A 57,671-nucleotide genomic window follows, 5' to 3' on the forward strand; every position below is an offset into this window, starting at 1 on the left:
TAGTTCTGTGTAAGGGGGTTCACTCCGCCGGGGCCTCCCACACCACCGTCGAGTCCACGACCAGCCTCGTCCCGTGGCGTCCGTCGGCGATCACCTCGATGTCCGCACGCGTCCGCCCGTCCAGGGCCTTTCGCAGAGCGGCTAGGAGGGTGGGGGCGAGATGGTCGGGGATCAGGGCGTCGACCGGGCCCGTGAAGCGTACGGACGGCTGGGTGCCGAGGGTCGCGGCGGCCTCCCGCAGGAGGCGGGCTCGCAGGCCCGAGGGGGGTTCTGCGGGGGGTTGTTGGAGGTCGAAGATGGCGGTGCGGATCTGTTGGACGGTGGCCTCCAGCTCGGCCACGGCGGTGTCGATCGCCTGCCGGGCACGGGCGTCGCCGGAGGGGGTGTTGGGTGCCTCGGAGGCTTCCCCGGCCCCGCCCGCCCTGCGGCCCGTCGCCTGGAGCATCATCCCCGTCGCGAACAGGCGTTGGATCACCAGGTCGTGGAGGTCGCGGGCGATGCGGTCGCGGTCCTCGTACACGGCGAGGCGGGCGCGGCGGTGGCGGGCGTCGGCGAGGAGGAGGGTGACGGCGGCCTGGGAGGCGAACTGGACGGCGAGGTGTTTCTCCGTGTCGGTGTAGGGGCGGCCTTCGCGGCGGCGAGGGAGCGCGAGGGTGCCGATGAGGCGGCCGTCGGCCTGGAGCGGCAGCATCATGCTGGGCCCGAAGCGGTGCCGGACGTGTGTGGTCATCCGGGGGTCGGTCGCCGAGTCGTCGATGAACACCGGTTCACCGCCGAGGAGTTGGGCGAGGACGGCGCTGCCGGGCCGGATCGTCGCGCCGACGATGTCACCGGGGTCGTCGTGCGTGGAGGCGGCCACGATCTCCATGCCGCCCTCGGGGGTCGGCTGGAGGACGACTCCGGCGGCGGCGTCGGCGAGGAGGCGGGCGCGGTCGGCGACGGTCATCAGGGGGTCGGCCGAACTCCCCTCGCCCAGCAGGGCGTTGGTGACGGCGGCGGCGCCCTCGATCCAGCGTTCACGCTGCCGCGCGGCCTCGTGGAGCCGGGCACCGGCGAGTGCCCGCGCCGCGCGGGCGGCGAGGACGTCGAGGGCGGGGGAGGGCCGGCCGCCGGCGAGATGCAGACGGCCGTACCCCTCGACGGGGACGTGCAGCACGGGCGCGTCGCAGCGCCCGGTCTCCACAACGGCGTATCTGGCCCCGGTGAGTTCGGCCGCCGCGTCCACGATGTGCCGTACCGTCGCGGTGAGTTCGGGGTCGGTGCCGATGGCGAGGAGGGCGTCGAGCCGCACGTGCGTCAGGCGCCCAGGGGGGCCAACTCCATGGGCTGGATGCGGCCTTCGAGCATCATGCCGAGCCCCTGTGCCGCGCAGATGTCGGGCCGGTCGGCGATGTGCACCGGCATGCCGGTGGCCTCGCGGAGCATCTGGTCGAAGCCTGGCAGCAGCGCCGAACCGCCGACCATCATGATCCCCCGGTCGGCGAGGTCGGCCACCAGGTCGGGCGGGCAGTTGCGCAACACCCGTCCGATGCCGTCGAGTACGGCGGTCAGCGGTGTCTCGATCGCGTCCCGGACGGCGGCCGTGTCCACCTGGACGCACCGCGCGAGCCCGGTCGCGACGTCCCGCCCGTGGATCTCGGTGGACGAAGGCCCGTGCGGGGAGAGGCCGTTGCCGGACAGGGCGAGCTGAAGCGGGCGCACCGACTGGCTCGGCAGGATCAACTCGTGCTGGTGGCGCAGGTGTTGGACGATCGCGTGGTCGACTGCCACACCCCCGACGGGAATCCGCTCGGCGGTGACGATCGCGCCGAGGGAGAGCACGGCGACCTGCGTGGCGGCGGCCCCGCACACCATGATCATGGTCGCCTCGGGCCGCTCCACCGGCAGCCCGCACCCGATCGCGGCGGCGGTCAGCGTGTCCACCAGCTCCACCCGCCGCGCCCCGAGCCCCACCAGCGTCTCGATCGTCGCGCGCTGCGCCAGCGGGTCGGCGTCGTGCGGGGTGCAGGCGGCGGCCCGCAGACGCGGCTTGTAGCGCAGCTGGCGGCGGATCTTGTCCCCGAGGAGGTGGCGCAGCATCCGCTGGGCCATCTCGATGTCGACGACCGTCCCGCCCGACACCGGCCGCACCACCCGGATGTAGTCGGGGGTGCGCCCGGTCATCTTCTCGGCGAACTCACCGACCGCGATCAGCGCGCCGGTGCGGGTGTTCACGGCGGCGGCCGACGGCTGGTCGACGACGAGCCCGGCCCCCTTCACGTACACCCGCGTCCTCGCCGCGCCCAGGTCGACGGCGAAGTGACAGCGGCGCAACTGCTCCAAGCTGGCGGTCATGGACAGGTCCTCCCGAGAGCACGACCGTGGGACCGCCGGTCGGCGGCCTCCTTCGCATCGTGCGGGCGCGCGAGAGGGGGCGCGCGGTGGGATGGGCCGGGCAGGGAGCGGCCGAATGGATGATTTGTGGCGAATTGATCGAAGTAAGGTTCGTCTAAAAGTCGTACGGGTCTCCCTTAAGGGTTGCCCAGGGCCCGCGCCGCCTCCAGCACCGGCGCCAGCGACCGCACCACCACCTCGCCCCCCGCCTCCCGCAGCCCCTGCTCCACCGTCCGGTTGCGCGCCAGCCCGATGAAGGGCAGCCCGGCGCGCTGCGCGGCGGTCAGTTCGGCGACCGTCGACCCGAGGAACACGGCGTGCCCGCCCGCGTCGCCGAGCGCCCGCCGGATGCCGTCCGGGTCCGGCATCAGCGTCGCCGGATCGTCCGCCCGCCCGTGAATCCCGGCCAGCGGCAGCCGGTACGGCGCCACGTACCGGCGCACCGCCTCCGCGCAGCAGTCCGTCACCACCGACACCCGCCGCCCCGCCGCGTGCAGGGTCCTGACCAGCGCGACCGCGTTGTGCGTCGTCGGCGCGTCCGGCACGGCGGCCAGCTCCAGCTCGTCGAGCCGCGCGCGCAGCAGCGGGCCGAGCGGGTCCCGGGCGAACGCGCGCAGCACGTCCAGCGGGTGGACGACCGCCTCGTGGGCCTGCGCCGTCCCGAACGGCCGGCCCGACAGGGCGTCGCGCGGATCCCGGTGCTCGGTGGCCACCGCCAGCAGCGCGAGCGCCGCCTCGCGCGCCTGCGCCGCCGAGAACAGCCGGGTGACGGGGCCGTCGAAACCGATCAGCACCGTCGGCGCGCCGAGCAGCGCCGTCAGACCGGGCGCGCCCTGCCGCGCGGCCGGCTGCTGTGCGGACGGCACTATCCGCACCTCACAGCTCACCTGCACCCCCGGCACCGGCCACGCCCGCAGCTCCTTCGCCAGCGCCCGCTGCGCGCCCTGCGGACGGTTGTGCGAGTGATGGCGGGTGACCTCCGGCGCCCTCCGGGTGACGTAGGCGAACAACTCGTCGGCCACGCGCGGGACTTCGGCGCGCACGAACGTCACCGGGTCCGTCACCCGCCAGGTCAGGTGCACGGCCCCCGCGAACCGCGCCTTGCCCGAACTCGGCAGGCTCAGCTCCCGGGTTGTGCTCTGCGGAGTGAGGTCCACCTCGTAGTACGTCGCCCGGCTCGGCCGCCGACTCCCGTACGGGCGTGCCGGGTTGAGGAGTGTGAGGGGTGCGTCGGGGAGGGTGTGGACGATCGCGGCGCGGCCCGGCGCCGGGACGTGCAGCTCGTGCAGGTCCCGGATCAGGTACGGGCCCTTCACCAGGTCCCGTTCGTCGTCCTCGGGGCGCGGCGCCGGGAGCGGGCAGTACCAGGCCAGCGGCGGGGAGTCGGGGGCGTCGCCGTACAGGGGGCGGAAGCGGTGGGGGCCGAAGGCGGCGGAGCTGTCGATGAAGGACTCGTAGAGCGCGGGCGGGACGGTCACGGTCACCTGCGCGGGGGTGGCCGGGGGAGCGGGGGCGTCGTCGAACGCGACCTGGAGCCGGGGCGGTTCGGGGAGCGTGGCGAGCGGGCCGGGCAGCCAGCGGACGGCCGCCGCGAGGAGCGGGACGAGATAGGTGTCCGGGGAGATCTCGACGCGGTAGCCCCTAGGGAGGACATGCGTCTCGTACTGCGCGGGAGTGAGGCCGCCCCGGGAAAGGACCTCGTCGACCGCGTACTCAAGAGTGATACGGGACTCGGGGGTGAGGGGGGTGAGCGTTTCGAAGCGGACGGACTGGGTGAGCTGGATCTCCGCGTCCGGGGCGAACAGGGCGTATCCGTCGGTGACTTGGGCGATCGAACTGGGCCCGAGGTAGCCGACGACCAGTTCGGCCACCAACTCCCGGACACGCCCCGGGGATTGACGCCGTTCGGGCAGGACGCCCGCCAGCTCCTCGTACGTCACCCGGCGACCCCGGTGGGACAGCAGCTTCTCCAGCAGCGCCCTCACCTCGGGGGCGTGGATGTGCCGGGAGACCGACCCGCGCGTGACCCGCACCGGCGACGTCATCCGGATCTGGAGCCGATCGGACGTCCGCGCCTCACGCAAGGCCGCCTCCGTCCGCCTCGGATGCCGCTCCCTGAACTCCCGCACGTCCGGCGAACGGTTCGTCAACTCCTCAGCGAGGCGGTGGAATTCGACGGCGTCCCCCGCCGCGCTCCGGCCCACCGCCTCCTGCCCCAGCGCGAACCGGCTGATGAGCACGGTGCCGTCCGGACGTAGCAACAGCCCGTTGCCGCCCGCCTGTCCACGCACGAGACCGGCCGCGTGCAGGGCGTCGAGCCCCGCGCGGACGTCGGCCACGAGCGCCGCGTACACCGCGAGCGACACCCCGGGACCGCTGCCCAGCATCAGCTCGGACAGCGTCACCCCCTCCACGAACTCCGCGACCAGATAAGGCGTTTGACCCTCCGCACCGTGATCCAGCACCCGCGCCACATGGGGACTGTCGACCCCGGCGAGCGCTCGCGCGTCCTCCGCGAACCGCTCCAGGTGCCCCGGCTGCGGCGGATACAGGTGGACGGCGACCCGCTCCCCGGTCCGCGTGTCCACCGCCTCCCGCACCCGCTGACCAGGTCCTCGCTGCCCCAGCACCCGGTACCGTCCGCCGAGCGGCGCGCTCTCGGCCGTCCCCCCGAGCCGGTCGACCGTCTCCCCGCGCACGGTCGCGAACGCCTCCCCGTCCTCCTCCCCGCTCCCGCCGCGCGCCCGGAACGCCCCCGGCGTGAACCCGGCCCGCTCGTCGATCAACTCGCCGATCTCCGCGAGGAATTCACGTGTACGGCCGCGCACGGTCCGGGGCAGCGTCCGCTGCAACAGTTCGCGGACGCCGGGCCGGAACGCGTACGACCCGGCGGGCCCGTCGACGGCCGTGAGCATGCCACTGAGGATCACCTCGGCGAGGTGCTGCGGCCGGGGCTCCTCCTGCACCGCGTGCTGCACGAGCCGCATCACCGGCACCGAGGGTGCCGCGAGCGACAGGTGTCCGGCCAGCGCGAACGCCTCCGGTGAGGCGGTGGCCTCGAACCGCAGCACGATCTCACGGGCCGTCAACTCGCCGATGGGTGTGGCCTCTTCGGCGGCCTCGGGTGACGGCGGCAGCCAGGCCGCCGCTCCGGGGATCCGCCCGCCTCCCGGATCCGTCAGCAGCGCCGCCCAGTTGGCGAGCCAGGGCGCGCCCGGCTCCACAACCATCAGGGGAACAGCGCCGGTTGGCTCGCTGACGTCGGGGTCGTACGGGGTGAAGGTGAGGGAGGCGGCCGGGGCCGCGACCGTCGGGGCGACGAACAGGCCCGGCTCGGCGGGCAGCGCGGTCGACGGCCACAGGTGCTCGGGCAGCGGCTGCACGACGGCCAGCGGGGCGTGCGACGCCCAGCGGCGCAGGGTGCGGAACCAGCGTTCACCGTCCGGGCCGGGGCGCCACTGCGGGCCCATGCAGTCGCTGAGGACGAGGATCGCGGTGCGCCCGTCGGCGGGCGCGGTGACCCCGTGGGCGTGACCGTCGGGGGTGAGGGCGTGCAGGGAGACCGTGCGGAAGATGCCCGACTGGGCGAGGGTGGTGTGCAACTCCCGTACCAGGGGCCGCCATACGGGCATCGTGGGGCCCGTGTCGTGCACGAGGCACAGCCGCAGCCACCGCTCGCGCGCCGGCCGCAGCACCGGCAGCCACACCTCCGGGTCCGCGCCGAGCCGGGCGATGCGGTCGACGGTCGCGGCCTCGTCGAGCAGCCGCGCGTGCGGCGCGGGAACCGTCCGCTTCAGCGGGCGCAGCGCGCGTTGCAGGGCGAGCGGGCGGGGCAGCATCGGCGGGACGGGGACGCGAAGTGGCTTGCCGGAGGCGGCCGTTCGGGTCTCGGTGCGGTCCTGGGCGGGCAGGTGCAGGGGGACGCGCGGCGGGTCGGGCACGGGCGGGAGCCGCACCTCCGGGTCCGACTGCGCGGGCCAGGGCGCGACGGGGTCCCGCGGCTCGGACGGCGGCCGCGGCTCCGGCTCCGGCTGCGGGTCCGGGTCGTGCGCGGGGACGTCGTCGCTCAACTGCCGGGCGAGCCACAGCACTTCGGCCAGCTCACGCGGGGTCGGACCGTCCGTGCCCTCGGCGGCGGCGTCCAGCAGGGCGGCCAGCCGCGCGAGGGGGCCCTCAGAGTCCATCCGCGTCCGCCACCGCGTCGAGATAGGGCATCAGCCGCTCCGCCAGCTCGCTCCGGTCGGCCGCGTCGAGACCCGTGACGCCCGTCAGATAAAGGGCGTTGAGGAGCTGGTCCGTCGCCAGGTCGCCGTTCGCGGCACGCTCCAGGAACCGGTCGATCAGCGGCTGGGCCTCGGCGGGCGGGGTGTCGAGGTGCGCGCGGACGATCTCGGTGAGCTGCTCCCGGTCGGGGCGGCGCAGCCTCAGCCGGACACAGCGCCGCAGGAACGCGGGCGGGAACTCGCGTTCACCGTTGCTGGTCAGCACCACGAACGGGAAGGCACGGCAACGCACTTGGCCCCGCCTGATCTCCACCGGCGTCTCGGAGCCGTCCGCGAGCACCCGCACCGTCGGGCCGTCGTCCACCGACTCCCTTGCCGCGCGCAGGAGTTCGGGGATCTCGTACTGGCCCTCCTCCAGCACGTTCAGCAGGTCGTTCGGCAAGTCCAGGTCGCTCTTGTCGAGTTCGTCGACCAGCAGGACGCGCGGCAGCTCGTACGGCAACAGGGCCGTACCCAGCGGGCCCAGGCGCAGATGGTCCTCGACGCCGTCGTGCGCGCCGTCCTTGCGGGCCGCGTACAGCCGCGACAGCGGGTCGTACCGGTACAGGCCGTCGGCGAGGCTGCTGCGGCTGGTGATGTTCCAGCGCAGCACCGGACCGAGCCCCAACTCCCGTGCCACCGCGTACGCGAGGGACGACTTGCCGGTCCCGGGCGGGCCGGTGACCAGCAGTGGACGGCGCAGGATCAGGGCCGCGTTGACCAGTTCGACGCTCTCCGGGGTGGCGACGTACGTACGGGCGCGGTGGACCCGGTCGGGGGAGACGGCCGTCTCGTCGTCGGTGTCGCGCGGCGCGGGCAGCACCGGGGAGCCGTCGAACGCGCGCCAGGGCGGCGGCGCGGGCAACTCCCCGATACCGGCGTGGGGTTGGTTCGAGCCGGTGTAGACGGACCAGTGGGGCATGCGAGTCGTGCTCTTCTCGTGTGTCGGATCGGTCAGGCCACCGGCGAGTGGCTGTGGGCCGCGGGCAGGTCGGTGAACAGGCGGGGGTCGTCCCACAGGAGCTGGATGCCCCGCGCCCAGTGTTCCTCCTCGGCCGCCGCCTCCTCACGCAATTCCATGATGTGGCGCGGGAGTTCGGCGGGCCGCACCCCGGCCACCCGCTCGTCCAAATGGTCCAGGAACGTCTTCCCCGTGCACCCCGCCCCGCCCGCGCACTCCTCGCGCACACCGCTGTCGCAGCCCTCCCGGGACCAGACGACGATCGGCGCGGGCGCGGTGAGCGTGACGTCGAAGTGCGGGCGGGTGCGCGGCGCGGCCGGGGCGGTGGAGAACCCCGCCAGACACGCGTCAGGCTTCCGCAGCCGCAGCCTCAACTTCCCCGGCTCCTCCGGGTTTCCGCACTCCACGCGGTGCACCGGCGAGCCCGCCGCACCGTCCAGGCGGCGGCTCCACGCGCGGGTCAGGACGTGCCGGGTGCTGTTCCTGCGGCGCGTGTGATCGGTGACCACCAGCGGGTACGAACACCCCAGCGGCGTCTCGTCGTCGGGGCCGATCGGCCACCGATCCACCGGCAGATCCAGCCAGTTGCGGGGCAGCGCGAACGCGATCAGCTCGTCCGCGCCCGGCGTCAGGAACGAGAACGCCGCCTCGATCTGCTGCTGCACGTACGCGGGCAGCCTGTCCCTCGGCACGGTGTCCGAACCGATCTGGTGGCGCCGCCCGCCCCCGTACGCCGACACCTCCACCCGCACCCGGTCGTCCCCGGCGCCGCTGTGGTGCAGGTCGACCAGGATCGGCGCCCACTCGGGTGGCGCGTCGGCCGGCGCGGCGGGCCGCACGGGCGCCGCCAGCAGCGCCTCCAGCCGCTCCGCGAACCCCGCGACCGTCGCCGCCGCCTCCTCGCCCTCCAGCTCCGACAGCACGAACAGCGCCGCCGACCGCAGCGAGTCGAAACCGCCCGCCGGCGGCCGGGGGTCCAGCGGATCGCGCACGGCGTTGTAGAGCTGCGTCGGATCGCACGCCAGCCCCGCCGCCTCGGCCCGCTCCACCAGCCGGTACAGCCGGGTGCGGTCCGCCGGACGGTGGCCCGGCACCGGGATCAGACCGTCGAGGCCGGGCCAGTACCGCTTCATCACCTCGGTCGGCATCATCCGCCCGTTGAACACCCCGCGCCCACCGGCCGCCGCCGTGACCATCCCGACGACCTCACCCGTGTCGTCCAGCATGACGGCCGCCCCGCTGAACCCCGGCGCGAGCGGCTGCCCGCCCTGCTGCCACGCCTCCAGCTGAATCCACTCGTCACTGATCAACTGCCGTGACGTGACCCGGTACTCGGCGAGCGTGCCCTCGTCGAAACCTGCGGGGAACCCGTAGACGACCAGCTTCCGCGGACCCCCGTCCGCCGCCTTCCCGTGCGCCGCGCCCGGCGGGGCCAGCACCGCGGGAGTGACCGGGACGTCACTCTCGAGTCGTAGTACGGCGACGTCCCCCAGATCGTGCGCCGCCTGCCCCCGCCAGCCGCCGTGTGCCAGAAGTCGTACGGGTACGGGGTCGGTGCCGGGGCGCTCGGTGAACGACACCGCCAGCCCCTCCACCCGGCCGTCCAGGACGTGCGCGCAGGTCACGACCGTGTCGGGGGTCACCAGGAAACCGGCGCCCAGGACCCGGCCGTCCGCCTCGACCCGGGCGTGCCACGCGGCGCTGCTCATCTCCTGCCGCTCACTTCCGCTCATCGGGCCGGGGTGTCGGACGGCGACGACCCCCAGGTCAGCTTCACCACCAGATGGCCCTCGCTGGTGCCCTTGGCGATGATCGCGCCGGCCTCCGCCGACAGCTTCACCCCGAACTCGATCTCCACGCCGTCCGGCTTCAGCGCGCCCTCGCGGAACACCCGCAGCGCCGACTGCGCGGCCGTCCGCACGCCGTCCAGCGCGGCCTCGAACGTCCTCGCCGCCTGCACGCCGCCGTCCCGCGACACCAGCCGCGAACCGGACCGCTCCTCGACGGCCTCGACGGCGACCACGGCGCCGTCCTCCGTCTTGAACTCCACGAGTCCTTCCATGGCGCCCCCGTCATACGTCTCGCCGTGCACTCCCATTGTCACGTACGGTACTTGAGGTTGTCCCGCGCTCTCATGTGATCCTCTTGTGAACGCTTCCCGGCCCTCACGGGCCGTCAGAACACCTGTTCCCCCGACCTGATCACGCCCAGCTCGGCCAAGTCCTGCGGCCTGATCCGGAGTTGGTCGGCCGTCGCCTCGACGTCCGCCGCCGGGCGCTTCAGGATGGCGGCGGCCAACTCCGGGGCGATGACGGAGAAGTAGCTGTCCGGCGTCGCCCAGGTCCGGCCGGGGGCGGCCAGCGCGAGCGCCCCGCCGGAGCCGCCCTCGCCGATGACGAGCGTCGTGATCGGGGTGCTCGCCTCGGCGACGGCCCCGAACAGCTCGGCGATCGCCGCGCCGGCGCCCTCCCGTTCGGCCGCCGCGTCGTTGGCGGCGCCGGGGGTGTCCACCAGGGTCAGCACCGGGACGCGCAGCCGCTCGGCCAGCCTGATCAGGCGAACGGCCGTCCGGTATCCGGCGGGCCTCGTCGCCGCGCCCGTCTGCGCCGCGAACGCGACCGTGCGGCCGTCCGCGCGCAGCCCGAAGCCGCAGACGATGCCCTCGGGGTCGACGCCGCCGCAGCGGTCGCCGCTGATGTGCGCCCGGGTGGTGAAGTAGGCGTCCAAGTAGGCGTGGGCGCGGGGGTGTTGGGGGGAGCGGGCGCGCTGGACCGCGTCCCAGCCGGAGCGGGGGAGGTCGGTCGCGCCGAGGGGGGTGGGGACGGGGGCGGGGGTGATGGGGGGTGGGGAGGAGGTGGCGGAGAGCGGGGCCGGCGGCTGATCGGGGCTGGGGGAGGGGGAGTTGAGGGAGGGGGAGTTGAGGGAGGGGGAGTTGGGAGACTGCGCGGGGTCGGCCGGGGGCCGGGTGGGCTCGGCCGGACGGGGGCTTGGCGACCTGGCGGGCTCGGTCGGGCGCGGGGTCAGTGACCTGGCGGGCTCGATCGGGCGTGGGGTGAGCAGGCGCAGCCACAGGCCCAGCGTCTCCCGCAGCTTCTCCGGTGGGACGATCGCGTCGGCCGCGCCCGCCGCGACCTGGGCCTCCGCCGTGTACGCGGACGGGTCGGCGTCCGGGGGGCGGACTCGGGAGCCGGCGAAGCCCACTTGGGCGCCGGGGAGAGCGAGGACGACGTCCGCGCCCGCGCCCAGGGTGGCCCAGCCGCCGCCGGTCGTCGGGTCGCGCAGCACCGAGATCTGAGGCAGGCCCGCCGCCCGGGTCAACGCCGACTCCCGGGCCACGCGCTGGAGTTGGGTGAGCGCGAGCATGCCCTCCTGCATGCGGCTGCCGCCCGTGGCGACGAGCGGCACGACCGGGAGGCGGTGCGCGCGGGCGTGCCGGTAGGCCGATTCGAGGCGGTCCCCGGTGCGTTCACCGAGGGAGCCGCCGAGGAAACCGAACTCGAAGGCGATCAGGACGACTTGGGTGCCCTCGACATCGGCGGTGCCGCACACCGCGGACTCGCTCTCGCCGGTCCGCTCGGCGGCACGCACGCGCGAGGCGTCGTACCCCGCCCAGCCGAGCGGCCCGTCGGGCGCCGACTCCTCGACAGGCGGCGGGAGTTCGGTGAACGAGTCGGTGACGAGGGCGATGATCTCGCGGGCGGAGACGCGGGTCACGAGGTCAGCGCCCGCTTCATGACCTTGCCCATGTCGTTGCGGGGCAGCGCGTCGAGGTAGTGGACGACCCGGGGCCGCTTGTGCGGGGCCAGCCTGGACGCCACATGGTCGGCCAACTCGGCCGCCGACGGCCGGTGTTCGGCGTCGCTCGGCACGATCCACGCGACGATCCGCTCACCGAGGTCCGCGTCCGGCTCCCCGGTCACGGCCGCCTCCCGCACCCCCGGATGCTCCAGCAGCGCGTTCTCGATCTCGCCCGCCCCGATCTTGTAACCCCCACTCTTGATGAGGTCGGTGGCCTTGCGGCCGACGATCCTGACGTAGCCGTCCGGGTCGCGCACCGCCATGTCCCCGGTGCGGAACCAGCCGTCGGCGGTGAAGGCGGCGGCCGTCGCGTCCGGGCGGTTCAGGTACTCGGTGAACAGGTTGGCGCCGCGCACCTGGATCTCGCCGACGCTCTCCCCGTCGAACTCCTCGATGGCCCCGCCGTCCTCCTCGACGAGCCTCAACTCCACGCCGGGCAACGGGAGTCCGACGGTCCCGGCGCGGGCCTCGCCGTCCACGCGGACGCTCGTGTTCATCAGCGTCTCCGTCATGCCGTACCGCTCGACGACCCGGCGCCCGGTGGCCGCCGCGATCCGCTCGTGGTCGTGCACGGGCAGCGCCGCCGAACCGCTCACCAACAGGCGCGCGTTGGTCAGCGCCTTCGCCAACTCCGGCTCGTCCGGCAGGGATTCGGCGATGCGGTGGTACATCGTCGGCACCCCGAACAGCATCGTCGCCCCGCCGTTCAGCTCCCGCGCGACGCCCTCGGTGGAGAAGCGGCCCAGGTGGCGGACGCTGCCGCCGCGCCGCAGCGGGCCCAGCGTGCCGAGGACCAGGCCGTGCACGTGGAACAGGGGCAGGCCGTGCACCAGCACGTCCGCGCCGGTCCACTGCCAGGCATCGGCCAGCGCGTCCAGGGTGTGCGCGAGCGCACGCCGGGGCAGGACCGCGCCCTTCGGCGGGCCCGTCGTGCCCGACGTGTAGACCACGAGGGCGGGGGAGCCAGGGCCGAAGGTGTCGGCGGGGAGCGTGCCGGTCGCGCGGACGTCGACCTCGACGCGCTCGAACTGCGCCAGAGCCTCCGGGAGTTGGGTGCCCGGCGCGGTCAGCACCAGGTCGGGGGCGCTGTCCGACAGGATGTGCCGCAACTCCTTGTCACCCGACTTCGGGTTCAGCGGCACGGCGGTGGCGCCCGACAGCAGCACCCCCACGACCGCCACGGCGGTCTCCAGCTCCGGCGTCGCCCACACCGCGACCCGGCGCCCCGACGCCAGCCGCCGCGCCACGGCCCCGGCCGCTCCGGCGAGCTGCGCGTACGTCAGGGAATGTGGGCCGAAGGCGAGGGCCGGCCGGTCGGACGGCTTGTCGGTCAGGGCGGGGAAGAGAGGGGACACGCGTCGTACTCCTTAGCTGTTCGGCGTTCTGCATTCGGCGTGTGGGTATTACGGGTACTACCGGCGTCGAGAACATCGAGTCTCTTACAGGTCCTACGGGTCCTACGGGTGTCGAAAGTCACCCGAAGCCCGGCACGACCATCACCAGCCACGCCACCGCGGGCACCACCGCCACCACGATCCCCCCATAGATCATCAACTGCCGGAAGAAACGCTCGCGGTCGACGTCCGGCGCCGCGGCCAGCACCAGCGCGCCGTTCGTCGAGAACGGGCTCACATCCACCACCGTCGCCGACACCGCCAGCGCGCACACCATCCCGACCGCGCCGATCTCCCCCTGCGCGAGGAACGGCACCGCCAGCGGGATCAGCGCGCCCATGATGCCGACGGACGAGGCGAACGCCGAGACCAGCGCGCCGATGTAGCACAGAAGCACCGCCGCGAGCAGCGGCACCCCGATCCCGCCGACCCCCTCACCGGCCCAGGTGATCGTGCCCATCTCGTCCAGCACGCCGACGTACGTCAGCACCCCGCAGATCAGCAGCACCGTCGACCACGCGATCTCCCCGACCGCCTTCTTGCTGTCCGCCGGCCACACCGTGCTCAGCACCACCGCCAGCGTGATCGCGGTCAGCCCCGCGTCCAGGTCGAAGACCAGCACGGCCACGACGAGAGCGACCAGCGAGGCGAGCGTGGCGACCCGGGCGGGCGTGAGCCGGACGGCGCCGGGGGAGGGGGAGGTGTTCGGTGCATCGGGGTGGGGAACGACTTTGGTGGGGGTGTTCGACCCCTTAAGGGATGACCCCGTAATACCCGAGGCTGACGCGGGACTCACGGCACCGGCGTCCGACGGACCCGTAATACCCGTAGACCCCGTCACCCCCGTAGTACCCGCGTCCCCCTCCAGCACCACCCCCTGCCGCCACAGCTTCCGTCCCCCGCACACGAAGAACACCACGCCGGCGATGGCGATGTTGGCGAAGAGCGAAGCGAGGAAGAGGGCGATCTCGTTGCCGGGCAGCTTCTCGCGCTCGACGATGCCGTTGACGATCGTGCCGTAGATGCTGATCGGCGAGAAGCCGCCGCCCTGCGCGCCGTGCACGACCATCGCGCCCATCATCAACGGGCTGATCCCGTACCGCGTCGCGAAACTCAGGGCGACCGGCGCGACGATCGCGACCGCCGCCGGGCTCACCGCGCCGATGCCGGTGAGTGCGCCGGCCAGCGCGAACATCACCCACGGGATCAGCGCGACGCGCCCCCGCACGAGCCGTATCGCCGCGTGGACCAGCCAGTCGGTGGTGCCGTTGGCGCGGGCGATGGCGAACAGGTACGTCACACCGACCAGGACGACGAACAGGTCGCCGGGGAAGCCGGCGAAGATGCCGTCCGCGTCGAGGTCGGCGACGAGTTCACCGACGGCGAAGGCCGCGGCGAACGCCAGCGCGCCCATGTTGACGGAACGGGTGGTGGCGATGACGAACACGACCACCAGGACGAGGATCGAGATGAGTTCGGGGGACATACGGGCTCCCGTCGTTGGGTCCCGGGGCGACAGGGGTGGGGAGGGAGGGGGGAGTGGTTCAGGGGCTGGGTGGGTGAGTGGCTGAATGGCTGAGTGGCTGAATGGACGGGCGGCTGAGTGGACGAGTGGCTGAGTGGCCGGATGGGCAGAAGGTTGAGTGGCTGAGCCACTTTCGTGAGTGGTCCAGTGGCTGAGCCACTTTCTTGCGTCGGCTGATTAGAGTGCGCCGCCCGGCGGCCGTCAAGAGGGTGCGCAAGAATTGGCTCAGCCACTCGTCCACTTGCCCACTGAACCACTCGTCCACTTGCCCACTGAGCCACTTGTCCACAGGGCCGCATCGCGCAAACCGCCCGATGCTAGGCTCCGGCCCGAGAGGGGGACCCCGTGAACGACGCCTTGCGGCCGATGATGAAACAGCGCCTGTACGAGCAGGTGCTCGACCGGTTGCGGCAGTACGTGGCCGAAGGCGGACTGCGCGCCGGGGACCGTCTCCCGCCCGAGCGGGACCTCGCGCAGCGGCTCGGGGTCAGCCGGGCCTCCGTCAAGCAGGCGATCGTGGTCCTGGAGGTGCAGGGCCTCGTCGAGGCGCGGCACGGCGGCGGGACGTACCTCGTGCGCGACAGCCTCGACGCCGAGCCGGTCGAGCGGATGGTCGAGCGGCGCCGGCGGCTGCCGGACGTGCTGGAGGCACGCGAGGCGCTGGAGACGAAACTCGCCGAACTCGCTGCGGAACGCCGCACGGAGGAAGACCTCGCGGCGATGCGGGCCGCGCTCGCGCACATGGCCGGGGAGATCGAGGCCGGCGACCACGGCATCGAGGGCGACCGGCTCTTCCACTCCGCGGTGACGGCGGCGGCGCACAGCGCGCTTCTCGCCGAGTTCATGCGGTCCATCGCCGAGCAGATCGCCGAGAGCCGCACCGAGTCGCTGCGCCAGCCGGGCCGGCCGAGCCGGTCGTGGGCCCAGCATCAGGCCATCTTCGACGCGATCGCGGACGGCAACTCCCGTAAGGCCGCCGCCGCGATGCGTGCGCACGTCCGGACGGTCGCGAAGGTGCGCCTCCTGGACTGGGAGCCGGCGGAGGACGACCGCTGAACGCGGCCGGCTGAGCGAACTCGGTTCCACAGACGCCGAGTTGGGCGCCTACTGCGTCACGCCGCCTGTTCCACCAGGTCCGCGACCACGCAGCTCACATTGTCCTCGCCGCCCGCCGCGTTCGCCGCGTCGACGAGGGCGCGGGCGGCGGCTTCGGGGGTCGGGGACGTCGTCAGGACGTGGTGGAGGGTGGGTTCGGGGACGGTGCGGGTGAGGCCGTCGGAGCACAGGAGGTAGCGGTCGCCGGGGTGGGCGTCGTGGAGGCGGAGGTCGGGGGTACCCGTAGTACTTCCGTCGAGGGACTTCAGGAGGAGCAGCCGGTCGGGGTGGGACCGGGCCTCCTCCTCGGTGAGACGTCCCTCGTCCAGGAGGGACTGGACGACGCTGTGGTCGTGGGTGATGCGGAAGAGACCCGTACCTCTCAGGAGGTACGCGCGGGAGTCTCCGATGTGGACGAGGGCGAGGCGGGTGCCGGTCCACAGGAGGGCGGTGAGGGTGGTGCCGCTGCCCTCACCGCCCTCGGCGGCGTTGCGGGCGGCCTCGGTGGCGCCGGTGACGGCGTCCTCCAGGAGACCGAGGACGCCGCCCGCGGGGAGGAGGTCGGTGTCGAGGACGCGCAGGGCGTCGACAGCGGCACCGCTCACCGCCCCGCCGGCCTCGCCGTACCCGTCGGCGACGGCCAGCAGGTGCCGGCCGGCGTAGGCGGTGTCCTGGTTGGCGGGGCGGACGAGACCGCGGTCGGAGCGGGCGCAGTAACGGAGTTCGAGCATGGTGAGGTCCTTCCGGTCGACGGGCACGGGCGGCGTGGAGAGGTGGTCCACGAGGAACGTCGCGAGGTCCCTGCGGACGGCGGTCTCGGCCTCGACCCGCGCCCAGTACGCGCGGATCTCGCGGGCGGCGTCCGCCGGGGCGAGGTCCCGCAGCTCGCGGATCAGGGCGAGCGGCATGCCGAGGCGGCGCAGCCAGGCGACCAGGCGGGCCTGGGCCAACTGCTCCGGCGCGTAGTACCGGTAGCCGGTCTCCGGGTCCACCCGTAGGGGGCGCAGCAGGTCCAGCTCGTCGTACAGCCGCAGGGCCTTCGGGGAGAGCCGGCAGGCTCGGGCGAAGGCGCCGATCGTCAGCAGGGGCATACGGGTCCCTCGGGGTTCGGCCCTTAGGGGCTCGGGTGCGTTCCGGTGTCGATGCTGGGGCTTCCCCGAGGGGCAAGGTCAAGGGCGGGTCCGGGAGTACAGTGCGGGGCGTTTGCAGTCGTACCGTCGTGCCGCCATACCGTCGTACGGAAGTAGGGGTCCCTCATGCCTCGTGTCGCGCTCGTCACCTGCCGTCCCGGACCTGGTGTCGCCGTCGATCGTGATCTTCCGGGGTTGGTGGAGGCGGTGCGGGCGGCCGGTGCCGAGGCGGAGGCGGTGGCCTGGGACGACCCCGGGGCGGACTGGGCGTCGTTCGATCTGGCCGTCATACGCTCGACCTGGGACTACTCTTGGCGGTCGGCGGAGTTCCTGGCCTGGGCCGGCGAGTGCGGGAGCCTGACGCGGCTTGCGAACCCGGCGGAGGTCGTGAGGTGGAACGCCGACAAGCGGTACCTGGGCGAGCTGGCGGCGGCCGGTGTCCCCACCGTCCCTACCAGGTATGTAGCGCCGGGTGAGACTCCGGAGCTACCCCGCGAGGAGGAGTACCTGGAGCACCTGCCCCGTGAGGGGGAGTACGTCGTCAAGCCCACCTCCGGCGCGGGCGCCCGGTTCGCCGCCCGCTACACCCCCGACGACCACGACACCGCCGTCCGCCAGATCGCGCGCATGCACGCGGAGGGGTTCACGGCGATGGTCCAGCCGTATGTGCGCGGCATCGACGTCAGCGGTGAGCGCGCCCTCCAGTTCTTCGGCGGCCGGCTGCTGCACGCCAGCCGCAAGGGGCCCGTCCTCGCGCCCGGGACGGCGTACGACGCGGAGAAGGTCGCGCATCCCGGGCTGACCGCCTGGCAGCCGACCGAGGCCGAACTCGCCACCGCCGAGAAGGCGTTGGCCGCCGTGCCCGGGTCCGAGGAGCTGCTGTACGCGCGCGTCGACCTCGTCGACGGCGACGACGGACAGCCCTGCGTGATGGAGTTGGAACTGGTCGAACCGAACCTGTTCCTGTCGCTGCACACCGGTTCGGTGGACGGCGTCGTGGCGGCCATCCTGGAGCGGGCGTGACCGCCCTCACCCCCGTACCGACACCCGCTGCAACAACCCCCATGTGAACTCCGCCGCCACCTCCCGAGGTACCCCCTGCTCGTCGGGCGCGGTGAAGGCGAGGCCCCAGCGGGTGGGGGCGGTGCCCTCCAGGGGGTGGGCGGGGGCGAAGGCGGTGGCCGCCTCGTCGACCGTGCAGGACCAGGGAGTGAGGTCGGGGATGGCTCTGAGGGTGGGGGAGGGGGTACCCGGGGCGCGGATCAGCCACTCGTTCCAGACCGCCCCCGTAGGGGACAGCAGCACCTCGAAGCGCAGGGTGGGCCACAGGGTGACGGGCCAGAGCCAGGACTCGCAGGTCAGATCGCCGATGCGCCGGGTGGCCGTCGTCTCGGGGGTACCCAGGAACGAGCGGTAGCGGTTCGCCGCCGCGCGCCCGCCCGGCGCGTGGAGCATCGCCTGCCAGCGTTTGTTCGCCTCGCGCATCTCCCCTGCGGAGACGCCGAGTTGACGGCGCGCGTCGTCCACCAGGCCGGGGTTGTGGTCGGCCATGCGGCGCAGCAGGACGAGCTGGAAGTCGAGCGGCGTGAAGGGATGCGGCATACCTCCCATCGTCGCCGATGTGGGCCGGGTCTTTTCACGACCATTGCCCGGTCGGTGGCTTCTGATTAGCCTGTGTTCGTTATCCCGATCGCCTGTTGAAATATCGAACACACCAAGGGAGGGGGCCGGCCATGGGACGTCTGGTACCTGCCGTGACCCGGGCTCTGGACATACTGGAGCTCTTCCTCGACGGGGACGGGACGCTCTCCGCCCCTGACATCGTGCGCCGGCTCCAGCTTCCGCGCACCACCGTGCACGAACTCGTCACCACGCTCGCCGCCCGGTCGTACATCGTCCCGGTGCCGGGCCAGCCCGGCCGGTACCGGCTCGGCGTGCGCCCGTACCAGCTCGGCAGCCGGTACGCGGAGCAGCTGGACCTCGCGGCGGAGGGGCAGAACGTCGCCCGGTCGGTCGCCGAGACCTGCGACGAGACGGTGCACGTCGCGATCCTGGAGGGCACGGACGTCATCTACATCGCCAAGGTCGACTCGACGCACGCGGTGCGGATGGTCTCCGCCGCCGGGCGCCGGCTGCCCGCGCACTGCACGTCGGTGGGGAAGATGCTGCTGGCCTCGCTCTCGGAGCACGAGCTGAGCGTACGGCTCCCCGTGGACGTGGAGTTGGTGCGGATGACGCCCAACAGCATCACGGAACCTGACGCGTTGAGGGACGCGCTCGCCGTGATCCGTGAGCGGGGGATCGCGGTGGAGAGCAGGGAGTCGAATCCGGACGTGAGTTGTGTCGCCGCGCCCGTCCGGGACCGTACCGGGCAGGTCGTCGCGGCGCTGTCCATCTCGGTGCCGATGATCCGGTGGAGCGACGAACGCCGGGTGGAACTGGAGCAGTTGGCGGCCAAGGGCGCCGTCGACCTGTCGGAGCGGCTCGGATACCGGAGCGTGGTGTGATGTCTTTCGAGGTGGCGGTACGGGCCGAGGCGACGCTCGGCGAGGGGCCCACGTGGGACGCGGACGCCGGACGGCTGCTGTGGCTCGACATCCTCGGGTCGCGGCTGTACTCGTACGACCCGGCGAGCGGGCGGCAGAGCGTCCGGACGACCGGCCAGCACGTCGGCGCCGCCAAACCCCGTGCGGGCGGCGGGCTCGTCCTCAACCTCCGTGACGGCGTTGGCCTGTTGGACCCCGACGACTCCTTCCGCTGGCTGCACCGCGAGCCGGTCCCCGGCCGCCGCGCGAACGACGCCGCCGTCGCCCCCGACGGCACGCTGTGGGCCGGCACCATGCGCTACGACGAGGCGCCGGGCGGCGGCACGCTGGCCCGCTTCGACTCGACCGGCCTCGTGGAGACGGTCCTTGACGACGTCGCCGTCAGCAACGGCACCGGCTGGAGCCCCGACGGGACGCTGATGTACTACGTCGACTCGCCCACGCGCCGGATCGACGTCTTCGACTACGACGGCGAACACGTCGGCGGGCGCCGGGAGTTCGTGACGATCGAGGACGGCGCCGGCTTCCCGGACGGCCTCACGGTCGACGCGGACGGCTGCGTGTGGGTCGCGCTGTGGGACGGCGCCGCCGTCCGCCGCTACACCCCCCAGGGCACGCTGGACCGGGTGATCTCCCTCCCCACGCCACGCGTCACCGCCTGCGCGTTCGGCGGCGCCGACCTGACCGACCTCTACATCACCACCGCCCGCATCGGCCTCACGGACCCGCACCCCGTCGCCGGCTCCCTCCTGGTGGTACCCGGCGCGGGCAAGGGCCTCGCGCTACCGGCGTTCGCGGGCTGACCGCCGAGAGCGGGGTGGCCGCTGAGTGGAGTGTGCCGGCCGCCGCGCAGGGGCAACTGGCAGAAGCTCGGGCGGGGTTGACCGCCCCGCCGAGCCAACAGGCGCCCGTTCGCGGGGAAGTTCGCCGCCGCGCGGTGCTGGCCGACCACCCGTCCCTGCGAGCCGGCCGATCGCCCGCCCCGCGCGCCGACCGGCCACCCCTCCGGGCGGGCGGTCAGCCCCGAGAACACCCCCCGGACACCCCCCCCGGACACTCCACTCACTCCACTCCCACCCCACCCCCACCTCACCCCACCCCCACCTCACTCCAACCCCGCCCGCTTCCTCTCCTCCGCCGTCAACGGCGCATCCGTCAGCGGCGGTTTGAGCGGCCCCGCCGCGGCGGCGAGCAGCATCGAGGGGGCCAGGAGGACATGCCCCCCTCGCTCCAGCGCGGTCACGTCGGTGAACCGGCGGGCGACGCGGCCGTTGCCGGTGGCTGTGAGCAGGAGTCGGCCGACGTAGGCTGCGAGGGCACGGTCGCGGAAGGTGGGGCCTGTCGCGGTGGCCCCGGGGTAGAAGACGTCCATGCCGAGGGCCAGTTCCCAGGCCGCCGACGCCGGACGCGCCAGCGCTTTCTGGATCCGCCTCGACAGCCCCGGCCCGGACAGACCATGACGGAGTGTCAAGTCCCGTAGGATCAGTGCCTCCTGGGCCGCGACCGACATGCCGTGCCCGTAGAGCGGGTTGAGCGCGCACAACGCGTCGCCCAGAACCGTGTAGTTGTCCGGCCAGGCGCGCGACTTCTCGTAGAAGACACGCCGGTTGGCGGTGGTCCGGGTGAAGGAGACGTCGGTGAGCGGCGTCGCCCGCTCGATCAGGTCGGCGAGGACCGGGTGCCGCAGGGTGCGGGCGTAGGCGGCGAACTCCCCGGCGTCGTTGCCGGGTTCGGCGCCTCTGCTGCCGAACAGGGTGACGAGCCAGGTGCCGTTCTCGATGGGCAGGAGCACCCCGCCGCGCCCCGGTTCACCGGTGCGGGGGTCGGGCTGGACGTTGACCACGGGGAACGACGCGCGGGCGGCCTCGGGTGCGCGGAAGGTCCGGCTGGCGTAGGCGACGCCGGAATCGACCTCGCGGCGGGGCGGCTCGGGCAGCCCGAGTTTCCGCAGCCAGTGGGGAGTTCGGGAGGCCCGGCCGGTCGCGTCCACGAACAGGCCGGCGTCCAGGGTCCGTTCGGTCCCGTCGCGGTGCCGGACCCGTACCCCGGTGACCGCCGACGCCGTGCCGGTGAGCCCCAACGCCTCGGTCTCCTGAAGGAGTTGGATGCGCGGATGGGCGAGCACCGCCGCGCGGACCGTCGCGTCGAGGAGGTCCCGGCCGGCCAGCAGCATGTGGTGGGACTCCGGCCAGCGGCGGTACCAGCCGTGGGGGGAGAGGACCACCATGTCGGCGGTGACCGCGTGCCGCCGCACGCCCGCCTCGGCGAGGCGGTCCGTGATGCCGGGGACGAGCGCGGCGAGGGCGCGGGCGCCGCCGGACCACAGCTGGTGGGCGTGCCGGGCCTGCGGGAGCCCTTTGCGGGGAGCGGCCGTGGCGGGCAGCGAGTCCCGCTCCACCAGGGTCACTTCGGCCGTTTCGGCGAGCGCGCGGGCAGCGAGGAGCCCGGCGAGTGAGCCGCCCAGGACTACGGCGGTAGGGGTCATGGGCGGTTGCTTTCTGCGGGTTTCCAGGAGGCGGCGCGGGCGCGGACCGCCGTGAGGTCGTCGGTGCGGCGCAGGGCGCGGGAGACGGCGAGGATCGTCTGCAGCAGGTTCGTCGGGTCGGTCCGGCCGGTGCCCTCGGAGTGCGGTGCCGCGGCCCGGCGGGCGACCGCGTCCTGCACGGCGAGGGCGCCGGCCAGTGCGCGGGCCCGCTCGGCGGGGTGTCCCAGTGCGACGGCCGCGTCGTAGGCGCGGCTCGACTCCTCCTCGTCCAGGTGCCGGGTCAGCGTGAGCAGGACGTCGCGGATGAACGTCTCCCGCCGGATCAGGCGCAGTTCGGGGGTGGCGCGCAGGGTGAAGGGGACACCGGAGCCGTGCGCGGTGCGCAACAGCGTGTAGAGGGGCCGCAGTTCGATGCGGGCGCGGTGCAACAGCCAGCGCTCGTTCAGGTATTGGCCGGTGTGCGGGAGGATGAAGCCGAGGGCGACCAGGACCGCGGACACGCACGCGGCGAGCGGCGCCAGCGTCGTACTGAGCCGGTCCAGGTCGTGGCCGGTCCAACGGGCGACGACGGCCGTGATCTTGAGGGCGGCGAAGACCAGGTTGAGGGCGTAGCCGATGACCAGGAACACCAGCCCCGAGCGCAGCCACGCGTCCAGGCCCTCGGTGCGCACCCAGTTCCAGATCAGCCGGCTGGAGATGAGGACGGCGACGCAGTGCGCGAGGAGGTAGAGGACGATCTCCTCACGCATATAAGGGGTGTTGGCGTAGTAGGTGTCCAGATCGCGGACCCGCTCCACTGGCGCGTCGGCGAGCAGGAACAGCACCCACAGCAGGGCGATGACGCCGGAGTAGACGCCGATGACCCACCGCATCGCCCGCCGCGTCGAGTCCGTCAGGTCCGAAAGGCCGTTGCGCCAGGCGATGATGAGCAGCAGGCACGAGCCGGCGAACGCGGTCAGCAGCGAATAGCACCACGGCGCCGCGATGTTGGGCACTCCGGTGACCCGGTTCGTCCAGCGGATCGTGGACGGCGCGACGAACACGAACACCGCGCACGCGAGCAGCAGCAGCCCGCCCACCGCCCGCAGCAGCGGGTCGCGCCACAGCCGCAGGATCGTCGGCAGCTTGATCGCGAGCGCCGCGCACAGCATGACGGTCGGCACCCAGAACGAGACGGAGACCGGGTCGAACGTCATCGGCCGCGGCCCCCGCGCCTGTTGTGGTACCCGAGGAGCCGCTGCGCGGTACCGGGCCCCGGCTCACCGCCGCCCGGCCCCAGATAGCCTCGGACAGCCGCCGCGAGCCGGTGGCCGAAGTTGTCGGCCTCGGCCTCGTCGACCTCGCGGGAGCCGTCGCGGGCGGCGGCCGTCAGCGGCACGCCCTCCCAGCCGGACAGGGCGTCCAGGGCGGTGTGCCGGTGCCGGTGGCGGGCGTGCAGGTGCCACAACTCGTGGCCCAGGATGACGAGTTGCTGGACCTCTTCGGCCCGTTCCTCGACGATGATCAGGTCGAACTCCTCGAACTCGACCCACAGGCCGGTCACTTCGATCTCGTCCGGGAAGCGTTCGAACCGGACCTCGACGCGCCGGCCGCCCCGCCGGACGGTCATCTCCTCGCACAGCGCGCGGCACAACTCCCGTACGTCCGAGGGTCGTCGGGCACGTCTGCCGAGCCGGTCCAGCAGGCCGGCGGTCAGCTCGCGCATGGCCGAGCCGGTCCTCGCGCGCCGCAGCGCGGAGGTGAGCCGGGCCGCGCCCGCGATGTCCATCAGTGCCCCCTTCTGACTGCCGTACGGCAGTCTGTTCGAGACTACGCGGGTAGCCGTGTCCGCGTCATGAGGGAGCGGTGGAAACCGGCGCCGGAAACACGGGAGTCGTGCCGGACCCATTGACGTGGGGCGGATGGGAACCTACGGTCCCTGTTCGAAGTTACGGGCATTAGTCGATATTTCGAACGATTGTTGACGGATCTCGAAGAGCAAGGGCAGGGAATGGGACGACCTGGCCTGAATCGCAGGCAACTTCTGGCCACCGCGGGCGGCCTCGCGGTCGCGGGGAGCTTCGGCTTCGCGGCCCTCGGCAGCGGGGCCGACGCGCTCGCCTCCGGGGCACGGGCGCGCGTGCGGTACTGGAACCTCTTCCAGGGCGGCGACGGCGCCAACATGGTCGCCATGGTCGACGCCTTCCGCGAGGCGCACCCCGACATCGCTGTCAAGGACTCCACCCTCAGCTGGGGCGGTCCCTACTACACCAAGCTCGCCATGGCCGCCGCGGGCAACCGCGCCCCCGACCTCGGGGTCATGCACCAGGGCCGGGTCCCCGGCTTCGCCCCGGGCCGCCTGCTCGACCCCTGGGACATGGACCTCCTCGCCAAGTACGGCGTCAAGGAAGCGGACTTCAACCCCGTGCTGTGGCAACGCGGCCTCGTCGGCGGCGAGTTGTACGCCCTGCCGCTCGACATCCACGCCCAGCTCAACTTCTACCGCAAGGACGTCTGCCGCAAGGCCGGCCTGCTGGACGCGGACGACCGCCTCCCGGAGGCGACGTCGGTCGACGCCTGGTTCGACGTCCTCAAGGCGGCCAAGAAGCAACTGGGGCCCGGCGTACAGACCTTGGGCCTGCACGCCAACGACCAGAATTTCTCCTGGTGGTTCTTCGTCGCCTTCTACCAGCAGCTCGGCGGCACCTACTTCGACGACGCGTTCACCGAGGTCACCCTCGACACCCAAAAAGCCACCGAGGTACTGGAGTTCCTGCGCAGGCACGTCACCGACGGCTACGTCACCGTCGGCTCCTCCGACGGCGAGGCGTTCATCGCCGGATCGCCGTTCGCCTGGGAGGGCAACTGGTCGGTGCCCTACTACGGGGGCGCCGGCGTCGAGTTCGGGGCGCAGCCGCTGCCGCCCGTCTTCGGCCGCCCCGCGACCCACGTCGAGTCGCACTCCTTCGTCCTGCCCCACCAGTCCGACCGGGGCGGCGCCGCCAACGACGGCGCCCACCTGCTCGCCGCCTACCTCGTCCAGCACGCCACCGCCTGGGCCGGCGGCGGCCACATCCCCGCCTACCTCCCGACGTTCGAGGACCCCGCCTACCTCGAGCTCAGCCCGCAGAACGAGTACTCCAGGCCCGCCATGGACCACCCCGCGACCGAGCCCCACATCTGGTTCGCCGGATCGACGGGCGTCCTCGCCAACCGGGTCGGCCCGATCGTCGCCGCCTCCAACCTCGGCTCCACGAAACCCGCCGACGCCGCCCGCCGCCTGAAACGCGCGCTGGAGGAACTGCTGGAGTCCAAGAACCCGATGGACGGGCTGACCGCCGCACAGGAGGCGAAGGCATGAGCAGCACCGGTCCCGCGAGAACTACCCGCCCACGCGCAGGAGTTGCCGTATGAGCAGCGCCGGACTCCTCAACACCCGCACCACGCGCCCGCGTTCGGCCACCGCCGCCGAGTCCGCGCGCCTGCGCTGGGGGCGCCGCTTCCAGCACGGCGGCTGGTTCGTCGCCCCGTTCTTCGCGCTGTACGGGCTGTTCGTGCTCCTGCCCGTCGTCCGCGGCCTCTACCTGAGCCTCACCGACGCCAACATCTCCGGCGACCACACCAGCTTCGTCGGACTCGCCAACTACCGCGAGGCACTGCGGGACGACCTCGTGTGGTCCTCGCTGTGGCACAGCGTCGAGTTCACGCTGTACGTCGTCCCGGCGATCGTCGTGATCGCCCTGCTGATGGCGCTCATCGCCCACCACGCCGCGCACTTCAAGTGGCTGTGGCGGCTGTGCTTCTTCGCGCCGTTCCTGCTGCCCTCGGCCGTCATCGGCAACCTGTGGTGGTGGCTGTTCCAGCCGACCAACGGCATGGTCAACCACGTCCTCGGCCTCGACACGCCCTGGCTCACCCAGAAGTCGACGGCACTCCTCGCCATCGTTGTCGCGACCCTGTGGTGGACGGTCGGCTTCTCGTTCCTCCTCTACCTCGCCGCACTCCAGGCCGTACCCCAACACCTCTACGAAGCAGCTGAGTTGGACGGCGCGAACGCCTTCCAGCGGCTCCTGTACGTCACCGTCCCGAGCCTGCGCAACATCACCGGGCTCGTCATCGCGCTCCAAGTCCTCGCCTCCCTCCAGGTGTTCGACCAGGCCGTCGTCATGTACCAGTTCGGGCCGGGGCCGGAGGAATCGACGCGGACGTTCGTCCAGTACACCCTCGACGAAGGCTTCACCAGCTACCGCGTGGGCTACGCCTCCGCGATCTCCATGGTCCTGTTCGTCATCGTCGCCGCCGTCGCGCTGGCCCGGATGTGGCTGCTGCGCGGCCGAGAGGAGGCGGGCACCCGATGAGCACACCAACTCCCGTGCTCCGCAAGCCCCGTAGCACCTGGACGCCCGGCCAGATCGCGCTCACCGTCGTCGCGGCCGGCCTCTCCCTGCTCTGGCTCGCCCCGCTCGCCTGGGCGCTGTCGACGTCCCTCAAGACACCCGAGGAGTCCGTCGCCGCCCCGCACTGGATCCCGGAGGACTTCACCCTGGAGTCCTGGAAGGCGGTCTTCGAGGCCGGCAACATCCCCAACTGGTTCGTGAACTCGGTCGTGGTGTCGGTCTGCGTCACCGTCATCGTGCTGGCCGTCTCCGCGCTCGCCGGCTACGGCTTCGCCCGCACCGAATTCCGGGGAAAATCAGCCCTGTTGGGGATCACCATGGCCGGCCTGATGTTCTCCCCGGCGATCCTCGGCGTGCCGCTCTTCACCACCGTCCAGTCGCTCGGCATGGTCGACACCTACTGGGGCATGATCCTGCCGCAGTGCGCGCCGGCCGCGATGGTCTACATCCTCTACAAGTTCTTCCAGTCCCTGCCACGGGAGTTGGAGGAGGCCGCGTTCATCGACGGCGCCGGCCGCTGGCGGATCTTCTTCACCATCGTGCTGCCGCTGTCCAAGCCGTCCCTCTCGGCGGTCGGCATCTTCACCTTCATCGCCTCCTGGAACAACTTCCTGTGGCCGTACATGGTGACCAACAACCCCGACCTGATGACCATGCCGAACGGCATCGCGACCGTGCAGAACGCCTTCGGCATCGTCTGGCCGCAGCTCATGGCCGGCGGCCTCATCGCCGGACTGCCGCTGATCATCGTCTTCGTCTTCTTCCAGAGCCAGATCGTGCGCGGCGTCGCGCACACCGGCCTGGCGGGACAGTGAGAGGAACCGCCGTGCGTCTGAGAGTGACGACCGTCCTGGCCGCCGTCCTCCTCGCGTTCGCCCCGGCGACGGCGAGCGCGACCCCCGTCTACCCCGACCCGCAGCCGGTCACCGGCCAGCAGATCATCCACGACCCGACCGTCATCCGCCTCAAGTCCGGCGGATACGCGGCCTATTCGACCGGCGGCGTGATCGGCACCCGCCTCTCCAAGGACCGCGTCCACTGGGACGACGCCGGCAACGCCTTCGCCACGCCCCCGAGTTGGTGGTACGAGTACAACGACACCGGCGACCCCTGGGCGCCCGACATCTCCTACCGCGGCGGCAGGTACTGGCTGTACTACGCCGTGTCGTCCTGGGGCACCAACCACTCGGCGATCGGCTTCGCCACCTCGCCCTCCGGCCTGCCCGGCACCTGGACCGACCACGGCAAGGCGTTCACCTCCGAACGCACCGACGACTACAACGCCATCGACCCGGCGCTGATCCGCGCCCAGGGCAGGCTGTGGATGAGCTTCGGGTCGTACTGGACCGGCATCCGCATGGTCGAACTGGACCCGAGGACCGGCCGGGCCGTCCCCGGCGCCGAGGTCCACCACCTGGCGACCCGCCCCGACGCGCCGTACGCCGTCGAGGGCCCGTCCATCGTGCGGCACGGACGGTACTACTACCTCTTCGCCTCCTACGACACCTGTTGTGCCGGAGTGAACTCCACGTACAAGATCAGGGTGGGCCGCTCCACCTCGGTGACCGGCCCCTACGTGGACCGTCAGGGTCGTCCGATGCTGGAGGGAGGCGGGGACCTCGTACTGGAGGGCCACGGGAGGTACGTGGGCACGGGAGGCGAGTCGGTCTTCCGGGACCGGGGCCGGGACTGGCTGGCGTACCACTACTACGACGCTGAGGACGACGGCGTTCCGAAGCTGGGACTGAACCGACTGGACTGGACAAGGGACGGCTGGCCGACGGTGGCCTAGCCGTGCGAAAGGAAGACATGCGCACCGCCCGCTTCACACTCGACCCCGCCTTCACGGTCGGCGAGGTCAGCCCCCGGGTCTTCGGATCGTTCGTCGAACACCTCGGCCGCTGCGTCTACACCGGCATCTTCGAGCCCGGCCACCCCACGGCCGACGCCGAGGGCCTGCGCCAGGACGTCCTCGACCTGGTCCGCGAACTCGGTGTCACCACCATCCGCTACCCCGGCGGCAACTTCGTCTCCGGCTACCGGTGGGAGGACTCGGTCGGCCCGGTGGAGGAGCGCCCCCGCCGCCTCGACCTCGCCTGGCGCTCCACCGAGACCAACCGCTTTGGCCTCTCCGAGTACATCGGCTTCCTGCGCAAGCTCGGCCCGCAGGCGGAGCCGATGATGGCCCTCAACCTCGGTACTCGAGGGGTAGCCGAAGCCCTCCAGCTCCAGGAGTACGCCAACCACCCCTCAGGTACTGCCCTCGCGGAACTACGGGTGGCGCACGGCGACAAGGAGCCCTTCGGCATCAAACTCTGGTGCCTGGGCAACGAGCTGGACGGCCCCTGGCAGACCGGCCACAAGACCGCCGAGGAATACGGCCGGATCGCCGCCGAGACCGCCCGCGCGATGCGCCAGCTCGACCCCGGCGTCGAACTCGTCGCCTGCGGCTCCTCCAGCCAGTCCATGCCGACCTTCGCCGCCTGGGAGGCGACCGTCCTGGAGGAGACGTACGACCTCGTCGACTACATCTCCCTGCACGCCTACTACCAGCCCGAGAACGGCGACATCGACTCCTTCCTGGCCTCCGCCGTCGACATGGAGTCCTTCATCGAGAACGTGGTCGCCACCGCCGACCACATCGGCGCGAAGCTGAAGTCGAAGAAGAAGATCAACCTCTCCTTCGACGAGTGGAACGTCTGGTACATCTCCGAGTGGCACGAGATCGAGAACTCCGGCGAGCGCGACTGGGCCGAGGCCCCCCGCCTCCTGGAGGACAACTACAGCGTCATGGACGCCGTCGTCTTCGGCTCGCTGCTCATCGCCCTGCTCCGGCACGCCGACCGCGTCACCGTCGCCTGCCTCGCCCAGCTCGTCAACGTGATCGCCCCGATCATGACCGAGCCCGGCGGGCCCGCCTGGCGGCAGACCACGTTCTTCCCGTTCGCGCAGGCTTCGACGTACGGGCGGGGCGAGGTCCTGGACGTACGGGTGGACTCGCCGACGTACGACACGCAGAAGTTCGGCGAGACGGACCTGCTGCACGCGACGGCCGTGCGCGCGGACGACGGCTCGGTGACGGTGTTCGCGGTGAACCGGAGCCGTACCGAGGGGCTACCGCTGGAGGTGGCTCTCGGGGGGCTCGGGGTCGACAGGGTCGTCGAGCACAGCGTGCTCGCGGACGCCGACCCGGACGCCCGTAATACCCTCGCCGAGCCCGAGCGGGTCACCCCGCACGCGGCCGAGGGCACCGCGCTGACGGACGGCACTCTCACCGCCGTCCTTGAGCCGCTGTCCTGGAACGTCATCCGCCTCGCCTGAGCCCCACAATGGGCGCATGAGGATCTCGGCACGGGCGGACTACGCGGTACGGGCGGTACTGGAGATCGCCGTACGCCAGGGCGACGACCCGGTGAAGACGGAGACCGTCGCCCTGGCGCAGGACATCCCGCACAAGTTCCTGGAAGGGATCCTCTGCGATCTGCGCCGCGCGGGGGTCGTCGACAGCCGGCGCGGCGGGGGCGGCGGGTACCGGCTGGCGCGGGACGCCGCCGCGATCACCGTCGCCGACGTCGTGCGCGGGGTGGACGGGCCGATCGTCTCCGTGCGGGGCGAGCGGCCCACGGAACTCTCCTACAAGGGGACCGCCGAACCGCTGCTCCCGCTGTGGATCGCGCTGCGGGCCAACGTGCGGCGGGTCCTGGAGGGGGTCACGATCGCGGACCTCGCGGCGGACGCGCTGCCGGGTCCGGTACGGGCGCTGGCGGCGGAACCGGCGGCCTGGGAGAACCCCTGAGGCCCGTAATACGCGCGTACTACACCTGTACCTCTCAGGTGTGAACGGTACTTCTGTGAATGGCCGGAGTTCGACGTAGGCGCCGAACTCCCCGGTCCCTACGATGCGTTCGCCCCGGTCTTCACGGAAACCGCACAGGTTCTCCATAGCTTTGGCCGAGGCGTGACCACCCCCCACGGACCGATTCACGGGAGAGCCCATGAAGACCGGTGCACTTCTGCTGGGCGGCGCGACAGCCGCCCTCCTCGCCACGGCGCTACCCGCCGAGGCGGACCCGGCGTTCATCGACCCGCCGCCGGACAAGATCGTCATCAACCTCGCGACCGTGAACGGCTCCGGCTGCCCCGCCGGCACCACCGCCGTCGCCGTCTCCGAGGACAACACCGCGTTCACCGTCACCTACAGCGACTACCTCGCGCAGGCGGGCGGCAACTCCGACCCAACAGCGTTCCGCAAGAACTGCCAGCTCAGCATGGTCGTCCACGTCCCCGGCGGCTTCACCTACGCCATCGCGAGCGTCGACTACCGGGGCTTCGCGTCCCTCCAGCGCGGCGCGAGCGCCCTGCAGCGGTCCTCGTACTACTTCCAGGGGTCCTCCCAGACGGCGTTCAAGAGCCACACGTTCAACGGCTCCCTCACCGACAACTGGCAGGCCACCGACTCCACCGAGTGGGCCCAACTGGTCTGGGCGCCCTGCGGAGTCCAGCGCAACTTCAACATCAACACCGAGCTGCGGGTGACCGCCGGCACCCAGTCGCCCGGCAAGGTCAGCTTCATGACCATGGACTCGACGGACGGCGACCTGTCCACGATCTACCACGTCGCGTGGAAGGAGTGCCCGGCGAAGTGACGCCCCATGGAGCGGCCCCGGTCCGGACCGGGGCCGCTCGCGCGCTCGCTGCTCCCACGCCCGCCGCTCGCGCGTCGACCACTCGCGCGTCGACCGGGCCGGTGCCTACCGCTCGACGCCGAGCGTGAGCGCGCCGGTGTACCCCGCCGTGGGTGAACTCCCCAGTGCGGCAAGGGTGAGGAGGCCGGACGCGGCGCCTCCGTCGCCGTGGAGTCGCCGAGGACGTCCGCGTGCCGGATCTCCGCCAGCGCGTTGCCGAGCGGTGCGCAGGTGTCGTCGTCCACGACCGTGAGGGCCAGTTTCAGGGGGAGCCGGTCTTGCCCTCGGTGATGTCGGCCTACGGGGGTGGTTCCTGTTGGCGGGCTGTCGGAGGGGTGAAGTGACGGGTCGTCAAGTCGTGTACAGGCCAGGCGTGTTGGGTGGGTCGCCGGACGGGGTGTGGAGTCCCCGTGTTTCGAAGAGTTTCGAGGGGGGCCGGGAGCGTTGACGCGCAAGGGGTTCGATTCTACGGTCGCGTCCGATGACGCGACTGCCGTTCGGTCGGCCGAACGGTGAACTCCCCCCACCTCAAGGAGCGTCCGGATGAGCCGCATCTCCCGTCGGGCCGGCCTGCTGGCCCTGCCCGCCGCGTTTCTGCTCGCACTGATGCCGACCACCGCGTCGGCCTACCCCAACCCCGGGCGGGTGACCGGGAGTACGGTCGTCCACGACCCGACGATGATCCGGACGTCCGGCGGGCGGTACCTGGTGTACGCGACCGGGGGCGGGATCTCGTACCGGACGTCCACCGACCGGATCGCCTTCAGCTCCGGGGGCGACGCCTTCGCGAGCAAGCCGGGCTGGTGGTCGTCGTACGGCGCCACCGAGGCATGGGCGCCGGACATCTCCTACCGGGGCGGCAAGTACCTGCTCTACTACGCCGTTTCGACGTTCGGCTCCAACAAATCGGCGATCGGGCTGGCGACTTCGGCCACCGGACTTCCGGGCTCCTGGACCGACCAGGGCACCGTCTACACGTCCGCCACCTCCAGCGACTACAACGCCATCGACCCCAACCTCTTCGTCGACGGCGACGGCAAGTGGTGGCTGTCGTTCGGGAGTTGGTGGACGGGTCTGAAGATGATCCAGCTCGACCCGGGGACCGGCAAGCAGCTCGCGAGCAACACCACCAGGTACTCGATCGCGTCCCGCCCCACCGGGACCAAGGCCGTCGAGGCGCCGTTCGTCGTCAAGCGGGGGAGCTACTACTACCTCTTCGCGTCCTACGACACCTGCTGCGCCGGGACGAGTTCGACGTACAAGGTCAAGGTCGGCCGGGCCACCAGCGTCACCGGGCCGTACGTCGACAAGAACGGCGTCTCGATGATGAACAACGGCGGGACGCCGGTCCTGGAGTCGCACGGCAGCGTCGTCGGCCCCGGCGGCCAGTCGATCATGAACGACACCGACGGCGACCTGATCGTCTACCACTACTACGACGCCGACGACAACGGCACCCCCAAGCTCGGCATCAACCTCCTGAACTGGAGCTCGGGCTGGCCGGTGGCGTACTGACCGGCCGACGGCGCAATGAACGGACGGCACCCGTAGTACCCCGCACCCCTCCCGGTACCAGGTACTACGGGTACCGCCCGTAGCTCTCAGGGACTACCCCCACCGACCCCGCAAGCCGGCCCCGTAGGGACTACCCCGCAGGGGAGTTACCCCACCTGCCCCATCCCCGCCGCGTTCGGCCAGCTCCCCGCGTTGGGCCACCCCGTGGCCGGAGCCGGCGTCAACCCGTTCGTCCCCCGCACCTGGGCCGCCGTGAGGCCACCCCGGGCGGGCACGCCGGGCGGCGTCATCGCGGGCGGTGCGCCGGGGGCCGGCGACATGGCCGGGGCCGGAGCGGGCGCGGGAGCGGGCGCCGACTGGGGCGCCGGCATCGGGATCCCCGCGCCGTTGGACGGCATGGGTATCTGCTGCGGCACCTGCGCCCCCATCGGCGCGGACATCCCCGCAGGACCGGCGGAACCAGCAGAACCAGCGGCACCCACAGGACCCGTGAGCCCCATCGGACCAGCCTGCCCCGCCTGCCCCACCGGAGCCATCGAAGGCGGCGCCATCCCCGAAGCCCCCATCCCCGCCGGTGCCATCGCCGCGGCCGGCGCCATGGGCGACGGCGGAACCGGCGTCGGCCCCCCGGCGGCCGGAGCCATCGCGGGCGCCATCGCGGCCGGCGCCAGCGGCGACGTCATCGGCGAAGGCGAGGGCATCGACGACGGCATCGGCGCCGGAAGTCCGGCTCCGACGGCCGCCGCCATCGGAGCCGGGGCGCCGGCCGCGAGGGCCTGAGCGGCAAGTCCCTGCATGCCGGCGCCGTTCGTGACCAGCCGGTCGACGGCGGCCGTCCCCGAGCTGTACCCCACGGCGGGCGCGAGCTCGGGCACCGGCGCCCCCCTGCGGGTCCCGTAGAGCACCTGCTCCAGGCCGGACACCAGACGGCGCACATCGACCTGGGGGCGCACCACGAGCCGCAGGAAGCGGCTGGAGGAGCCGATCTTGTTGCCGCACTCCCGGACCAGGACCCGGTGCTCGGTGAGCAGCCGGTCCCGGACCACCGTCCCCTCGGCCCCCACCGGAAGACGGACGAAGAGGAAGTTCCCCTGCGACGGATAGACCGTCAGACCCGGCAGCGCGGAGAGCTGACTGGCCATCTCCAGCCGGTCCTTGCGCACCTGGAGCAGACTCTGCGCGTACTCCGGCCCGTGGTCCTTCAGCATGAACACCACGTACTCCGCGAAGGAGTTGAGGTTCCACTTCGGCAACATCGAGCGTACCTTGCCCGCGAGCGACGGGTTCGCGACGAGGTACCCGAACCGGATCCCGTGCAGCCCGAAGTTCTTGCCGAGGCTGCGCAGCACGATCACGTTGGGCCGCAGCATCGCCTCCTGCACGACGCTGGGCTCCTGCTCGGCGTCGGAGAACTCCAGGAACGACTCGTCGATGACGATCAGGTCGAGGTCGGCCATCGAGTCCATGAACTGCACCAGCGCCTGCCGGTGCTGGAAGCCGCCGTCGGGGTTGTTGGGGTTGCAGATCACGGCGACCCGGGTGCCCCGGGCGCGGATGAACTCCGCGTACTGGGCGAGGTCGAGGACGAACCCGTTGGCCTCCTGGAGCGGGAACATGTCGACCCGCTTGCCCGTCTCCATGGGCTGGTCGGTCCACCGGCCGAACGTCGGCACCGGCACCGCCAGCGACTCACGGACCAGCAAGTGGTCGATCCAGGTGATGAGTTCGGTCGACCCGTTGCCCATCGCCACGGCCTGTGGCGGGAGTTGGAGGAGGTTGCACAGCTCGGAGGTGATGGTGTCGGCGCCGCTCGGGTAGTACGTGATGATGTCGCGGAACCGGGCCGACATCTCGTCGAACATCGCCGGCGTCGGGAAGTACGGGTTGCACGGGATACAGAAGTCGACCGGGCCGGTGCCCTCCCCGCCCTCCCGTGTCAACGCGGCCATCGACGGGCTGTGGGCCGTCGTGCTGCGGAACAACGAGGTGACGTTGTCGGCCATGGAACCTCCGTAAAGGGCGGGCCCGTTGGGGACGACCGGGCCCGTCGCGACTGGGCGGCCCGTGCGGAGAAGCACGGGCCGCCCTTACATACGGAGGCTTCGGTGACGCTGTTCACCCACTGAGAAATCGGTAAGAAGTTGTGAGTCTTCTGTGGGCGACGTCCGTATGGCTAAAGCCTGTTCAGCGCCGCAGGACTCACCGCGCGCTGAACGAGTGCACCGTCCGCGTCCGGTACGTCTGCCCCGGCCGCAGCGTCGTCGACGGGAACTTCGGCTGGTTCGGCGAGTCCGGGAAGTGCTGCGTCTCCAGGCAGAGCGCGTCGCCCTGGCGGTAGGTGTCGCCGCCGGTCCCGGTCAGGGTGCCGTCCAGGAAGTTGCCGGAGTAGAACTGCAGCCCCGGCTGGTCGGTGGCGATCTTCAGCGTGCGGCCCGACCCCGGGTCGCGCAGCGTCGCCACGTGCACCGGCTTCGCCGTGATCCCCTTGTCCAGCACCCAGTTGTGGTCGAAGCCCTTGGCGAGGATCAACTGGTTGTGCCCGGCGCGGATGTCCCGGCCGATCGCCTTGGCCTTGCGGAAGTCGAAGGGGGTACCGGAGACCTTGGCCAGCTCACCCGTGGGGATGAGGCCGGCGTCGGTCGGGGTGTAGCGGGAGGCCGCGATCGTCAGCTCGTGGTTCTCGATCGTGCCGCTGCCCTCACCCGCGAGGTTCCAGTACACGTGGCTCGTGAGGTTGACGACGGTGGCCTTGTCGGTGGTGGCCTCGTAGTCGATGATCCAGTCGCCGTGCTTGGTGAGCGTGTACGTCACCTTCGTGCGCAGCGTGCCCGGGTAGCCCATCTCGCCGTCCACGCTGGTGTAGTACAGCCGCAGGCCGACGTCCGGGCCCTTGACGAACGGCTCGACGTTCCAGGTGTGCTTGTCGAAGCCCTTGGCGCCGCCGTGCAGGCTGTTGTCGCCGTCGTTGACGGACAGCTGGTACTTCTTGCCGTCCAGGGTGAACTGGCCCTTGCCGATGCGGTTGCCGTAGCGGCCGATCAGCGCGCCGAAGTAGGGGGACTTGGCGGCGTAGTCCTCAAGGTTGTCGAACCCGGCGGAGACGTTCGCGTAGCGGCCGTGCCGGTCCGGGGTCTCCAGCGAGTGCACGATCCCGCCGTAGGAGAGGACCTTCAGCTTCGTGCCGCCGTTCGCCAGCGACCACAGGTACACCTTGGTGCCGTCGGCCAGCGTGCCGAACAGCTTCTTCGTCGGCGTCCGGCCGCCCCCGGCCGCAGTACCCGTAGTACCCGTGCTCGCCTCGGCCGCCGGGCCGAGGGTGGTCGCGGCGATGCCCGCCGCGGCGGCGCCCGCGATGACCGTGCGTCTGTTCAGTTCCATATCTGCGGCTCCCCTTAAGGGTGGGGCCCCACCCCCTAGGGGTGAGGCCCGGAGATGGTTACGAACCGGACTTGCGCTTGTTCCAGACGTCGAACCCGACGGCCGCCAGCAGGGCGAGGCCCTTGATGACCTGCTGCCAGTCGGTGCCGACGCTCAGGAGGTTCATGCCGTTGTTGAGCACACCGAGGACGAGACCACCGATGATCGCGCCGAGGACGGTACCCACACCGCCGCTCATGGACGCGCCACCGATGAACGAGGAGGCGATCGCCTCCAGTTCGAAGCTGAGCCCCGCCTTCGGAGACGCCGCGTTCAGACGGGCGGCGACCACCAGACCCGCCAGGGCCGCGAGCACGCCCATGTTCAGGAAGACAAGGAAGGTGACCTTCTTGTCCTTGACGCCCGACAGCTTCGCCGCCGGGAGGTTGCCGCCGATCGCGTAGATGTGGCGGCCGAACACCGAGTTGCGCATCAGGTAGCCGTAACCCACCACCAGCACACCGAGGATGAGCAGGATGATCGGCGCGCCCTTGTAGCTGGCGAGCAGCATCGTGACCGCGAGGATCGACGCCGAGATCGCGACCAGCTTCAGCAGGAACAGGTTGAACGGCACGACGTCGAGCGAGAACTCCTGCTGCCGCCTGCGGTCCCGGACCTCCTGGAGGACCGTGAACGCGATCAGGACGATGCCCAGCAGCAGCGTGATGTTGTGGTAGTTGGTGTCCGGGCCGACCTCGGGCAGGAACCCGTTGCCCATCTTCTGCAGGCCGTCCGGGAACGGGCCGAGCGTCTGGCCCTCCAGCAGGATCTCCGTGAGACCGCGGAACAGCAGCATCCCGGCGAGGGTGACGATGAACGACGGTATGCCGAAGTAGGCGATGAGGAAGCCCTGTACGGCGCCGGCGACCGCCCCGATGAGCAGGCACAGCACCAGCGCGAGCGGCCAGGACACGCCGTGCTGCACGGTCAGTACGGCCGCGAAGGCCCCGACGAACGCCGTGATCGACCCCACCGACAGGTCGATGTGCCCGGCGATGATGACCAGCATCATGCCGATGGCCAGGATCAGGATGTAGCTGTTCTGCAGCACCAGGTTGGAGACGTTGCGCGGCAGCAGCAGGTCGCCGCCCGTCCAGACCTGGAAGAGCACGATGATCAGGCCGAGGGCGATCAGCATGCCGTACTGGCGCATGTTGCGGCGCAGGCCGTTCAGCACCAGCTGGAGGAGATTCCCGCCGGCCCCGGAACCCCCGCCCTTGCCGGGCGGAGCCGCTGCCGGGCTCTTGTCGGTCACGTCCGTGCTCATCGCGTTACCTCTTTGTCCTTCGTCATCTGACGCATCAGCACTTCCTGCGTGGCCTCGGCCCGCGAGAACTCACCCGTGAGCCGCCCGGCGGCCATGGTGTAGATGCGGTCGCACATGCCGAGCAGTTCGGGCAGCTCGGAGGAGATGAAGACGACCGCCTTGCCCTGGGCGGCCAACTGGTCGATGACCGTGTAGATCTCGTACTTGGCGCCCACGTCGATCCCGCGCGTGGGCTCGTCCAGGATCAGCACCTCGGGACCCGCGAAGATCCACTTGCTGAGGACGACCTTCTGCTGGTTGCCGCCGGACAGCTTGCCCACCGGCTCGAACACCGTCGGCGCCTTGATGTTCATCGACTTGCGGTAGCCCTCGGAGACCTGCTGCTCCTCGTGCTCGTCGACGATGCCCCGCTTCGCGACCTTGCTCAGCGCGGTCAGCGAGATGTTGCGGTTGATGGTGTCGATGAGGTTCAGCCCGTAGTGCTTGCGGTCCTCGGTGACGTACGCGATGCCGTGCTCGACGGCCTCGGAGACCGTCTTCGTGCGGATCTCCGTGCCGTCCTTGAGGACCGTGCCGTCCAGGTAACGGCCGTACGTGCGGCCGAAGACGTTCATCGCCAGCTCGGTACGGCCGGCCCCCATCAGGCCCGCGATACCGACGATCTCCCCGCGCCGCACGTGAAGTGACACATCGTCAACCACCTTGCGGTGCTGGTCGATCGGGTGGGCGACCGTCCAGCCCCTGACCTCCAGCGCGGGCGCGTCGCCCATGTCCCCGTCGTACGTGGAGCGTTCGGGGAAGCGGTGGTCGAGGTCGCGGCCCACCATGCCGCTGATGATCCGGTCCTCGGTGGTCTCCGCCGCCTTCACGTCCAGCGTCTCGATGGACCGGCCGTCGCGGATGATCGTCACCGAGTCCGCGACCTTGCGGATCTCGTTGAGCTTGTGGGAGATGATGATCGAGGTGATGCCCTGGTTCTTCAACTCCAGGATCAGGTTGAGGAGTTTGTCGCTGTCCTCGTCGTTGAGCGCCGCCGTCGGCTCGTCGAGGATCAGCAGCTTCACCTTCTTCGAGAGCGCCTTCGCGATCTCCACCAGCTGCTGCTTGCCGACGCCGATGTCGATGACCCGGGTGTCCGGGTGGTCCGTGAGGCCCACCCGGCGCAGCAACTCGGTGGCGTGCCGCAGGGTTTCACGCCAGTCGATGAACCCGCCCCTGGCATGCTCGTTGCCGAGGAAGATGTTCTCCGCCAGCGAGAGATACGGCGACAGCGCCAGCTCCTGGTGGATGATGACGATGCCGCGCTGCTCGCTCGCCCGGATGTCCTTGAACTCGCAAGGCTCACCCTCGAAGAGGATGTCGCCCTCGTAACTCCCGTGCGGATGAACGCCGGAGAGCACCTTCATCAAGGTGGACTTGCCGGCGCCGTTCTCCCCGCAGATGGCGTGGACCTCGCCCTGACGGACCGTCAGTGTGACGTCCGAGAGCGCTTTGACACCGGGAAAGGTCTTGACGATCGAGCGCATTTCCAGGACGGGTCCCGCCATGGTCGTGCCTTCCAATCCTTAAGGGCCGACGCTTACTTGAGCTGGTCCGCCGTGTAGTAGCCGCTCTGCACGAGTTCCTTCTCGTAGTTGGTCTTGTCGATGCTGACCGGCTTCAGCAGGAAGGCGGGAACGACCTTCTTGCCGTTGTCGTAGGACTTGGTGTCGTTGATCTCCGGCTTCTTGCCGTTCAGCGACGCGTCGACCATGTCGGTCGCGGACTGCGCGAGCTTGCGCAGGTCCTTGAAGACCGACATCGACTGCTGGCCCGCGATGATCGACTTCACCGACGCGATCTCGGCGTCCTGGCCGGTGATGACCGGCAGCGGCTTCGCGGCCGTGCCGTAACCGTCGGAGCGCAGCGCCGCGATGATGCCGATCGAGATGCCGTCGTACGGCGAGAGCACCGCGTCGACCCGGCCCGAGGTGTACGTCGAGGTGAGGATGTCCTCCATGCGACGCTGGGCGGTGGCGCCGTCCCAGCGCAGCGTGGTGACCTTGGTCAGCTCGGTCTGGCCGGACTTGACCACCAGCTTCTTCGAGTCGATGTACGGCTTGAGCACGCTCATCGCGCCGTTGAAGAAGTACCGGGTGTTGTTGTCGTCGTTCGAACCGGCGAACAGCTCGATGTTGAACGGGCCCTTGCCGCTCGCGAGCCCCAACTTGTCGACCAGGTACTGGCCTTGCAGCTGGCCGACCTTCTCGTTGTCGAACGACGCGTAGTAGTCGACGTTGTTGGTGCCGAGGATCAGCCGGTCGTAGGCGATGACCGGGATCTTCGCGTCGGCGGCCTGCTGGAGCACGTTGTCCAGCGACTTGTTGTCGATCGCCGCGACGATCAGCGCCTTCACGCCCTGCGCGATCAGGGTCTCGATCTGCGAGACCTGCTGGTCCGGCTTGTCCTCGCCGAAGACCAGCTTCGTCTTGTAGCCCTTGGCCTTGAGGTCCTTCTCGACGTTCGCGCCGTCGGTGATCCACCGCTCGGACGACTTGGTCGGCATCGAGATGCCGACCAGGGCACCCTTGGTGTCGCCCGACTTCTCCTCGCTGCCGCCCTCACCACTCTGGCCGCAGGCGGACAGGGTCAGGGCGAGGGAGGCGGCACCGGCTATGGCGGAGAGTACGACTCTGCGGTTGCGCATGGTGATCAATCCTTGTTCTTCTCGTCGTTGAGAGACCGGCGTCCCCGTCAGGCGCCGGGTCGTGCAAGCATCGGACGGCGGCTCAGTCCCCGGTCGGGAAGCGGTTCAGCGTCCCCGGCAGCCGGGAGCCGAGCGGCGCCATCTCGCCGTCCGCGCCGTGCCGGGCGAGCAGGTCCAGGGCGAGCCGGCCGCGCCGCACCCGCTCCCGGGCGGTGTCCAGGGTGACGTCCCGCAGGTGGGTGCCCCACGGGTAGATCGAAGGCGCCTTGGACAGACCGAACTTGAGGTACAGCGGTGCGCCGCGCCGGATCAGCTCGGCCACCTCGTACATCCGCACGTAGCCGCCGAGGTCGTCGGGGGCCTCGATGTACATGTCCATGGGAGCGCCCGACACCCGCCGGATCTCGGTGAGGTGATCCAGCGTCAGATCGCTGGGCACGTTGACCGAGTCGGCGCCCAGGCGCTCGTACACCGCGTACGCCGCCGGGTTGACCGGGCCGATCAGCGCGGACACCTTCAGCGTCGTGTCGGCCGGGATGATCCCCGCCTCACGGGCGCGGTGCAGCGTCCACAGCACGCCCTCGTCGGCGACGAGCAGGCACTTGACGCCCAACTCGGTGGCGCGGACGGCGTCTTCGACGCACCCGGCGACCGCGTCGTGGCCCCGGGCACGCAGCCCGCCGCCGCGCGAGTCGGTCCGGGTCGAGCCGCCGATGTCCCAGGTGCCGCGCGGGCCGGTGAACAGGCACAGCTCGATGTCGCGTTCGGCGGTCGCCTCGACCATCTCGGTGATCTCGGCGTCGGAGAGCATCCACACGCCGCTGCCCTGGCTGATCCGGTGGATCGGGACGTCGAGGCGCGAAGCCTCCTTCAGCACGACGGCCAGCGCTTCGGGACCCTCGCAGGAAGGGACCTCGGTGCGCCAGCGGCCACCGCCCGGGAACGTGTGGGCGGAGGCGTCGGCGGGGTCGAGGGCGGGCGCACCCAGGCCGAGCGCGGCGAGCACGGGCTCACCGGGGCGACGGGCTGCCGGAGCGGAAGCGTCGGTCACTGGCTTTCCTTCGTTGTCCTGGAGGTGCGATGCCCTGGCGGGACCGATCTCCGGGTTCGATATTTCGGACGAGGTTCGCGGCTCGGGGTAGGGGGGTGACGCGCGGGGTGATACCTGAGTCGTACTGGGTGTACGCCGGTACGGAGACCGTCAGGTCGCCCCCGTACCGGCGTACGACTTGGGGGCTACGGCTTCAGCAGCACCTTGCCGACCTTCGGATCCCCGGACCCCACCAGCTCGATCGCCTCGGAGAACTCGGCGAGCGGCAGCTCGTGGGTGACCAGGGGCAGCGGATCCAGCAGCCCGGCGCCGAAGACCCGCACGGTGTGCGCCCAGGCGTCCGGCGGCGCCCCGAAGACGGTGTGCACCTCCAGCTGGCGCACGACGAGGTCGGTCGGGTCGAGCCCGTCCGCACCCGCCGCCGGGATCCCGGTCAGCACCAGCCGGCCCCCGCGCCGCAGCAGCGAGGCCGCGGTCCGGGCCGCCGACGCGGAACCGGCCGTCTCGATGACGACGTCGAAGTCGTCCGGCAGCTCCTGATCGCGCGTACGGAAGTCGCTCGCGCCGAACTGCCGCGACAGCGCCTCCCGGTCGCCCCGGGTGCCCACGACGAGCAGTTCGCCCGGCGAGCCCGCCTTCAGGAACTGAACGGCGAACATGCCCAGCGTCCCGGTCCCGACGACCGCCACCCGCTCGCCCGGCAGCGCGTTCGCCTTGATCGCGGCGGCGGCGATGCAGGCGGCCGGTTCGAGGAGCGCGGCGGCGGTGAGGTCCGCGTCGTCCGGCAGGACGTGCAGCAACCGCGCGGGCAGCGTCAGCGTCGTCGCCATCGCGCCGGGCTGCGTGAACCCGGTCTCCTCGTAGCCGTCCGTGCACAGCGTCGTCTCGCCGGCGTGACACCGGTCGCACACCTGGCAGTTGCGGAAGCCCTCCCCGACGACCTTGCGGCCTACGAGAGTTGAAGGCACCCCGGCGCCGACCGACTCGACGGTCCCGGACCACTCGTGCCCCGGCGTGAGGGGGTAACGGACGTACCCCTCGGGCCGGTTGCCCTGGTACACCTCGCGGTCGCTGCCGCAGATGCCGGTCGCGTGGACCCGCACCAGCGCCTCGCCCGCCTCCGGCCGACGCGGGGTGTGCGGCTCGACCCGGTGCTCGCCGGGCGCCTGGACGACTACCTGGGTGCTCACTGCGTGCCCTTCGGCTTGCGCTGCTCCCAGCCCTCGGCCCACAGGTCGAACCGGGCCTGCTGCTGCGGGAATTCGGCCGCCGCGTCCACGTCCAGCTCGACGCCGAGACCCGGCGCGTCCGACAGCTGGAAGTAGCCGTCGACGACCTCGGGGGCGCCCTTGACGACCTTCTTGATCTCCGCGTCCGCGAAGTCGTTGAAGTGTTCCAGGATCTTGAAGTTCGGGGCGGTGAAGCCGACTTGGAGCGAGGCGGCGGTCAGCACCGGGCCACCGACGTTGTGCGGGGCGACCAGCATGTAGTGCGTCTCGGCGGTCGCCGCGAGCTTGCGGGTCTCCCAGATGCCGCCGATGTGGCCGACGTCCGGCTGGATGATGTCCACGGCCTGGCTCTCGAACAGCTCGCGGAACTCGATGCGGTCGTGGATGCGTTCACCGGTCGCGACCGGGATGTCGACCTTCGCCGCGACCTTTTCGAGAGCTTTCAGGTTCTCCGGCGGGCACGGCTCCTCCAGCCACGCGGGCTTGAAGGGGGCCAGCTCCTTGGCGAGCCGCACGGCGGTGGACGGCGAGAACCGGCCGTGCATCTCCAGCATCAGCTCCGCGTCGGGGCCGATCGCGTCGCGCACGGCCTCGATCAGCGAGACCGCGTACAGGCTCTGCTCGTGGTCGAGTTCGAAGTGGCCGGTGCCGAAGGGGTCGATCTTCAGCGCCTTGTACCCGCGCGCCATCACGCCCTGCGCGGCCTTGTGGTACGCCTCGGGGGTGCGCTCGGTGGTGTACCAGCCGTTGGCGTACGCCTTGACCTTGTCGGTCACCTTGCCGCCGAGCAACTGCCAGACCGGGACGCCGAGGGCCTTGCCCTTGATGTCCCAGCAGGCCATCTCGACGACCGCGATGCCGGACATCACGATCTCGCCGGCGCGCCCGTAGTCGCCGTACTTCATGCGGCGTACGAGGTCTTCCACTGCGAACGGGTCGGAGCCGAGAATGTGGTTGGCCTCGGCCTCGCGCAGATAGCCGATCAGTGCGTCGGTGTGGCCCAGCATCCGGGTCTCGCCGACTCCGGTGATCCCTTCGTCGGTGTGCACCTGGACGTAGGTCAGGTTGCGCCACGGCGTCCCGACCACGTGTGTGCTGATTCCGGTGATACGCACGGAAGTTGCCCCTCAGCTGTTCGAGATTTCGTCACACGTTCGAAATGCTGGCGTGACAGTAAGGACGGCGTGAGGGGAGTGTCAATGGGTCGAACGCATAACGGTTTCGACAGTTTCGATCCGGCCCATCAGGTTTCGGTCGCCTGTTCCCACGAAACCTCCACAGGACCCTCTAGGAACTCCACGTGTCGGGAACCTAGTCTTCCCGCGTCATGGACTACTGCCACACCTGCCGACGCCACCTGAACGGCGCACTCGCCTGTCCGGGCTGCGGGGCCACCGCCGAAACGTCGTACGGGTACGAGCAGGCTCCACAGCCGACGGCACCCATCGGGGACGCCGGTACTACGGGTACTACGGCCGGTACTACGGGTACTCCGGGCGTGACAGGCGTCACACCCCCCACCGGACCGACCGCAGCCGACGCGGACGGCGCGGACGACGACCCCACGCACCCCGCGCCCGGCGCGAGCCGTCGCGATCGCAAGGCGTCCGCGCACCGAAGACGCCGCCGCCGCGCGGCGATGATCGCGGCCGGCGTCCTCCTGCTGACCGGCGGCGCGGGCCTCGCCGAACTCGGCATGGACGCCCCCGGCCGCCCCTCGGGCAACCCGGCGGCGGCGGGCGGCGAGTCCGCCGAGGTCGACGACGCCTCCCCGGCCCCCGGCGATCCGGCGCTCCCGTCGGACGACCCCTCCTCACCTGCGCAGTCCGACCCCAGCGCGTCGGCCTCGCCCTCGCCCTCGGCGTCCCCCTCCGCCTCGGACGGCACGTCCCCCTCGCCCAGCGGGTCCACCCCCGCGACCACCCCCGCCGACCCGGCCTCCACGACCCCGGCGGACACCACCCCCGCGAACCCGGCCCCCGGCACCCCCTCCGCCGACCCGTCGCCCGCCGCGCCCTCCCCCCAGCCGTCACCCTCGGAAACCTGCAACCGGTTCCTGTGGTGGTGCACGTGACCAGGCGCTGACGTGCGAAGGCCGCACTCCGCAACCCCGGAGTACGGCCCCCGCGCGATCGGCAGGCGGTGTCCCACCGCCCCCCTCACCTCGCCAGCGCCGCCTCGTGCACCGCCCGCACCAGCCGTTCGTTCTCCGGTGCCGCCCCGCCCGGGAACGCCATCCGGCGCCGGGTGTACCCGTAGGCCAGCCCGCCGCGCGGATCGGCGAACGCCTGGGAGCCACCGGCACCGCTGTGCCCGAAGGAACCGGCGCCGAGGAACGGGTACGCGGTGTCGGCGACCGCCTGGAACCCGAGGCCGAACGACTTGTGCGCCCGGCCCACGAGGTCGTACCCGGTGGAGTGGATCTGCCCGACCTCGGCGAGCGTGTCCGGCTTCAGCAGCGGCGGACGCCCGTCCACCTCGAAGAGCACCGCCGCGTACATCCCGGCGAGCCCCCGCGCGGCCGCGACCCCACCGGCCGAGGCGGGCCCCTTCGCGCGCACGGCACGGGAGCTGGCGTGCGAGAGGAGGTCACCGGAGTCCGGCACATGGCCGTTGAACGCGATGGACGCCAGCGAGTGCGGGTCGCGCGGCACCGCGTCGAGTTCCGCCTGCTGCCGGGGAGTCGGCATCATCGGCTGCACGGACCGGTAGCGCGGTTCGAGCGCGTCCGGCAGCCCGAGGAAGAAGTCGAGCCCGTACGGCGCCCGCACCCGCTCCTCGAACACCTCCTGGAGCGTGTGCCCGGTCGCCCGCCGCACCACCTCACCCGTCAACGCCCCGATCACCAGGGCGTGGTAGCCGAACGCGGTGCCCGGACGCCAGAACGGCCGCTGGTCGGCGAGGCGTTCGGCGATCAGCCGGTCGTCGGCCAGCTCCGCCTCCGAGAACCCGGCGTCCAGACCGACCACCCCCGCCCGGTGCGTGATCAGGTCCCGCAGGGTCAGCTGGCCCTTGCCCTCGGCGGCGAACTCCGGCCAGTAGTAGGTGACTCTGCGGTCCAGCTCCAGCGTGCCGTCCTGCACCAGGAGCGCGACGACGAGATGGGCCGCGCCCTTGGTCGAGGAGAACACCCCGAACAACGAGTCGGGCTCCGTCTGTTCGCCCGCCCACAGGTCGACCGCTCTGCGGCCGTCCACCCAGGCGCACAACTGGCCCTCGTAGTCGGGCCGTTCGCTCGCCACGAACGCGGCGAATTCCTCCCGCACCGATTCGAAACCGTCCTGGACGGTGCCGTGGATCTCCAGCGTCATCCGCTCTCCTCAACCAGCCCGCTGCTTGCGTGTGCCATGGTGAACAATGCCTGTGCGACCTGGGGGAACTCCCCCTTGGGGTGAGCCCTGAAGAGGGGTTCCGTGCCGAACAGGACGGCATGCCGCCCGCTGACGACCGAAGGCCGCCCGGCGGCGTCGGCGGGCCCGCCCGCGCCGTCGGCCCCCGCCCGCCAGTGCCCGGAGACGAGCGGGTTCCCGGCGGCGTACCTCTCCTCGACGCGCACCCCCGCCCCGAGCCCGGTGAACCACACCGGCGCGTACACGAACGCGTACCCCGGCCGCGAACTCACCACCCTGACCACCCCGTTGGCGTCCCCGTTGCCCTCGACGGCGGTCACCGCCAGCACCCCGGCCCCGGCGCTGACCCCGGCCCCGACCATGCCCCGCCCGACCATCCCGCGCCCGGCGAGGAACGCGTCCAGCGCCGCCCGCGCCCCCGCGTCCAGCCGCCCGTGATCGAGCCCCGCCGACGCGAACAGCACGTCCACCGAACCCCAGTCGAACCCGGCGTTCAGCACCTCCGTGGAGACCGGCGTCACCTCGAAGCCCATCTCCCGCAGCGCGAACAACTCCCCGGCGGTACCGGCCGCCGCGACCCGGACCCGGTGCAGCGGAGCCGCCCCGGTGAACGGCGTCGACGTGAACGCGACGTCGTGGGCGCGGGCGACGGCCAGGGCCTTGCGGCGCGCGGACGCCGGGACGACGACACTGTCGGCTCCGTCGCGCCGCACCGAAACGCCCTGCCGCAGCAGCGAGTTGAGGGCCGCGTACGCCTGCGCGTCGTCGAGCCGCAGCCGCAGGTTCCCGTACGCGGGCACCGAACTCACCGGCGCCGCACCGGAGATGGCCCGCGCGGCGGGCAGCCGTCCGGCGGTGACCGGGGTGACCGTCGCACCCCACAGGCGGCCCAGGCTCCAGCCCGAGATGTCGTACATCGCCGACACCTTGCCGCTGATGTCCCGCCCGTCGGCCAACAGGGCGTTCGCCAGGCCCCGTTTGGGCTGCCGCATGTCGACCAGGTACGAACCCCGGGGATACCTACCGAAGTTGACGGTCGTACGCGTGACACGCACGTCGTTGGCGATCAGGTGGTCGACCAGCCGGGCGGCGGCGCTCGTGCCCGCCGCGATCACGTACGCGCGCGGGAAGGTCGTCGTGTAGACGTCCTCCGGGCCGATTCCCGGCACACCAGGGACAGTCGAGGAGGAGACCGGGGTCTGCGCCGCACCCCGGGCGCCCCGGCGGAACACCTCGATCTGGTCGTCGATCAGCGCCGTGCGGCGGGCGCGGACGAAGTCGAGGGTGGCGTTCAACGCGGCACCGGCGACGGCCGTGTTGATGCCGGAGCGGCGGCGCAGCTCCTCGACGGGCAGGTTGTAGGCCGCGTTGTTCACCGGGAGCGGGATCTCGACCGTATGCGCGGCGACCGTGCCGTGGAAGGCCGCGTACTGCGGGGTGAAGATGGGCGGCCAGTCGTCCCAGCCCTCGTCCTGGTCGCGGAACGGGATCTGCGCGGGCTCGACCCCGTCCCGACCCGGCGTGTAGCCCAGGGAGTTGACGGCCTTCTCCATGCCGAGGGCGTTCGCGTACGTGTTCTTCAGGAACAGGTCGTACTCGTAGTTCTCGCCGTGCGGGGGAGTCGTCGGCTCGATCAGGGTGCCGTTGACGTAGCCGTGCAGGTCCAGCATCACCGCTGGCTGCTTGTCGATCTGGATCTGCCGCATCACCCGCGTCTCCGGCTGCGAGGCGGTGACGAAGTCCCGGTTCAGGTCGAAGCCGCCGCCGTTCGCGCGGGTGCCGGCGATCCGGCCGTCCGGGTTGGCGGTGATGTTGAAGTACAGGCGGGTGTGGGCGAGGAGGTCCCTCGTACGGGCGTCGTTCGCCGTCGCGAGGCGTTCGATCAGCTTCAGGGAGGCGTCCGTGCCCTCCCACTCGTTGCCGTGGATGTTGGCGTTGAAGAAGACGGGGGTCTTGTAGCCGGGGAGCTGGCGCGCGGACGTGACACGGGCGTCCTCGATGAGGCGGCGCGCCCTCTCCTGCGCCCTCGCCCGCGCCGCGCTCTCCGGGGCGGTGACCGTGACGAGGTACAGCCGGTGCCCGCCCGCCGAGCGGCCCGTCACCTCCACGCTCACCCGATCGCCCAGCCGTTGCAGGGAGTTCAGCTTCGGCGCGATCGCGTGGTACGGGGTCAGGCCCAGCTTGACCGACTTGTCGCCGGGGTTCACCGGGTCCGGGGCGAGGACCTGGCGCCGGGGGTAGCCGCGGGTGTCCGACGCGAGGTCCGGGGCGGGGGCGGTGAGCGCGCGACTCGCCGCGCTCGCCGGGGAGTCGGCGGCCTCGGCCGTGAACTCCCGTTCCCTGGTGAGGGGTTCGTTCTCGGCCGTCGCGGTGTGCGGGGTGAGCAGGAGTGAGCCCGTCGCGGTGAGCGCGAGGGCGGTGATCAGCAAAGGTCTGGCAGGGGTGGCTCTCGTGGTGCGCACGCGTACCTCCTCTGTAGATCCGTAGATCGGTACGGCGAGATGTACCTGTTCGACTCAACGGCAACAAGAGGGTGTCTGCGCGAAAGCGAAAGCCGCACCCCACGTCCGGGGGTGCGGCTTCCGTGCGCGGCGGGGTCCCGGGAGCGGTCCGGGCTCCCGCGCGCGGGTCGGTCAGAGCTTGACGACCGCCTTGCCGATGTTGTCGCCGCGCAGCACGCCGAGGAACGCGTCCAGCGTGTTCTCGACGCCCTCGGTGACCGTCTCGCGGTACTTCAGCGCGCCCGAGGCGACCCACGGGGCGACCTCGGCGACGAACGCGGGCTGGAGGTCGTACTGGTCACCCACGAGGAAGCCCTCGATGCGCCCGCGCGTCTGGATGAGGCGGGCGAGGTTGCGGGGGCCGGGGGCGGGCTCGGTGTTGTTGTAGACCGAGATCATCCCGCAGACGGCGATCCGGCCGCCCACGTTGAGCGAGCCGATCGCGGCTTCGAGGTGGTCCCCGCCGACGTTGTCGAAGTAGACGTCGACGCCGTCCGGAGCGGCCTCGCGCAGCAGGTCGGAGACCTTGCCGGTCTTGTAGTTGAACGCGGCGTCGAAGCCGTACTCCTCGACGAGGAGCTTGACCTTCTCGTCGGACCCGGCGGAGCCGATGACGCGGGAGGCGCCCTTCAGCTTGGCGATCTGCCCGACCTGGCTGCCGACGGCGCCGGCCGCGCCGGAGACGAAGACCGAGTCGCCCTCCTTGAACGAGGCGGTGCGCAGCAGGCCCGCGTACGCGGTGAGGCCGGTCATACCGAGGACACCGAGGTACGTGGACAGGGGCGCCGCGTCGGCGTCGACCTTGACGGCCTGCTTCGCGTCGAACGTCGCGTACTCGCGCCAGCCGCCGAAGTGCAGGACGTGGTCACCGGGGGCGATCCCCTCGGCATTGGACTCGATCACCTCGCCGACCGCGCCGCCCTGCATGGCCTTGCCCAGTTCGAACGGCGGGAGGTACGACTTCGCGTCGCTCATGCGCCCGCGCATGTACGGGTCGACCGAGAGGTACTTGTTGCGGACCAGGACCTGACCCTCACCGGGCTGGCGGACCTCCGCCTCGACGAGGGCGAAGTCCTCGGTCTTCGGCCAGCCGACGGGGCGGCTGAGCAGGTGCCATTCACGGTTGATCATCGGGGCCCTTTCCTCGCATTACTTCACTACCTGAAACAACAATGCCCCTGAATATTTCATGTTGTCAAGTATCGGGGTACGCTGGTGCGCATGGTCACAGAGAGCACCCGCCGCCACGACCCCCTCACCATGGAGGTCATCGAACTCATCGGCGAGGTCGTGTCCCGTTTCCACGAGGACTACGAGACGGCGGCCACGGCACACTCCCTCACGGGCGCGCAGGCCCGCCTGCTCTCCCTCCTCGCCCTCGAACCGCTTCCCATGCGCAAGATCGCCGAACGCCTCAAGTGCGAGCCGTCCAACGTCACGGGCATCGTCGACCGGCTCGAGACCCGGGGCCTCGTCGAACGCCGACCCGCGCCCGCGGACCGCCGCGTCAAACTCGCCGCCGTCACCGAGGAGGGGCGCCGTACCGCCCGCGACCTCCGTGACGCGCTCCACTTCGCGCGCGAACCCTTCGCCGAGCTGAGCCCGGTCGAACGGGAACTCCTGCGCGGGCTGCTCCGCAGGATGCTGGGCGAGTCGTCGGCTCAGGGCGACGCCCCCGCGCAGTAGCCGCGAACGCCGGGGGAGGGGTGTTGTCAGTCGGGGCCGATAGAGTTTTGGTATGCGCGATCTTGGGGTGGGTTTCGGGTTTCTGGTGCAGGGGCAGCGATGGGTCGCCCGGCACGGGAAGCAGTACGGGTTCGGGCTGATCCCGGGCCTGATCACGCTGGTGCTGTACGTGGCGGCGCTGGGCTCGCTGATCCTGTGGGGCGGCGACCTCGTCGCCTGGGCCACGCCCTTCGCGGACGACTGGTCCAGCCCGTGGCAGGGGATCTTCCGGGGCTTCCTCACCGTCGTCCTGTTCGCGCTCGCGCTCCTGCTCGCCGTCCTGACCTTCACCGCCGTCACGCTGCTGATCGGGCAGCCGTTCTACGAGAGCCTGTCGGAGAGCGTCGACAGGGACGTCTCGGTGGACGGCACCGCGCCCGAGTCGGGGCTGCCGCTCTGGCGGGACCTGTGGGTGTCCGCGCGGGACAGCGTCCGGGTGCTCGCGCGGGCCGGGCTGTGGAGCCTCCTGTTGTTCGGCCTCGGCTTCGTACCGGTCGTCGGCCAGACCGTCATCCCCGTCCTCGGCCTCTTCGTCACCGGCTTCTTCCTCACCGAAGAACTCACCTCCGTCGCCCTCCAACGCCGAGGCATCGAACTCCGCGCCCGCCTCACCCTCCTCCGCACCCGCAAAACCCTCGTCTGGGGCTTCGGCACCCCCCTCGCCCTCGCCTTCCTCCTCCCCGTCGTCGCCGTCTTCCTCATGCCCGGCGCCGTAGCAGGCGCCACCCTCATGACCCGCCACCTCCTCGAAGAGGAGAACGAGCAGGACGACGACGAGACCGAGACCGCCGACGACGAGACCCGGGCAAACACGGTCTGACCACCCCGACGCGGCACGACAGGCCCCCGTCCGCCCACACCCACCAGCCCCCTGAACGCCGCCGGGACGGAACAGGAGCCCATCAACACCGTCCCGCGACGGCTCAGCTCGCCGCACCCCGTGTGCCCTCGGGCAAGCGACCGGCCGTCGGAAGCAGCCCCGGCACGACCGTCCCGCGCCGCCGCCCACTTCACCCAGCCCCACCCCGCCCTCGGCCTCCAGGCCAGGCGGACGCCCATCGATACCGCCCCCGGCACGGACCACCCCGCAACGCCCCCCACCTCGCCCGGCCAGGCGGCTGCCCGTCGGAAGCAGCCCCGGCGTGTGCCCCCGCAATGCCGTCCCCCTCACCCGGCCGGGGCCCTCGCCCCGCTCTCCGCCTCCTGGCCCGGCGGACACTCGTCAGCACCGCCCCCCGGCACGGCCGTCCCGCGTGGCTCACCTCGCCCGGCCATGCCCGATCCTCCGGCCGGCGGCGGCTGCCGGAAGCGCCTCACCAGCCCCCGCCCCCAGCCCCATCCCGCCCTTCGCCTCCTGGCCCGGCGGACACTCGTCAGCACCGCCCCCCGGCACGGCCGTCTCGCGTGGCTCACCTCACCCGGCCATGCCCGACCCTCCGGCCGGCGGCGGCTGCCGGAAGCGCCTCACCAGCCCCCGCCCCCAGCCCCATCCCGCCCTTCGCCTCCTGGCCCGGCGGACACTCGTCAGCACCGCCCCCGGCGCAGCCGTCTCGCGTGGCTCACCTCACCCGGCCATGCCCGACCCTCCGGCCGGCGGCGGCTGCCGGAAGCGCCTCACCAGCCCCCGCCCCCAGCCCCGCCCCGCTCTCCGCCTCCCGGCCCGGCGGACACCCGCCAGCACTGCCCCCGGCACGGCCGTCCCGCGTGGCTCACCTCGCCCGGCCGCTGAACCCCCAGCCGGGCGGGGGCTGCCCGAAGCGCCCCCGGCGCCCCACCAGCCCCCGCCCCCGGCCTCAGCTCCCCACTGCCACCCGCACGATCTCCCGTACCTGCCCCACGATCGCCTCGCGGTTGCTCACGAACTGTGGGTCGGTGACCTGGTCCGGGTTGTCGGGGCCGAACTCCAGGACGGGGGTGTGGACGTGCCCGGCAGGGAGGGAGGTGCTGAGGCCCAGGCGGTCGCGGAGGAGGGTCGCTCGGTAGGCGATCTCGTTGGAGAGGTAGTCGCCGCCGCCTCCCTCGCGGGCGGTTGAGCCGGGGGTGGGGCCGTCGGGCCGTTCGACGGGGAAGGTACCGCCCGCCGGGATCTCCGTGACGGTCGTGTTGTCGTAGACGGGGAACGGCCCCGTGGGGGCGGCGACGATCGCGGCGTAGGGAAGGGTCGTGGTCGTCCACTGCGGCTGGGACGCGGGATCGGTGACCGGGATCGTCTCCGTGCGCCCGATGTTGTCGTTGTCCCAGAACCCCCCGCGCCAGGCCCCGTTGGTGCGCTCGATGTCGAACCGCCCCACCCGCCCCTGGCTGACGGTCGTGAGGAGGTCGAGGGAGGGCAGATGGGGCCGCAGGGCCCGCTCGACGACCCCGTCGGTGAAGTCCGCCCAGCGCACCGGGAACACGGCCGTCTCGATCCGCGCGAGCCCCCGCGCGGTACGCACGACGGTCCCGTCGAGCGCGAGGGCGGACGCGCCGGAGGGGTTGGAGATCCGGATGTCGGCGTCGAGGGTGAAGGGATCGAACCCGGTGACGAGGACCCGCTTGACCCCGCCCTCACGAGCCGGATACCCGATGTCCGCCTGCCCCCGCGACGTCCGCTCCAACTCACCGATCAACGCCGCCCGTTGCCCGGAACTGAGCCCGAACTCCGGCTCCCAGCCCCGCACTTCCCGCGTCATCCCGAGCCGCGCCCAGTACAGCGGCCGATCGTCCCCCCGGCTCAGATCCCCACCCACGGGCCCCCGCCCCTGCGCATGGTCCACCGCCCGCCGCCACAACGCGGCCCCGTCCCGCGCGACGACGGCACGGGCGTCCGCGTACGACCGCGCACCCGCCAGCGCCCGCGCGAACTCCGGTGCCACGGAGGCGAATCCGGACCGCGCCAGGATCTCCTGCGGGACGGCGCGGTCGAGCCGCTGCTCCTCGACGGTCGGCGCGGCCGCGGGAGCCGCGCTCGCGGTGGCGGGGGAGGCGAGGCCGGTCAGCAGTGCCAGACCGAGGACGCCGAGACGGACACGGAGCATGTGGGGGTTCCGTTTCTGCGGTGGTTGCCGGGACGGCACAAGTCTCCCGTGGCGGACGACGTCCACGCCATACCGCGTCTCCCCCACAAGCCACGCAAACAGCCCGCACAGAAGGGGAGTTGTGAAGGGTTCGTCGGGAATCGAAGGGGGTAGATCGTCCGGAGACGGCGGAATCCCCGCACACCGGATAGCGTGTCCGGTACAGGGATCGCCTCGTGGAGCCACCCCGGTCCGGGACCCTGACCCCTGGACCGGGGTTCCACGAAGAATCCCCGACTACCGCGCGGAGAACCCGTACACCGTCTCCGACCGGTACACCTCCCCCGGCCGCAGCACCGTCCCCGGAAACTCCGGCCGGTTCGGCGAGTCCGGGAAGTGCTGGGTCTCCAGCGCGATCCCCGCGCACGGCACGAACGGCGCCGGGAGGTGGTCGGCCGTGTACACCTGGAGCCCGGGTTCGGTGGTCGACACGGTCAACACCCGCCCCGACGCCGGATCGTGCAGCTCGGCGACCTCCACGGCCTCGCCCGTCACCCCCTTGTCCAGCACGAAGTTGTGGTCGTAACCCCCGCCCGTCTTCCGGGACTCACGGAAGTCGAACCGCGTCCCGGTGACGTCGGCCAGCTCGCCCGTCGGGATCAGCGTCGCGTCGACCGGCGTGAACCGCGAGGCGGCGACGCGCAGTTCGTGATCGGTGGCGACGGAGGAACCCGCGAGGTTGAAGTAGCTGTGGTTGGTGAGGTTGACGACGGTGGGCGCGTCGGTCGTCGCCTCGTACGCGATCCGCAGCGCCCCCGACGCGTCCAGGGAGTACACCGCCGAGACCTCCAGGCGCCCCGGGAAGCCCTCCTCGCCGTCCGGCGAGACCCGGCTCAGGCGCACGGCGTGCGGCCCGGCCTGCGCGCCGCCCCAGACGACCTTGTCGAAGCCCGCCGGGCCCCCGTGCAGCGAGTTGGGCGCGTTGTTGGCGGCCAGCGGGTACGTGACGCCGTCCAGCGTGAAGCGGGCGCCCGCGATGCGGTTGGCGTAACGGCCGATCAGCGCGCCCAGGAACGGCTCCGGACGGTCGAGGTAGCCCGCCAGGTCGGCGAACCCGAGGACCACGTTCGCCGCCCGCCCGTCCCGGTCCGGGACCTCGACGGACTGCACGATCCCGCCGTACGACAGGATCCGCACCCGGGTGCCGGCCCGCTCCAGGGTCCAGCGGTGCACCGGGGTGCCGTCGGAAAGTGTTCCGAAGTGTTCGCTCATGAGCGAAACCCTAAGACACCGGTCTCCACCCGCTCACGCCCCCGGCTCGGTGACCTTGGCATACGCGATCTCCGCCAGCCGCGCCTGCCCGCTCTTGCTCGGATGGAACCAGTCCCACCGGCTCAACTGCTTCGTCCCGAACCGGAACTCGTACACCGCCCCGTCGTCGAACCGGCACAGCGGGTCCTTCGCGCACACCTCCTCCAGCACCGCGTTGTACTCCCGCACCCGCTCCTGCACGGAGTCCCGCCGCGTGGTCGCCGCCTGGTCGAGGACGTCCGCGTCGGCCAGCATCGACGGGCAGATCCCCACCTTCCACACGGCCCTGCCGAGCGGACTGGTCCGCCCCTCGGACCAGAGCCGCTTGAGGTCCGGCACGCTCGCCACGTACACCTGCGACTTGGGCGACACCGACCGCAGCGCGGCCATCGACTGCTCGAACGACGTACGGAACGCCGAGACCGGCGTCATCTGCGTCACCGAGTCCCGGCACGCGTCATTGGCCCCCGCCATCACCGTCACCAGACCCGGCTGCCGCGTGCCCGCCTGCGCCATCTGCCCCGGCAGATCCGCCATCAGCGCACCCGTCTTGGCGTAGTTCCAGCTGTGCGTCTCCGCCTTCGCGGGCCCCAGCAGCCGCACGGCGAGCGAGTCGACCTCCGTGCTGTCGCCCGTCGCCCACGACGCCTCCGGGCAGTCCCGGAGGATCCCGCACGCGTCGAACCCGCGCGTGATGGAGTCCCCGACGGCCGCCAGCGACGCCGGCCGCGCGTTCCACACCGGGGACGGCTTCGCCGCCGCGCGCGTCGACGAAGGGGCCGTAGGACCGCCGCCCCCGCCCCCAGCGCCGCCCGTGCACCCCGCCACCGCCAGCGAGACCCCCGCCAGCATCCCGGCGAGCACCCCCCGCCCTCGCGTCGTCACCATGTCCGCCCGGCCCCTTCAGTCGTCCGGTAACAAATCCCCCACACCCTCTACAACGCGGCCGAGTTCCCGATCCGCTTCCTTTCCCGTTTCCACACCCGATCCACGGAACGTTCCCCACCCGCACAAGCGTCCTGCCGAGTGAATGGCGGGCCTTTCGGGGCACCTGGACCGACGGTACGTCACACTCCGCACCCCGTCGCACGGTAGCCTCGCCATCAACGTGGCTGCCCCGACGCCGCCGCTCAGCCAGCCCTGCAAGATGTCCCGCTCTGCCCGGAGGTCCCGGTGACGACACGTGGAGTTCTGTACGTGCACTCCGCGCCGCGCGCGCTGTGCCCGCACGTCGAGTGGGCCATCGCCGGGGTGCTCGGCACGCGCGTCAACCTCGACTGGATCCGCCAGCCCGCCGCGCCCGGCACCTGGCGCTCCGAGTTCTCCTTCAAGGGCCAGGCCGGCACCGCGTCCAAACTCGCCTCCGCGCTGCGCGGTTGGCAGATGCTGCGCTTCGAGGTCACCGCCGAGCCCTGCGCGAGCGCCGAGGGCGAGCGCTACAGCTGCACCCCGGACCTGGGCATCTTCCACGCGGTCACCGGCATCCACGGCGACATCCTGATCCCCGAGGACCGGCTGCGCGCGGCCCTGCTCCGCTCCCAGCGCGGCGAGAGCGACATCGAGGCCGAGATCACCAAGCTCCTCGGCAAGCCGTGGGACGACGAGTTGGAGCCGTTCCGCTACGCGGGCGAGGGCGCGCCGGTGCGCTGGCTGCACCAGGTGGTGTGAACTGACGAAGGGGCCCCACCTTTTCAGGTGGGGCCCCTTCAGCGTCCTACTTCAGCGTCCTACAAAGCCTTCTCAGACCGTCCGGAACGCCAGCACCACGTTGTGCCCACCGAACCCGAACGAATCGTTGAGCGCGGCGATACGCCCCTCCACCGGCAGCTTGCGCGCCTCGCCGACGACGACGTCGGCGTTGGCCTCCGCCTCCGGGTCGAGGTTGTCGACGTTGATGGTCGGCGGCGCGACCCGGTGATACAGCGCGAGGACGGTCGCGACCGTCTCGACCCCGCCGGCGCCCCCGAGCAGGTGCCCGGTCATGGACTTCGTCGCGGACACCGCGAAGTGGTCGGCGTGGTCGCCGAACACCTTGCGCAGCGCCTTCAGTTCGGCGATGTCACCGGCCGGCGTGGACGTCGCGTGCGCGTTGACGTGCACGATCTCCGCCGGGTCCAGGTCGGTGCTGGACACCAGGTGGCTGAGCGCGGCGGCGATGCCCCGCCCCTCCGGCTCCGGCTGCACGATGTCGTGGCTGTCGGCCGAGATGCCCTGCCCGACGGCCTCCGCGTACACGCGCGCCCCGCGCGCCGCCGCGTGCTCGGCGGACTCCAGGACGACGACACCGGCGCCCTCACCGAGGACGAACCCGTCCCGCGCCTTGTCGTACGGGCGGGACGCGCCCTGCGGGTCGTCGTTGTTCTTCGACATCGCCATCATGTTGCCGAACGCGGCGATCGGCAGCGGGTGGATCGCCGCCTCCGTGCCGCCCGCGACGACGACGTCCGCACGGCCGGTGCGGATCATCTCGATCGCGTAGCCGATCGCCTCCGCGCCCGAGGCGCAGGCGGAGACCGGGGTGTGGACGCCCGCGCGGGCGCCGACGTACAGGCCGACGTTGGCCGAGGGGCCGTTCGGCATGAGCATGGGAACGGTGTGCGGGGAGACGCGGCGTACGCCCTTCTCCTTCAGCACGTCGTACTGGTCGAGCAGGGTCGTCACGCCGCCGATGCCGGAGGCGATGACCGTGCCGAGCCGGTCCGGGTTGACCGAAGTGTCCTCGCCCGCGCGGGCGGTGAAGCCGGCGTCCGCCCAGGCTTCCCGCGCCGCGATCAGCGCGAACTGCGCCGAGCGGTCGAGCTTGCGGGCCTGCGGACGCGGCAGCACCTCGGAAGGGTCCACCGCGGCCGGGGCCGCGATCCTGACGGCCTGGTCGGCCGCCCAGTCCTGGGTCAGGGCCTTGGCACCGGACTTACCGGCGATCAGACCTTCCCAGGTCGAGGCTGCGTCGCCACCCAGCGGTGTGGTTGCGCCGATACCGGTGACGACCACGGTGCGATTGGTCGGGCTCACGGGAATTCTCTCTCCTACGGAGTTTCGAGGATGAAACGGCGCCACCGCCGGGTGGCGGGGCAATCACCCCACAGGCTCAGCGCCCAGGGCGGTTCAGCCCTGGTGCTTGAGGATGTAGTCGGTCGCGTCACCGACGGTCTTGAGGTTCTTGACGTCCTCGTCCGGGATCTTGACGTCGAAGCGCTCTTCGGCGGCGACGACGACCTCGACCATGGACAGGGAGTCGACGTCCAGGTCGTCGGTGAAGGACTTGTCCAGCTGGACGTCCTCAACGGGGATGCCGGCGATCTCGTTCACGATCTCCGCGAGACCTTCGACGATCTCTTCCTGAGTGGCGGCCATGGTGGCGCTCCTTCTTTTTCTTTCCAGAGGGTTGGCTGTGCTGCTTACCGTGGCCAGGCGCAGGAGTGCGTGATCCGGCAACGGTGTGCCTAGGGGAGGGTAACGACCGTCGCCGCGTACACGAGACCCGCCCCGAAACCGATGACGAGCGCCGTGTCGCCGCTCTTCGCCGCCCCGGTCGCCAGAAGCCGCTCCATCGCGAGCGGGATCGAGGCGGCCGAGGTGTTGCCGGTGGTGCGTACGTCACGCGCGACCGTGACGTGCTCCGGCAGCTTCAGCGTCTTCACCATCGAGTCGATGATCCGCTCGTTGGCCTGGTGGGGAATGAAGACGTCGAGGTCGCTCGCGGTGATGCCGGCCGCGTCCAGCGCCTGCTGGGCGACCTTGGCCATCTCGAAGACGGCCCAGCGGAAGACCGCCTGACCCTCCTGCGTGATGGCGGGGAACTTGTCGACGACGCCGTCGCGGTAGTCCGTCCACGGCACCGTCTGCTTGATCGTCTCGGACTTGTCGCCCTCCGAGCCCCACACCGTCGGGCCGATCGCCGGCTCCTTCGAGGGGCCCACGACGACCGCGCCGGCGCCGTCCCCGAACAGGAAGGCGGTCGCCCGGTCCTCCAGGTCGGTCAGGTCGGACAGC

The 57,671-nt window shown here is 71.5% G+C and carries 47 protein-coding genes (1 of these 47 cut by a window edge); 16 read left to right on the top strand and 31 right to left on the bottom strand.

Annotated features, from left to right (window positions below):
- Positions 1 to 19: 19 nt before the first annotated feature.
- The 9 genes from IAG44_RS27960 to IAG44_RS28000 all read right to left on the bottom strand — a co-directional run bounded on the left by IAG44_RS27960 (position 20) and on the right by IAG44_RS28000 (position 14,274).
- Positions 20 to 1,291: a GAF domain-containing sensor histidine kinase gene (locus tag IAG44_RS27960; RefSeq protein WP_187749833.1), complete on the bottom strand. Its 1,272-nt coding sequence runs from the start codon at positions 1,289 to 1,291 to the stop codon at positions 20 to 22.
- Between the two features lie 5 nt (positions 1,292 to 1,296).
- Positions 1,297 to 2,334, bottom strand: coding sequence for a rod shape-determining protein (locus IAG44_RS27965; protein WP_187749834.1), 1,038 nt, complete (start codon positions 2,332 to 2,334; stop codon positions 1,297 to 1,299).
- Between the two features lie 176 nt (positions 2,335 to 2,510).
- Positions 2,511 to 6,557, bottom strand: a complete 4,047-nt coding sequence (locus IAG44_RS27970) for an SAV_2336 N-terminal domain-related protein (protein ID WP_187749835.1) — start codon at positions 6,555 to 6,557, stop codon at positions 2,511 to 2,513.
- Entirely contained in the window at positions 6,547 to 7,557 is a 1,011-nt protein-coding gene (locus tag IAG44_RS27975; RefSeq protein ID WP_187749836.1) for an AAA family ATPase, read from the bottom strand. Before IAG44_RS27975 ends, IAG44_RS27970 begins: the two co-directional genes overlap by 11 nt.
- 32 nt (positions 7,558 to 7,589) lie before the next feature.
- Entirely contained in the window at positions 7,590 to 9,305 is a 1,716-nt protein-coding gene (locus IAG44_RS27980) for a VMAP-C domain-containing protein (RefSeq protein WP_187752888.1), read from the bottom strand.
- Positions 9,306 to 9,325: 20 nt separating this feature from the next.
- On the bottom strand, positions 9,326 to 9,658 hold the full coding sequence (locus tag IAG44_RS27985; protein ID WP_187752889.1) for a CU044_2847 family protein: 333 nt from the start codon (positions 9,656 to 9,658) through the stop codon (positions 9,326 to 9,328).
- 113 nt (positions 9,659 to 9,771) lie between these two features.
- Positions 9,772 to 11,310 carry a carboxyl transferase domain-containing protein gene (locus tag IAG44_RS27990; protein ID WP_187749837.1) on the bottom strand — a complete coding sequence of 513 codons (1,539 nt, stop codon included), beginning with the start codon at positions 11,308 to 11,310 and terminating at the stop codon, positions 9,772 to 9,774.
- Positions 11,307 to 12,749, bottom strand: coding sequence for an acyl-CoA synthetase (locus IAG44_RS27995; protein ID WP_187749838.1), 1,443 nt, complete (start codon positions 12,747 to 12,749; stop codon positions 11,307 to 11,309). The genes IAG44_RS27990 and IAG44_RS27995 overlap by 4 nt, the downstream gene beginning before the upstream one ends.
- A 118-nt stretch (positions 12,750 to 12,867) precedes the next feature.
- Positions 12,868 to 14,274 carry an SLC13 family permease gene (locus IAG44_RS28000; protein WP_187749839.1) on the bottom strand — a complete coding sequence of 469 codons (1,407 nt, stop codon included), beginning with the start codon at positions 14,272 to 14,274 and terminating at the stop codon, positions 12,868 to 12,870.
- A gap of 384 nt (positions 14,275 to 14,658) precedes the next feature.
- Between IAG44_RS28000 and IAG44_RS28005 the strand changes: the two genes are divergently transcribed.
- Positions 14,659 to 15,369, top strand: coding sequence for a FadR/GntR family transcriptional regulator (locus IAG44_RS28005; RefSeq protein WP_187749840.1), 711 nt, complete (start codon positions 14,659 to 14,661; stop codon positions 15,367 to 15,369).
- Between the two features lie 56 nt (positions 15,370 to 15,425).
- On the opposite strand, the gene IAG44_RS28010 is transcribed toward IAG44_RS28005, so the two are convergent.
- Positions 15,426 to 16,499, bottom strand: a complete 1,074-nt coding sequence (locus IAG44_RS28010; RefSeq protein ID WP_187749841.1) for a MerR family transcriptional regulator — start codon at positions 16,497 to 16,499, stop codon at positions 15,426 to 15,428.
- Between the two features lie 165 nt (positions 16,500 to 16,664).
- On the opposite strand from IAG44_RS28010, the gene IAG44_RS28015 reads away from it, so the two are divergent.
- A complete protein-coding gene (locus tag IAG44_RS28015; RefSeq protein WP_187749842.1) occupies positions 16,665 to 17,561 on the top strand; it encodes an ATP-grasp domain-containing protein in 897 nt (298 codons plus the stop codon).
- A gap of 6 nt (positions 17,562 to 17,567) precedes the next feature.
- Here IAG44_RS28015 and IAG44_RS28020 read toward each other — a convergent pair whose 3' ends face one another.
- Positions 17,568 to 18,149, bottom strand: coding sequence for a hypothetical protein (locus IAG44_RS28020; protein ID WP_187749843.1), 582 nt, complete (start codon positions 18,147 to 18,149; stop codon positions 17,568 to 17,570).
- A 122-nt stretch (positions 18,150 to 18,271) separates the two neighbouring features.
- On the opposite strand from IAG44_RS28020, the gene IAG44_RS28025 reads away from it, so the two are divergent.
- Both IAG44_RS28025 and IAG44_RS28030 read left to right on the top strand, forming a co-directional pair.
- Positions 18,272 to 19,045, top strand: a complete 774-nt coding sequence (locus IAG44_RS28025; protein WP_187749844.1) for an IclR family transcriptional regulator — start codon at positions 18,272 to 18,274, stop codon at positions 19,043 to 19,045.
- Positions 19,045 to 19,887, top strand: coding sequence for an SMP-30/gluconolactonase/LRE family protein (locus IAG44_RS28030; protein WP_187749845.1), 843 nt, complete (start codon positions 19,045 to 19,047; stop codon positions 19,885 to 19,887). Before IAG44_RS28025 ends, IAG44_RS28030 begins: the two co-directional genes overlap by 1 nt.
- Before the next feature lie 302 nt (positions 19,888 to 20,189).
- Here IAG44_RS28030 and IAG44_RS28035 read toward each other — a convergent pair whose 3' ends face one another.
- The 3 genes from IAG44_RS28035 to IAG44_RS28045 are packed head-to-tail and all read right to left on the bottom strand — an operon-like array spanning position 20,190 to position 23,337.
- Positions 20,190 to 21,569, bottom strand: a complete 1,380-nt coding sequence (locus IAG44_RS28035) for an FAD-dependent oxidoreductase (protein ID WP_187749846.1) — start codon at positions 21,567 to 21,569, stop codon at positions 20,190 to 20,192.
- On the bottom strand, positions 21,566 to 22,765 hold the full coding sequence (locus tag IAG44_RS28040) for an MAB_1171c family putative transporter (RefSeq protein WP_187749847.1): 1,200 nt from the start codon (positions 22,763 to 22,765) through the stop codon (positions 21,566 to 21,568). Before IAG44_RS28040 ends, IAG44_RS28035 begins: the two co-directional genes overlap by 4 nt.
- The gene (locus tag IAG44_RS28045; protein ID WP_187749848.1) at positions 22,762 to 23,337 is read right to left on the bottom strand and encodes a toxin-antitoxin system, toxin component family protein; all 576 of its coding nucleotides are present in this window, start codon (positions 23,335 to 23,337) and stop codon (positions 22,762 to 22,764) included. Before IAG44_RS28045 ends, IAG44_RS28040 begins: the two co-directional genes overlap by 4 nt.
- Positions 23,338 to 23,559: 222 nt before the next feature.
- Between IAG44_RS28045 and IAG44_RS28050 the strand changes: the two genes are divergently transcribed.
- From IAG44_RS28050 to IAG44_RS28085, 8 genes are all read left to right on the top strand, one after another.
- The gene (locus IAG44_RS28050) at positions 23,560 to 24,909 is read left to right on the top strand and encodes an extracellular solute-binding protein (protein ID WP_187749849.1); all 1,350 of its coding nucleotides are present in this window, start codon (positions 23,560 to 23,562) and stop codon (positions 24,907 to 24,909) included.
- A 49-nt stretch (positions 24,910 to 24,958) separates the two neighbouring features.
- Positions 24,959 to 25,906 carry a carbohydrate ABC transporter permease gene (locus tag IAG44_RS28055; protein WP_187749850.1) on the top strand — a complete coding sequence of 316 codons (948 nt, stop codon included), beginning with the start codon at positions 24,959 to 24,961 and terminating at the stop codon, positions 25,904 to 25,906.
- Positions 25,903 to 26,760: a carbohydrate ABC transporter permease gene (locus IAG44_RS28060; protein ID WP_187749851.1), complete on the top strand. Its 858-nt coding sequence runs from the start codon at positions 25,903 to 25,905 to the stop codon at positions 26,758 to 26,760. The genes IAG44_RS28055 and IAG44_RS28060 overlap by 4 nt, the downstream gene beginning before the upstream one ends.
- Before the next feature lie 11 nt (positions 26,761 to 26,771).
- A complete protein-coding gene (locus IAG44_RS28065) occupies positions 26,772 to 27,737 on the top strand; it encodes an arabinan endo-1,5-alpha-L-arabinosidase (RefSeq protein WP_187749852.1) in 966 nt (321 codons plus the stop codon).
- A 17-nt stretch (positions 27,738 to 27,754) separates the two neighbouring features.
- Positions 27,755 to 29,266 (top strand): arabinosylfuranosidase ArfA, encoded by a 1,512-nt coding sequence (arfA, locus tag IAG44_RS28070; RefSeq protein ID WP_187749853.1) that lies wholly within the window; start codon positions 27,755 to 27,757, stop codon positions 29,264 to 29,266.
- A 16-nt stretch (positions 29,267 to 29,282) separates the two neighbouring features.
- Entirely contained in the window at positions 29,283 to 29,741 is a 459-nt protein-coding gene (locus IAG44_RS28075) for an RrF2 family transcriptional regulator (RefSeq protein ID WP_187749854.1), read from the top strand.
- Between the two features lie 199 nt (positions 29,742 to 29,940).
- A complete protein-coding gene (locus IAG44_RS28080) occupies positions 29,941 to 30,591 on the top strand; it encodes a DUF4360 domain-containing protein (protein ID WP_187749855.1) in 651 nt (216 codons plus the stop codon).
- A gap of 582 nt (positions 30,592 to 31,173) precedes the next feature.
- On the top strand, positions 31,174 to 32,145 hold the full coding sequence (locus IAG44_RS28085) for an arabinan endo-1,5-alpha-L-arabinosidase (RefSeq protein ID WP_187749856.1): 972 nt from the start codon (positions 31,174 to 31,176) through the stop codon (positions 32,143 to 32,145).
- A 146-nt stretch (positions 32,146 to 32,291) separates the two neighbouring features.
- Here IAG44_RS28085 and IAG44_RS28090 read toward each other — a convergent pair whose 3' ends face one another.
- The 8 genes from IAG44_RS28090 to IAG44_RS28125 form a co-directional block, all read right to left on the bottom strand.
- Positions 32,292 to 34,148 (bottom strand): pyridoxal phosphate-dependent aminotransferase, encoded by a 1,857-nt coding sequence (locus tag IAG44_RS28090; protein WP_187749857.1) that lies wholly within the window; start codon positions 34,146 to 34,148, stop codon positions 32,292 to 32,294.
- A 196-nt stretch (positions 34,149 to 34,344) separates the two neighbouring features.
- Positions 34,345 to 35,523: an aldose epimerase family protein gene (locus IAG44_RS28095; protein WP_187749858.1), complete on the bottom strand. Its 1,179-nt coding sequence runs from the start codon at positions 35,521 to 35,523 to the stop codon at positions 34,345 to 34,347.
- A 58-nt stretch (positions 35,524 to 35,581) separates the two neighbouring features.
- Positions 35,582 to 36,829, bottom strand: a complete 1,248-nt coding sequence (mmsB, locus tag IAG44_RS28100; protein ID WP_187749859.1) for a multiple monosaccharide ABC transporter permease — start codon at positions 36,827 to 36,829, stop codon at positions 35,582 to 35,584.
- Positions 36,826 to 38,376 (bottom strand): multiple monosaccharide ABC transporter ATP-binding protein, encoded by a 1,551-nt coding sequence (gene mmsA, locus IAG44_RS28105; protein ID WP_187749860.1) that lies wholly within the window; start codon positions 38,374 to 38,376, stop codon positions 36,826 to 36,828. The genes mmsB and mmsA overlap by 4 nt, the downstream gene beginning before the upstream one ends.
- A gap of 32 nt (positions 38,377 to 38,408) precedes the next feature.
- Positions 38,409 to 39,515, bottom strand: coding sequence for a multiple monosaccharide ABC transporter substrate-binding protein (gene chvE, locus IAG44_RS28110; RefSeq protein ID WP_187749861.1), 1,107 nt, complete (start codon positions 39,513 to 39,515; stop codon positions 38,409 to 38,411).
- 82 nt (positions 39,516 to 39,597) lie between these two features.
- Positions 39,598 to 40,566 carry a hypothetical protein gene (locus IAG44_RS28115; RefSeq protein WP_187749862.1) on the bottom strand — a complete coding sequence of 323 codons (969 nt, stop codon included), beginning with the start codon at positions 40,564 to 40,566 and terminating at the stop codon, positions 39,598 to 39,600.
- A 185-nt stretch (positions 40,567 to 40,751) separates the two neighbouring features.
- Entirely contained in the window at positions 40,752 to 41,756 is a 1,005-nt protein-coding gene (locus tag IAG44_RS28120; protein ID WP_187749863.1) for a zinc-dependent alcohol dehydrogenase, read from the bottom strand.
- Positions 41,753 to 42,910, bottom strand: a complete 1,158-nt coding sequence (locus IAG44_RS28125) for a mandelate racemase/muconate lactonizing enzyme family protein (RefSeq protein ID WP_187749864.1) — start codon at positions 42,908 to 42,910, stop codon at positions 41,753 to 41,755. Before IAG44_RS28125 ends, IAG44_RS28120 begins: the two co-directional genes overlap by 4 nt.
- A gap of 212 nt (positions 42,911 to 43,122) precedes the next feature.
- Between IAG44_RS28125 and IAG44_RS28130 the strand changes: the two genes are divergently transcribed.
- Positions 43,123 to 43,869, top strand: coding sequence for an SCO2400 family protein (locus IAG44_RS28130; RefSeq protein WP_187749865.1), 747 nt, complete (start codon positions 43,123 to 43,125; stop codon positions 43,867 to 43,869).
- Between the two features lie 85 nt (positions 43,870 to 43,954).
- On the opposite strand, the gene IAG44_RS28135 is transcribed toward IAG44_RS28130, so the two are convergent.
- The 3 genes from IAG44_RS28135 to IAG44_RS28145 all read right to left on the bottom strand — a co-directional run bounded on the left by IAG44_RS28135 (position 43,955) and on the right by IAG44_RS28145 (position 48,777).
- Positions 43,955 to 45,106, bottom strand: coding sequence for a serine hydrolase domain-containing protein (locus IAG44_RS28135; protein ID WP_187749866.1), 1,152 nt, complete (start codon positions 45,104 to 45,106; stop codon positions 43,955 to 43,957).
- A complete protein-coding gene (locus tag IAG44_RS28140) occupies positions 45,103 to 47,607 on the bottom strand; it encodes a M14 family zinc carboxypeptidase (protein WP_187749867.1) in 2,505 nt (834 codons plus the stop codon). Before IAG44_RS28140 ends, IAG44_RS28135 begins: the two co-directional genes overlap by 4 nt.
- 171 nt (positions 47,608 to 47,778) lie before the next feature.
- The gene (locus IAG44_RS28145; protein ID WP_187749868.1) at positions 47,779 to 48,777 is read right to left on the bottom strand and encodes an NADP-dependent oxidoreductase; all 999 of its coding nucleotides are present in this window, start codon (positions 48,775 to 48,777) and stop codon (positions 47,779 to 47,781) included.
- Between the two features lie 90 nt (positions 48,778 to 48,867).
- Between IAG44_RS28145 and IAG44_RS28150 the strand changes: the two genes are divergently transcribed.
- On the top strand, positions 48,868 to 49,332 hold the full coding sequence (locus tag IAG44_RS28150) for a MarR family winged helix-turn-helix transcriptional regulator (protein WP_187749869.1): 465 nt from the start codon (positions 48,868 to 48,870) through the stop codon (positions 49,330 to 49,332).
- Between the two features lie 52 nt (positions 49,333 to 49,384).
- Complete coding sequence (locus tag IAG44_RS28155) at positions 49,385 to 50,191, top strand: EI24 domain-containing protein (protein ID WP_187749870.1); 807 nt, start codon at positions 49,385 to 49,387, stop codon at positions 50,189 to 50,191.
- A gap of 973 nt (positions 50,192 to 51,164) precedes the next feature.
- On the opposite strand, the gene IAG44_RS28160 is transcribed toward IAG44_RS28155, so the two are convergent.
- The 3 genes from IAG44_RS28160 to IAG44_RS28170 form a co-directional block, all read right to left on the bottom strand.
- Positions 51,165 to 52,388, bottom strand: a complete 1,224-nt coding sequence (locus tag IAG44_RS28160) for a pyroglutamyl-peptidase I (RefSeq protein ID WP_187749871.1) — start codon at positions 52,386 to 52,388, stop codon at positions 51,165 to 51,167.
- A gap of 276 nt (positions 52,389 to 52,664) precedes the next feature.
- On the bottom strand, positions 52,665 to 53,639 hold the full coding sequence (locus IAG44_RS28165; RefSeq protein WP_187749872.1) for an aldose epimerase family protein: 975 nt from the start codon (positions 53,637 to 53,639) through the stop codon (positions 52,665 to 52,667).
- A 33-nt stretch (positions 53,640 to 53,672) separates the two neighbouring features.
- Positions 53,673 to 54,566 carry an SGNH/GDSL hydrolase family protein gene (locus IAG44_RS28170; protein WP_187749873.1) on the bottom strand — a complete coding sequence of 298 codons (894 nt, stop codon included), beginning with the start codon at positions 54,564 to 54,566 and terminating at the stop codon, positions 53,673 to 53,675.
- Positions 54,567 to 54,851: 285 nt separating this feature from the next.
- Here IAG44_RS28170 and IAG44_RS28175 point away from each other — a divergent pair, with 285 nt between their 5' ends.
- Entirely contained in the window at positions 54,852 to 55,346 is a 495-nt protein-coding gene (locus IAG44_RS28175) for a DUF3145 domain-containing protein (protein WP_187749874.1), read from the top strand.
- A 72-nt stretch (positions 55,347 to 55,418) separates the two neighbouring features.
- Here IAG44_RS28175 and IAG44_RS28180 read toward each other — a convergent pair whose 3' ends face one another.
- The 3 genes from IAG44_RS28180 to IAG44_RS28190 all read right to left on the bottom strand — a co-directional run.
- Positions 55,419 to 56,690, bottom strand: coding sequence for a beta-ketoacyl-[acyl-carrier-protein] synthase family protein (locus tag IAG44_RS28180; protein WP_187749875.1), 1,272 nt, complete (start codon positions 56,688 to 56,690; stop codon positions 55,419 to 55,421).
- 93 nt (positions 56,691 to 56,783) lie between these two features.
- On the bottom strand, positions 56,784 to 57,032 hold the full coding sequence (locus tag IAG44_RS28185) for an acyl carrier protein (protein ID WP_046584552.1): 249 nt from the start codon (positions 57,030 to 57,032) through the stop codon (positions 56,784 to 56,786).
- A gap of 89 nt (positions 57,033 to 57,121) precedes the next feature.
- Positions 57,122 to 57,671 carry the 3' portion of a ketoacyl-ACP synthase III gene (locus IAG44_RS28190; protein ID WP_187749876.1) on the bottom strand. The gene runs 452 nt beyond the window's last position, so 550 of the gene's 1,002 nt are visible here — the last part of the coding sequence; the start codon falls outside the window, past its right edge; the stop codon is at positions 57,122 to 57,124.

It is taken from the genome of Streptomyces roseirectus (assembly GCF_014489635.1).
Taxonomy (GTDB): Bacteria; Actinomycetota; Actinomycetes; order Streptomycetales; family Streptomycetaceae; genus Streptomyces; species Streptomyces roseirectus.

Bases quoted from the DNA above. Each gene is read 5' to 3' on its own strand.
- IAG44_RS27970 (WP_187749835.1), bottom strand. From the start codon at position 6,557: ATGGACTCTGAGGGCCCCCTCGCGCGGCTGGCCGCCCTGCTGGACGCC.
- IAG44_RS28025 (WP_187749844.1), top strand. From the start codon at position 18,272: ATGGGACGTCTGGTACCTGCCGTGACCCGGGCTCTGGACATACTGGAG.
- IAG44_RS28015 (WP_187749842.1), top strand. From the start codon at position 16,665: ATGCCTCGTGTCGCGCTCGTCACCTGCCGTCCCGGACCTGGTGTCGCC.
- IAG44_RS27985 (WP_187752889.1), bottom strand. From the start codon at position 9,658: ATGGAAGGACTCGTGGAGTTCAAGACGGAGGACGGCGCCGTGGTCGCC.
- chvE (WP_187749861.1), bottom strand. From the start codon at position 39,515: ATGCGCAACCGCAGAGTCGTACTCTCCGCCATAGCCGGTGCCGCCTCC.
- IAG44_RS28165 (WP_187749872.1), bottom strand. From the start codon at position 53,639: ATGAGCGAACACTTCGGAACACTTTCCGACGGCACCCCGGTGCACCGC.
- IAG44_RS28020 (WP_187749843.1), bottom strand. From the start codon at position 18,149: ATGGGAGGTATGCCGCATCCCTTCACGCCGCTCGACTTCCAGCTCGTC.
- IAG44_RS28145 (WP_187749868.1), bottom strand. From the start codon at position 48,777: ATGATCAACCGTGAATGGCACCTGCTCAGCCGCCCCGTCGGCTGGCCG.
- IAG44_RS27965 (WP_187749834.1), bottom strand. From the start codon at position 2,334: ATGACCGCCAGCTTGGAGCAGTTGCGCCGCTGTCACTTCGCCGTCGAC.
- IAG44_RS28080 (WP_187749855.1), top strand. From the start codon at position 29,941: ATGAAGACCGGTGCACTTCTGCTGGGCGGCGCGACAGCCGCCCTCCTC.
- IAG44_RS28045 (WP_187749848.1), bottom strand. From the start codon at position 23,337: ATGGACATCGCGGGCGCGGCCCGGCTCACCTCCGCGCTGCGGCGCGCG.
- IAG44_RS28095 (WP_187749858.1), bottom strand. From the start codon at position 35,523: ATGGAACTGAACAGACGCACGGTCATCGCGGGCGCCGCCGCGGCGGGC.
- IAG44_RS28160 (WP_187749871.1), bottom strand. From the start codon at position 52,388: ATGCTCCGTGTCCGTCTCGGCGTCCTCGGTCTGGCACTGCTGACCGGC.
- IAG44_RS28085 (WP_187749856.1), top strand. From the start codon at position 31,174: ATGAGCCGCATCTCCCGTCGGGCCGGCCTGCTGGCCCTGCCCGCCGCG.
- IAG44_RS28170 (WP_187749873.1), bottom strand. From the start codon at position 54,566: ATGGTGACGACGCGAGGGCGGGGGGTGCTCGCCGGGATGCTGGCGGGG.
- IAG44_RS28000 (WP_187749839.1), bottom strand. From the start codon at position 14,274: ATGTCCCCCGAACTCATCTCGATCCTCGTCCTGGTGGTCGTGTTCGTC.
- IAG44_RS28030 (WP_187749845.1), top strand. From the start codon at position 19,045: ATGTCTTTCGAGGTGGCGGTACGGGCCGAGGCGACGCTCGGCGAGGGG.
- IAG44_RS28060 (WP_187749851.1), top strand. From the start codon at position 25,903: ATGAGCACACCAACTCCCGTGCTCCGCAAGCCCCGTAGCACCTGGACG.
- IAG44_RS28035 (WP_187749846.1), bottom strand. From the start codon at position 21,569: ATGACCCCTACCGCCGTAGTCCTGGGCGGCTCACTCGCCGGGCTCCTC.
- IAG44_RS27980 (WP_187752888.1), bottom strand. From the start codon at position 9,305: ATGAGCAGCGCCGCGTGGCACGCCCGGGTCGAGGCGGACGGCCGGGTC.
- IAG44_RS28135 (WP_187749866.1), bottom strand. From the start codon at position 45,106: ATGACGCTGGAGATCCACGGCACCGTCCAGGACGGTTTCGAATCGGTG.
- IAG44_RS28040 (WP_187749847.1), bottom strand. From the start codon at position 22,765: ATGACGTTCGACCCGGTCTCCGTCTCGTTCTGGGTGCCGACCGTCATG.
- IAG44_RS28010 (WP_187749841.1), bottom strand. From the start codon at position 16,499: ATGCCCCTGCTGACGATCGGCGCCTTCGCCCGAGCCTGCCGGCTCTCC.
- IAG44_RS28130 (WP_187749865.1), top strand. From the start codon at position 43,123: ATGGACTACTGCCACACCTGCCGACGCCACCTGAACGGCGCACTCGCC.
- IAG44_RS28155 (WP_187749870.1), top strand. From the start codon at position 49,385: ATGCGCGATCTTGGGGTGGGTTTCGGGTTTCTGGTGCAGGGGCAGCGA.
- mmsA (WP_187749860.1), bottom strand. From the start codon at position 38,376: ATGGCGGGACCCGTCCTGGAAATGCGCTCGATCGTCAAGACCTTTCCC.
- IAG44_RS27975 (WP_187749836.1), bottom strand. From the start codon at position 7,557: ATGCCCCACTGGTCCGTCTACACCGGCTCGAACCAACCCCACGCCGGT.
- IAG44_RS28150 (WP_187749869.1), top strand. From the start codon at position 48,868: ATGGTCACAGAGAGCACCCGCCGCCACGACCCCCTCACCATGGAGGTC.
- arfA (WP_187749853.1), top strand. From the start codon at position 27,755: ATGCGCACCGCCCGCTTCACACTCGACCCCGCCTTCACGGTCGGCGAG.
- IAG44_RS28055 (WP_187749850.1), top strand. From the start codon at position 24,959: ATGAGCAGCGCCGGACTCCTCAACACCCGCACCACGCGCCCGCGTTCG.
- IAG44_RS28050 (WP_187749849.1), top strand. From the start codon at position 23,560: ATGGGACGACCTGGCCTGAATCGCAGGCAACTTCTGGCCACCGCGGGC.
- mmsB (WP_187749859.1), bottom strand. From the start codon at position 36,829: ATGAGCACGGACGTGACCGACAAGAGCCCGGCAGCGGCTCCGCCCGGC.
- IAG44_RS28185 (WP_046584552.1), bottom strand. From the start codon at position 57,032: ATGGCCGCCACTCAGGAAGAGATCGTCGAAGGTCTCGCGGAGATCGTG.
- IAG44_RS28075 (WP_187749854.1), top strand. From the start codon at position 29,283: ATGAGGATCTCGGCACGGGCGGACTACGCGGTACGGGCGGTACTGGAG.
- IAG44_RS28090 (WP_187749857.1), bottom strand. From the start codon at position 34,148: ATGGCCGACAACGTCACCTCGTTGTTCCGCAGCACGACGGCCCACAGC.